Origin of the sequence: Microbacterium psychrotolerans, assembly GCF_031085295.1 — a bacterium.
In the GTDB taxonomy this organism is placed as follows: domain Bacteria; phylum Actinomycetota; class Actinomycetes; order Actinomycetales; family Microbacteriaceae; genus Microbacterium; species Microbacterium psychrotolerans.
Window position 1 is genome coordinate 113,568 of record NZ_JAVFWO010000005.1, and the last position, 55,918, is coordinate 169,485.

General features: G+C 70.8%; 54 protein-coding genes and 1 tRNA gene (2 of these 55 only partly in view). 39 read left to right on the forward strand and 16 right to left on the reverse strand.

The window, feature by feature from the left end:
• The 6 genes in view from Q9R08_RS16380 to Q9R08_RS16405 are tightly spaced (at most 23 nt apart) and all read left to right on the forward strand, a layout consistent with a single transcriptional unit that may run on beyond the window.
• Window positions 1-822, forward strand: partial view of a glycosyltransferase family 4 protein gene (locus tag Q9R08_RS16380; RefSeq protein ID WP_308869214.1) — the 3' portion only. It extends 132 nt beyond the left edge of the window; only the last 822 of its 954 coding nucleotides appear in the window; its start codon lies off the left edge, out of view; its stop codon occupies window positions 820-822.
• A complete protein-coding gene (locus Q9R08_RS16385; protein WP_308869215.1) occupies window positions 819-1,649 on the forward strand; it encodes a class I SAM-dependent methyltransferase in 831 nt (276 codons plus the stop codon). The genes Q9R08_RS16380 and Q9R08_RS16385 overlap by 4 nt, the downstream gene beginning before the upstream one ends.
• A gap of 5 nt (window positions 1,650-1,654) precedes the next feature.
• Window positions 1,655-2,590: a lysylphosphatidylglycerol synthase transmembrane domain-containing protein gene (locus Q9R08_RS16390; protein ID WP_308869216.1), complete on the forward strand. Its 936-nt coding sequence runs from the start codon at window positions 1,655-1,657 to the stop codon at window positions 2,588-2,590.
• Window positions 2,587-3,330: a RibD family protein gene (locus Q9R08_RS16395; protein WP_308869217.1), complete on the forward strand. Its 744-nt coding sequence runs from the start codon at window positions 2,587-2,589 to the stop codon at window positions 3,328-3,330. The genes Q9R08_RS16390 and Q9R08_RS16395 overlap by 4 nt, the downstream gene beginning before the upstream one ends.
• Window positions 3,327-4,967, forward strand: coding sequence for an alkaline phosphatase family protein (locus Q9R08_RS16400; RefSeq protein ID WP_308869218.1), 1,641 nt, complete (start codon window positions 3,327-3,329; stop codon window positions 4,965-4,967). The genes Q9R08_RS16395 and Q9R08_RS16400 overlap by 4 nt, the downstream gene beginning before the upstream one ends.
• Before the next feature lie 23 nt (window positions 4,968-4,990).
• Window positions 4,991-5,485, forward strand: a complete 495-nt coding sequence (locus tag Q9R08_RS16405; protein WP_308869219.1) for a GNAT family N-acetyltransferase — start codon at window positions 4,991-4,993, stop codon at window positions 5,483-5,485.
• A gap of 28 nt (window positions 5,486-5,513) precedes the next feature.
• On the opposite strand, the gene Q9R08_RS16410 is transcribed toward Q9R08_RS16405, so the two are convergent.
• On the reverse strand, window positions 5,514-6,896 hold the full coding sequence (locus Q9R08_RS16410) for an alpha/beta fold hydrolase (RefSeq protein ID WP_308869220.1): 1,383 nt from the start codon (window positions 6,894-6,896) through the stop codon (window positions 5,514-5,516).
• Window positions 6,897-7,204: 308 nt separating this feature from the next.
• Here Q9R08_RS16410 and Q9R08_RS16415 point away from each other — a divergent pair, with 308 nt between their 5' ends.
• The 6 genes from Q9R08_RS16415 (at window position 7,205) to Q9R08_RS16440 (ending at window position 13,077) form a co-directional block, all read left to right on the forward strand.
• Window positions 7,205-9,265: a heavy metal translocating P-type ATPase gene (locus Q9R08_RS16415; RefSeq protein ID WP_308869458.1), complete on the forward strand. Its 2,061-nt coding sequence runs from the start codon at window positions 7,205-7,207 to the stop codon at window positions 9,263-9,265.
• Between the two features lie 142 nt (window positions 9,266-9,407).
• Window positions 9,408-10,244 carry a DUF2510 domain-containing protein gene (locus Q9R08_RS16420; protein ID WP_308869221.1) on the forward strand — a complete coding sequence of 279 codons (837 nt, stop codon included), beginning with the start codon at window positions 9,408-9,410 and terminating at the stop codon, window positions 10,242-10,244.
• The gene (locus Q9R08_RS16425) at window positions 10,241-11,068 is read left to right on the forward strand and encodes a sulfite exporter TauE/SafE family protein (RefSeq protein ID WP_308869222.1); all 828 of its coding nucleotides are present in this window, start codon (window positions 10,241-10,243) and stop codon (window positions 11,066-11,068) included. Before Q9R08_RS16420 ends, Q9R08_RS16425 begins: the two co-directional genes overlap by 4 nt.
• Window positions 11,069-11,077: 9 nt before the next feature.
• Window positions 11,078-11,527, forward strand: a complete 450-nt coding sequence (locus Q9R08_RS16430) for an FAS1-like dehydratase domain-containing protein (RefSeq protein WP_308869223.1) — start codon at window positions 11,078-11,080, stop codon at window positions 11,525-11,527.
• 5 nt (window positions 11,528-11,532) lie between these two features.
• Window positions 11,533-11,937, forward strand: a complete 405-nt coding sequence (locus Q9R08_RS16435) for a MaoC/PaaZ C-terminal domain-containing protein (protein WP_308869459.1) — start codon at window positions 11,533-11,535, stop codon at window positions 11,935-11,937.
• A gap of 3 nt (window positions 11,938-11,940) precedes the next feature.
• Window positions 11,941-13,077 (forward strand): UDP-N-acetylmuramate dehydrogenase, encoded by a 1,137-nt coding sequence (locus tag Q9R08_RS16440; RefSeq protein ID WP_308869224.1) that lies wholly within the window; start codon window positions 11,941-11,943, stop codon window positions 13,075-13,077.
• Here Q9R08_RS16440 and Q9R08_RS16445 read toward each other — a convergent pair.
• Window positions 13,074-13,205: a hypothetical protein gene (locus Q9R08_RS16445; protein ID WP_308869225.1), complete on the reverse strand. Its 132-nt coding sequence runs from the start codon at window positions 13,203-13,205 to the stop codon at window positions 13,074-13,076. The two genes, Q9R08_RS16440 and Q9R08_RS16445, sit on opposite strands and share 4 nt — an antisense overlap.
• Window positions 13,206-13,385: 180 nt before the next feature.
• Window positions 13,386-14,606, reverse strand: a complete 1,221-nt coding sequence (locus Q9R08_RS16450) for a pyridoxal phosphate-dependent aminotransferase (RefSeq protein WP_308869226.1) — start codon at window positions 14,604-14,606, stop codon at window positions 13,386-13,388.
• A gap of 145 nt (window positions 14,607-14,751) precedes the next feature.
• Here Q9R08_RS16450 and Q9R08_RS16455 point away from each other — a divergent pair, with 145 nt between their 5' ends.
• From Q9R08_RS16455 to Q9R08_RS16475, 5 genes are all read left to right on the forward strand, one after another.
• Window positions 14,752-15,096: a hypothetical protein gene (locus Q9R08_RS16455; RefSeq protein ID WP_308869227.1), complete on the forward strand. Its 345-nt coding sequence runs from the start codon at window positions 14,752-14,754 to the stop codon at window positions 15,094-15,096.
• 158 nt (window positions 15,097-15,254) lie between these two features.
• Window positions 15,255-16,169: an ABC transporter ATP-binding protein gene (locus Q9R08_RS16460; RefSeq protein ID WP_308869228.1), complete on the forward strand. Its 915-nt coding sequence runs from the start codon at window positions 15,255-15,257 to the stop codon at window positions 16,167-16,169.
• A complete protein-coding gene (locus tag Q9R08_RS16465) occupies window positions 16,166-17,029 on the forward strand; it encodes an ABC transporter permease (RefSeq protein ID WP_308869229.1) in 864 nt (287 codons plus the stop codon). The genes Q9R08_RS16460 and Q9R08_RS16465 overlap by 4 nt, the downstream gene beginning before the upstream one ends.
• 114 nt (window positions 17,030-17,143) lie before the next feature.
• Window positions 17,144-18,346: a sensor histidine kinase gene (locus tag Q9R08_RS16470; protein ID WP_308869230.1), complete on the forward strand. Its 1,203-nt coding sequence runs from the start codon at window positions 17,144-17,146 to the stop codon at window positions 18,344-18,346.
• Entirely contained in the window at window positions 18,343-18,975 is a 633-nt protein-coding gene (locus Q9R08_RS16475) for a response regulator (protein ID WP_308869231.1), read from the forward strand. The genes Q9R08_RS16470 and Q9R08_RS16475 overlap by 4 nt, the downstream gene beginning before the upstream one ends.
• Window positions 18,976-19,048: 73 nt before the next feature.
• Here the strand turns inward: Q9R08_RS16475 and Q9R08_RS16480 are convergent, their stop codons facing one another.
• Both Q9R08_RS16480 and aceB read right to left on the reverse strand, forming a co-directional pair.
• Window positions 19,049-20,644 carry an isocitrate lyase gene (locus Q9R08_RS16480; RefSeq protein WP_308869232.1) on the reverse strand — a complete coding sequence of 532 codons (1,596 nt, stop codon included), beginning with the start codon at window positions 20,642-20,644 and terminating at the stop codon, window positions 19,049-19,051.
• A 110-nt stretch (window positions 20,645-20,754) separates the two neighbouring features.
• On the reverse strand, window positions 20,755-22,419 hold the full coding sequence (gene aceB / locus Q9R08_RS16485) for a malate synthase A (RefSeq protein WP_418001363.1): 1,665 nt from the start codon (window positions 22,417-22,419) through the stop codon (window positions 20,755-20,757).
• 207 nt (window positions 22,420-22,626) lie between these two features.
• Here aceB and Q9R08_RS16490 point away from each other — a divergent pair, with 207 nt between their 5' ends.
• The 3 genes from Q9R08_RS16490 to Q9R08_RS16500 all read left to right on the forward strand — a co-directional run bounded on the left by Q9R08_RS16490 (window position 22,627) and on the right by Q9R08_RS16500 (window position 26,469).
• The gene (locus tag Q9R08_RS16490) at window positions 22,627-24,105 is read left to right on the forward strand and encodes a helix-turn-helix domain-containing protein (protein WP_308869233.1); all 1,479 of its coding nucleotides are present in this window, start codon (window positions 22,627-22,629) and stop codon (window positions 24,103-24,105) included.
• A 172-nt stretch (window positions 24,106-24,277) separates the two neighbouring features.
• Window positions 24,278-25,825, forward strand: coding sequence for a glucoamylase family protein (locus Q9R08_RS16495; RefSeq protein WP_308869234.1), 1,548 nt, complete (start codon window positions 24,278-24,280; stop codon window positions 25,823-25,825).
• On the forward strand, window positions 25,822-26,469 hold the full coding sequence (locus Q9R08_RS16500; protein ID WP_308869235.1) for a TetR/AcrR family transcriptional regulator: 648 nt from the start codon (window positions 25,822-25,824) through the stop codon (window positions 26,467-26,469). Before Q9R08_RS16495 ends, Q9R08_RS16500 begins: the two co-directional genes overlap by 4 nt.
• 55 nt (window positions 26,470-26,524) lie before the next feature.
• Here the strand turns inward: Q9R08_RS16500 and Q9R08_RS16505 are convergent, their stop codons facing one another.
• The 6 genes from Q9R08_RS16505 to Q9R08_RS16530 form a co-directional block, all read right to left on the reverse strand.
• Window positions 26,525-27,679 (reverse strand): glycoside hydrolase family 1 protein, encoded by a 1,155-nt coding sequence (locus Q9R08_RS16505; RefSeq protein ID WP_308869236.1) that lies wholly within the window; start codon window positions 27,677-27,679, stop codon window positions 26,525-26,527.
• 54 nt (window positions 27,680-27,733) lie between these two features.
• Window positions 27,734-28,684, reverse strand: coding sequence for a carbohydrate ABC transporter permease (locus Q9R08_RS16510; protein WP_308869237.1), 951 nt, complete (start codon window positions 28,682-28,684; stop codon window positions 27,734-27,736).
• Between the two features lies 1 nt (window position 28,685).
• Window positions 28,686-29,621 (reverse strand): carbohydrate ABC transporter permease, encoded by a 936-nt coding sequence (locus tag Q9R08_RS16515; RefSeq protein WP_418001364.1) that lies wholly within the window; start codon window positions 29,619-29,621, stop codon window positions 28,686-28,688.
• An 8-nt stretch (window positions 29,622-29,629) separates the two neighbouring features.
• A complete protein-coding gene (locus tag Q9R08_RS16520; protein WP_308869239.1) occupies window positions 29,630-30,928 on the reverse strand; it encodes a sugar ABC transporter substrate-binding protein in 1,299 nt (432 codons plus the stop codon).
• 318 nt (window positions 30,929-31,246) lie between these two features.
• Entirely contained in the window at window positions 31,247-32,638 is a 1,392-nt protein-coding gene (locus Q9R08_RS16525) for an NAD(P)/FAD-dependent oxidoreductase (RefSeq protein ID WP_308869240.1), read from the reverse strand.
• A 131-nt stretch (window positions 32,639-32,769) separates the two neighbouring features.
• Window positions 32,770-34,299: a PucR family transcriptional regulator gene (locus Q9R08_RS16530; protein ID WP_308869241.1), complete on the reverse strand. Its 1,530-nt coding sequence runs from the start codon at window positions 34,297-34,299 to the stop codon at window positions 32,770-32,772.
• 93 nt (window positions 34,300-34,392) lie between these two features.
• Between Q9R08_RS16530 and gabT the strand changes: the two genes are divergently transcribed.
• From gabT to Q9R08_RS16555, 5 genes are all read left to right on the forward strand, one after another.
• Entirely contained in the window at window positions 34,393-35,754 is a 1,362-nt protein-coding gene (gene gabT, locus Q9R08_RS16535; RefSeq protein ID WP_308869242.1) for a 4-aminobutyrate--2-oxoglutarate transaminase, read from the forward strand.
• Between the two features lie 124 nt (window positions 35,755-35,878).
• Entirely contained in the window at window positions 35,879-37,240 is a 1,362-nt protein-coding gene (locus tag Q9R08_RS16540; RefSeq protein ID WP_308869243.1) for a flavin monoamine oxidase family protein, read from the forward strand.
• A complete protein-coding gene (locus Q9R08_RS16545) occupies window positions 37,237-38,112 on the forward strand; it encodes a universal stress protein (protein ID WP_308869244.1) in 876 nt (291 codons plus the stop codon). The genes Q9R08_RS16540 and Q9R08_RS16545 overlap by 4 nt, the downstream gene beginning before the upstream one ends.
• A gap of 5 nt (window positions 38,113-38,117) precedes the next feature.
• The gene (locus Q9R08_RS16550) at window positions 38,118-39,689 is read left to right on the forward strand and encodes an APC family permease (protein ID WP_308869245.1); all 1,572 of its coding nucleotides are present in this window, start codon (window positions 38,118-38,120) and stop codon (window positions 39,687-39,689) included.
• Window positions 39,690-39,729: 40 nt separating this feature from the next.
• Window positions 39,730-41,091, forward strand: coding sequence for an NAD-dependent succinate-semialdehyde dehydrogenase (locus Q9R08_RS16555; protein ID WP_308869246.1), 1,362 nt, complete (start codon window positions 39,730-39,732; stop codon window positions 41,089-41,091).
• A gap of 3 nt (window positions 41,092-41,094) precedes the next feature.
• On the opposite strand, the gene Q9R08_RS16560 is transcribed toward Q9R08_RS16555, so the two are convergent.
• Window positions 41,095-41,718, reverse strand: a complete 624-nt coding sequence (locus Q9R08_RS16560; RefSeq protein WP_308869247.1) for a tetratricopeptide repeat protein — start codon at window positions 41,716-41,718, stop codon at window positions 41,095-41,097.
• Between the two features lie 63 nt (window positions 41,719-41,781).
• Between Q9R08_RS16560 and Q9R08_RS16565 the strand changes: the two genes are divergently transcribed.
• The 10 genes from Q9R08_RS16565 (at window position 41,782) to Q9R08_RS16610 (ending at window position 49,012) form a co-directional block, all read left to right on the forward strand.
• Window positions 41,782-42,219: a pyridoxamine 5'-phosphate oxidase family protein gene (locus Q9R08_RS16565; RefSeq protein WP_308869248.1), complete on the forward strand. Its 438-nt coding sequence runs from the start codon at window positions 41,782-41,784 to the stop codon at window positions 42,217-42,219.
• A 174-nt stretch (window positions 42,220-42,393) separates the two neighbouring features.
• Window positions 42,394-42,466, forward strand: a tRNA-Trp gene (locus Q9R08_RS16570).
• An 81-nt stretch (window positions 42,467-42,547) separates the two neighbouring features.
• The gene (secE, locus tag Q9R08_RS16575; RefSeq protein WP_308869461.1) at window positions 42,548-42,820 is read left to right on the forward strand and encodes a preprotein translocase subunit SecE; all 273 of its coding nucleotides are present in this window, start codon (window positions 42,548-42,550) and stop codon (window positions 42,818-42,820) included.
• A gap of 83 nt (window positions 42,821-42,903) precedes the next feature.
• A complete protein-coding gene (nusG, locus tag Q9R08_RS16580; protein ID WP_308869249.1) occupies window positions 42,904-44,115 on the forward strand; it encodes a transcription termination/antitermination protein NusG in 1,212 nt (403 codons plus the stop codon).
• Window positions 44,116-44,242: 127 nt separating this feature from the next.
• Window positions 44,243-44,674 (forward strand): 50S ribosomal protein L11, encoded by a 432-nt coding sequence (rplK, locus tag Q9R08_RS16585; protein ID WP_045247325.1) that lies wholly within the window; start codon window positions 44,243-44,245, stop codon window positions 44,672-44,674.
• Between the two features lie 14 nt (window positions 44,675-44,688).
• Window positions 44,689-45,381 (forward strand): 50S ribosomal protein L1, encoded by a 693-nt coding sequence (gene rplA, locus Q9R08_RS16590; RefSeq protein WP_308869250.1) that lies wholly within the window; start codon window positions 44,689-44,691, stop codon window positions 45,379-45,381.
• A 105-nt stretch (window positions 45,382-45,486) separates the two neighbouring features.
• On the forward strand, window positions 45,487-46,533 hold the full coding sequence (locus tag Q9R08_RS16595; protein ID WP_308869251.1) for an NAD(P)H-dependent flavin oxidoreductase: 1,047 nt from the start codon (window positions 45,487-45,489) through the stop codon (window positions 46,531-46,533).
• A 133-nt stretch (window positions 46,534-46,666) separates the two neighbouring features.
• Window positions 46,667-47,467 carry an amino acid ABC transporter substrate-binding protein gene (locus Q9R08_RS16600; protein ID WP_308869252.1) on the forward strand — a complete coding sequence of 267 codons (801 nt, stop codon included), beginning with the start codon at window positions 46,667-46,669 and terminating at the stop codon, window positions 47,465-47,467.
• A 71-nt stretch (window positions 47,468-47,538) separates the two neighbouring features.
• A complete protein-coding gene (locus Q9R08_RS16605) occupies window positions 47,539-48,210 on the forward strand; it encodes an amino acid ABC transporter permease (RefSeq protein WP_308869253.1) in 672 nt (223 codons plus the stop codon).
• Window positions 48,197-49,012: an amino acid ABC transporter ATP-binding protein gene (locus Q9R08_RS16610; RefSeq protein ID WP_308869254.1), complete on the forward strand. Its 816-nt coding sequence runs from the start codon at window positions 48,197-48,199 to the stop codon at window positions 49,010-49,012. The genes Q9R08_RS16605 and Q9R08_RS16610 overlap by 14 nt, the downstream gene beginning before the upstream one ends.
• Before the next feature lie 31 nt (window positions 49,013-49,043).
• On the opposite strand, the gene Q9R08_RS16615 is transcribed toward Q9R08_RS16610, so the two are convergent.
• Window positions 49,044-49,319 (reverse strand): acylphosphatase, encoded by a 276-nt coding sequence (locus Q9R08_RS16615; RefSeq protein WP_308869255.1) that lies wholly within the window; start codon window positions 49,317-49,319, stop codon window positions 49,044-49,046.
• A gap of 45 nt (window positions 49,320-49,364) precedes the next feature.
• Here Q9R08_RS16615 and Q9R08_RS16620 point away from each other — a divergent pair, with 45 nt between their 5' ends.
• Window positions 49,365-49,742 (forward strand): iron chaperone, encoded by a 378-nt coding sequence (locus tag Q9R08_RS16620; protein WP_308869256.1) that lies wholly within the window; start codon window positions 49,365-49,367, stop codon window positions 49,740-49,742.
• A gap of 12 nt (window positions 49,743-49,754) precedes the next feature.
• On the opposite strand, the gene lysE is transcribed toward Q9R08_RS16620, so the two are convergent.
• A complete protein-coding gene (lysE, locus tag Q9R08_RS16625) occupies window positions 49,755-50,525 on the reverse strand; it encodes an L-lysine exporter (RefSeq protein ID WP_308869257.1) in 771 nt (256 codons plus the stop codon).
• Window positions 50,526-50,596: 71 nt separating this feature from the next.
• Here lysE and Q9R08_RS16630 point away from each other — a divergent pair, with 71 nt between their 5' ends.
• Window positions 50,597-51,487, forward strand: a complete 891-nt coding sequence (locus Q9R08_RS16630; protein WP_308869258.1) for a LysR family transcriptional regulator ArgP — start codon at window positions 50,597-50,599, stop codon at window positions 51,485-51,487.
• An 87-nt stretch (window positions 51,488-51,574) separates the two neighbouring features.
• Here the strand turns inward: Q9R08_RS16630 and Q9R08_RS16635 are convergent, their stop codons facing one another.
• The gene (locus tag Q9R08_RS16635; RefSeq protein ID WP_308869259.1) at window positions 51,575-52,600 is read right to left on the reverse strand and encodes an NADP-dependent oxidoreductase; all 1,026 of its coding nucleotides are present in this window, start codon (window positions 52,598-52,600) and stop codon (window positions 51,575-51,577) included.
• 164 nt (window positions 52,601-52,764) lie between these two features.
• Window positions 52,765-53,958 carry an ROK family transcriptional regulator gene (locus Q9R08_RS16640; protein ID WP_308869260.1) on the reverse strand — a complete coding sequence of 398 codons (1,194 nt, stop codon included), beginning with the start codon at window positions 53,956-53,958 and terminating at the stop codon, window positions 52,765-52,767.
• Between the two features lie 114 nt (window positions 53,959-54,072).
• Here Q9R08_RS16640 and Q9R08_RS16645 point away from each other — a divergent pair, with 114 nt between their 5' ends.
• Together Q9R08_RS16645 and Q9R08_RS16650 are read left to right on the forward strand one after the other, a co-directional pair.
• Entirely contained in the window at window positions 54,073-55,179 is a 1,107-nt protein-coding gene (locus Q9R08_RS16645) for a Gfo/Idh/MocA family protein (protein WP_308869261.1), read from the forward strand.
• Window positions 55,176-55,918, forward strand: the 5' portion of a protein-coding gene (locus tag Q9R08_RS16650; protein ID WP_308869262.1) for a sugar ABC transporter ATP-binding protein. 841 nt of this gene lie beyond the right edge of the window; only the first 743 of its 1,584 coding nucleotides appear in the window; it begins with the start codon at window positions 55,176-55,178; its stop codon lies off the right edge, out of view. The genes Q9R08_RS16645 and Q9R08_RS16650 overlap by 4 nt, the downstream gene beginning before the upstream one ends.

A 55,918-nucleotide genomic window follows, 5' to 3' on the forward strand; every position in this document is an offset into this window, starting at 1 on the left:
CTGGTGCTCGTGGACGGACTCGTGGCGGGCTGGGTGCCGGCGGCTCTCGAAGACGAGGCGTCGCGCCTGCGCCTGGTATTGCTGGCGCACATGGTGGTGGCGGCGTTCCCCGACGCCACGGATGCTGAAGCGGATGCCGAGCGCCGCGCGCTGGCCACCGCCGGTGCGGTGATCGTGACGAGTCGCTGGACCGCCGGCGAGCTCGCGCGGCGCGGACTGACCGATCCGTCGCGGATCACTGTCGCCATCCCCGGCGTTCAGCACGTGGATGCCGGCGTGCCGGCATCCGACAAGGACCTGCTCTGCGTGGGGGTGCTGGCGCCGCACAAGGGGCAGGACACACTGCTCGATGCTCTCGGACGGCTGCGAACGCGCGACTGGACCTGCGCGATCGTCGGGTCGCCCGAGCCGTTCCCGCGGTTCGCGGCGGTCATCGCCGAGCGTGCGGCGGCCTTCGACGGGCGGGTGCAGCTGACCGGTGTCCTCGACGAGGACGGCCTCGCCGAGGCGTACGGCCGGAGCGCGCTGCTCGTGGCGCCGTCGCGGGTCGAGAGCTGGGGCATGGCGATCGCCGATGCGCGCGCCCGGGGGATCCCGGTGGTCGGCTCCGCGGCCGGCGGCATCCCCGACGCGCTCGCCGGCGGCGGCGGCCTCCTCGTCTGCCCCGACGACCCGGCAGCGCTGGCCGACGTCTTGGAGGCGTGGATGTCGGATCCAGGGCTGCGGGCACGACTCCGGCGCGAAGCCGTCTCGGCCCGCGCCTCACTGCCGACGTGGGCCGACACCGTCGCACACGTCGTCCGGGCGCTGGAGGCCGCATGACATCGATCTCCACGGCGACGGCCGGCTGGCTCGCGCTGCGGGCGCCGGCCGACGATGCCGCCCGCTCTCCGGAGCTCGCGCACGAGCTCGCCCGCATGCTCACCGCGGCCTCCGCGCCCGTCGTGCTGCACGACCTCGGGGCCGGGACCGGATCGATGACCCGCTGGCTCGCGCCGCGACTTCCCGGTCCGCAGCGGTGGGTGCTTCGCGACGGCGACGCCGACATCGTCGAGCACCTGGACCTCGGTGCCGTCACCGACGCCGGGGGTCGACCCATCGAGGCGGACGTCGTCGTCGAGGACCTGGCCGAGCTCCCGATCGATGCCTTTCACGACGCGTCGGCGGTGACGGCATCCGCGCTCCTGGATGTGATCACGCGGGCGGAGGCCGCCCACATCGTCGCGGCCTGTGTCGCGGCCGGCACGCCCGCGCTCTTCAGCCTCACCGTCACCGGGGCGGTGCGGCTGCGGCCGGCCGAGGCGCACGGCGAGGTCGAGCGCGCCCTGGGCGCCGCCTTCGACGACCATCAGCGACGCGACGTCGACGGGCGGCGGATGCTGGGGCCCGACGCGGTCGCCGTGACCGCTGGTCTCTTCGCCGACGCGGGCTGGCACGTCCGCCGGGCGGCCACGCCCTGGCGCCTGCGGCGGCGGGACAGTGCCCTCGTCGCGGAGTGGCTGGACGGGTGGGTCGATGCCGCTGTCGAATGGCGGCCGGAGCTCGCCGAGGATGCGGAGGCGTATCGCGGTCGTCGTCAGGCGCAGGCAGCGGCCGGCCGACTGCGGGTCACCGTGTCGCACGAGGACCTGCTGGCGTGGCCAGGCTGAGGAGCATGCCCCCGCGGCTGCGGAGGGCCGCGCGGATCGTGGCGGCGCTCGCCGTCGTGGTCGCGACCGTCGCCGTGGTCGGCGCCGCGCCGTTCGTGGAAGGCCTTTCCTCGATCTCGCCGTGGACGATCCTCGCCGCCGTCGCACTCGCGGCGCTCGCGACAGCGGCGGCCGCCTGGCGGTGGCGGATGGTCTCGACGGGGTTCGGCCTGCCGCTGGCGTGGGGCGACGCGTTCACCGCGTACTACACCTCGCAGTTCCTGAATACGGTGCTCCCCGGCGGAGTCGTGGGCGACGTGCAGCGCGCATACGTCCACGGGAGCGACCACGACCGGCTGGATCTCGCCGCGCGCGCGGTGGCGGCCGAGCGCATCGCCGGTCAGCTCGTGCAGATCGTGCTGACTCTCGCGATCCTGCTCCCGCTCGGCCTGACCTCGCCCCTGGCTCCTCTGGCGTGGCTCAGCGCCGGCGTCGTCGTGCTCGCGCTGGTCGCCGTCGGCGCGGTGGCGTTCAGTCGACGAGGGCGGTCGATGATCGGCCGCGAGTACCGACTGCTGCGGCCCGTGGTGTGCCGGCCGCTGACGCTCCTCGCGATCACCGGCGCGTCGGTCGTCGTCGTCGCCGCGCACACAGCCACGTTCGTCGTCGCGGGTCTGGCGGCGGGCGTCCACGCCGGAGTCGCGGAACTCGCCCTCGTGGCGCTGATCGTGCTCGGCGGGGCCGCGATCCCGCTCAGCATCGGGGGATGGGGACCCCGCGAGGCGGTCGCTGCCGCCGCGTTCGCCCTCGCGGGGCTGGGTGCCGCCGCGGGCGTCGCCGTCTCGACGGCGTTCGGCGTGCTGACGGTCGTCGCCGTCGCCCCCGGCGCCATAGCCCTGCTCGCGGGTCGCTTCCGTTCCCAGCGGCAGAGGGGCATCATCGGGAGGAGGAGATCCGCATGAGCGAACGACCGTACGTGACCCTCAGTTGCGCGATGTCGATCGACGGCTACCTCGACAGCGCCGAGCCCCACCGGCTGGCGATGTCGAACGCGGCCGACCTGGACCGTGTCGATGACGTGCGTGCCCTCCATGACGCGATCATGGTGGGCGCGTCGACCGTACGCCGAGACAACCCCCGGCTGCTGGTGCGGGATGCCGCCCGCCGCGCGCGACGCCTGGCGTCCGGCCGCAGGGAGTCCCCGGCGAAGGTCACCGTCACAGCGAGCGGCGATCTCGCCCCGGACGCCGCGTTCTTCACGACGGGGGAGGGGACCCGCATCGTCTACTGCCCGCGGGACCGGGAAGCGGAGCTGCGGCGACGCCTCGGAGATCGTGCGACCGTCGTCGGAATCGGTGACGACTGCGTCATGATGGCCGCACTGCTCGACGATCTCGCCGGTCACCGGGGAGTGCGGAGCCTCATGGTGGAGGGCGGCGGCACCGTGCTGACCCAGTTCCTCGGCGCGGATCTCGTCGACGAGCTCCATCTCGTCATCGCCCCCTTCTTCGTCGGCGAGGCGCGCGCGCCGCGCGTCGTCGGTCCCGCGGCCTTTCCGTGGACGGCCTCGCGCCGCGCCCGGCTTGCCGACACGAGCCAGATCGGCGACGTCGTCCTCCTTCGCTACGCCCTCTCCGATCGGTTCGGCATGCTCGACGACCAGAGCGCCGACGCCGGACGGGTCGCCGCAGAGATTCCGTGAGCATCTCGCCGGGCGGCCTGGCGCCCCGGGCATGGCGGGGTCGCGTCGGGATCGCCGCATCGGTCGCCCTGCTCGTCGTCCTGCCGCTGGTTCCCGGCGTCCTCGCGACCGGGTCGGTGCTGGCCCTCATGCGGATCCCGGTGGAGTCCATCGTCATCCTGCTCGTTCTGGCGGTGACGCCGTGGCGTGTGGCGCGCGTGGTGCTCGCGACGGCGTTCGGGTTGTTCGTCTGCGTGGCGGTGGTGCTCGCGGCCATCGACCTCGGCTACGAGGCGGCGCTCGGCATCCACTTCGTGCCGCTGGACTGGCCGCAGCTCGGCGACGCCTACGGTGTCGTCGCGGCGGCGATCGGCGGCGGGCCGGCAGCCGCACTCGTCGCTACGGCCACGGCCCTGATCGCGGCCGCGACAGCGGCGCTGGCGTGGGCCGCGCTGCGCGTGGACGCCGTGCTCCGGCGTCACGCCGCGCGTGGGCGCACAGCGATCGCGGCGGTTACTGCGGTCTGGGTGGCCATCGCCGCGCTGGCACCGCCGCTGGGCCTCGCCGACCCGCCTGCGGCTGCGGCGTCCGGCGGCGCCATCGGCTCGGCCGTCTCGCGCACCGTCACCGCGCTCGAGACGAGGGCGGCCGTCGCGCGGGCGATCGCCGGAGATCCCTTTGCCGACGTGGACGAGCACGAGCTGCTGGCGACGCTGCGCGGCAAGAACGTCGTCTTCGCCTTCATCGAGAGCTACGGCCGGGTCGCGCTGGAGGACGACGAGATCTCGGACGGCGTCGGCGAGGTGCTCCGCCGCGGTGAGGAGGCCCTGACGGCCGAGGGGTACTCCGCCGAGAGCGCGTGGCTCACCTCGCCGACCTACGGCGGAGCGAGCTGGCTCGCGCATGCGACCCTGCAGACGGGTGTGTGGATCGACTCGCAGACGGTCTACAGCGAAGTGGTGCGCAGCGAGCGGCTGACGCTGAGCGCGGCGTTCGCAGCGGCCGGCTGGCGCACGGTCAGCGACGTGCCGTCCAACACGCAGGACTGGCCGGTCGGGCGGGACTTCTATCGCTTCGGAACGTTGCTCGACGCGACGAATGTGGGCTACCGCGGCCCGTCCTTCGGTTATGCGCGGATCCCCGATCAGTACACGTGGAAGCACTTCGCCGATCACCAGCTCCGGGATCAGCAGCGACCGGTGATGGCCGAGATCGACCTCGTGTCGTCTCACACGCCGTGGGCACCCCTTCCCGAGCTCGTGCCGTGGTCGCAGATCGGCGACGGATCGGTCTACGACGGGCAGCCCGAGCGCAGCCGGTCCGCGAGCGACGTCTGGGAAGATCCGCAGACCGTCCAGCGCTTCTACGGACGGTCGATCGAGTACGCGCTCGGCGCGATGTTCTCGTTCCTCGAGAACGTCGACGATCCGGATCTCGTCGTGGTCGCGCTCGGCGACCATCAGCCCAACGCGATCGTGAGCGGAGCGGATGCCGATCGCGACGTGCCGATCACCATCATCACGAAGGATCCGGGCGTCTTGGCGTCGGTCGCGGGATGGGGCTGGGAGTCGGGCCTGCGGCCGGGCGCGGGAGCGCCGGTGTGGCGGATGGACGAGTTCCGCGACCGATTCTTCACCGCGTTCGGGACTCCGCCTTGAGCCGGGGCTGGGAGGATGACGGGATGACGTTCATCGTTCGCGTTCCTGATCTCGCCGAGGCGGCGGAGATCGCCGATCTCCACGTGGTGACGTGGCGCGAGACCTACACGCACCTCCTGCCCGAGGGGTTCTTCGACGAAGAGTACGTGCAGGGACGCCATCTCTTGTGGCGTCGGCTGCTGGAGAATCCGCGCGAGGAGTGGCGGATCCGCGTCGCCGAACGGGACGGGCGGATCGTCGGCCTCGCGACATCCGGTCCCAGCACGGCGCCAGAGGGACAGGACGCGCCGCGGGAACGCCAGCTCTACATGCTCTACGTACTCGCCTCGGAGTACGGCGCGGGAGTCGGGCAGGCGCTGCTCGACGAGGTCGTCGGGGACGAGCCGGCAGTGCTGTGGGTGGCGAAGGAGAACCCCCGGGCGATCGCGTTCTACCGTCGCAACGGGTTCGCGTTCGACGGCGTCGAGGAGGCCTATCCCGACGTTCCTGCTCTCGTCGACGCGCGCATGGTTCGCTGACGGCTGACGCCGCCGACGGGCGGGTTCGTCAGCCGGCGAAGTCGGAGTCGTCGGTCCACGCCGCGATGTCCACGCCGTGGTTGTCGGGAGATGTGAGCGTCCACCACTCGGGAGCATGGGAGTCGTCGGCCAGGCGGCCTCCGGCGGCGAGGGCCGCGGCGACGCGGGCGTCCACCTGGTCGCGGGGCACCGAGATGTCGATATGCGTGCGGCCACGACCGGACTTCGCCGGCTCGAGCGGGTGGAACCAGACGTGCGGGTTCCGGCGCAGCGGGTCGACGGCGTCCTCGGCGCCGAGCGGGGCGTACCCGAGCGCGGCGCTCCAGAACGGCCGCACGTGGGCATCGGGGCCCTGCGCGACGGCGATGCCGACGACGGTGAGCGCGGACGGGTCGGGCTCGAGGCCGAGTTCGCGGGCGGCGCGCGAGACCGCGGCCGCGAGTTCGGCATCCGCTCGGCTCAACGCGCCGTCGCGGCGACTGAACGTCTTGACGAACACCCCTTCGGGACGCAGATCGACGTCGGGGTGGTGGTCGAGCGCCTCGGCGATCGGGACGATCTCGGCGACCAGGCGGGCGCCCTGAGAGAACGAGTCGGCCCGGAAGAACGCGTGCGCGCCCCAGTACAGGACCCGCCAGTCCTCCACCCCTTCAGAGTCGTGGAAGGCACGCGGGCTGATCGTCTCGAGCTCGGGCTCGATGGTGCCGTCGCCGAGCGGCGGCTGCGCGAGGATGATGCGTGCGAGCTGCTGCGGTCGCGTCAGCTGTGGCCAGTGGCCCGTCGGCAGATCGATGAACGTGACATCCTCGAGGGTCGCGAACTCCTGTACCGGCGGCGCTCCGGCGTCGATCCAGGAGCGCAGGTCGGCGACGGTGTACTCGGTGGCGACCGCCGTCACGGGGATGCCGCGGCGGCGATCGTCGTGGAGATGCTGGATGCCGGTGACCACGAGCGCGGGCGAGGGAACCGCGTAGGCGCGGAACGCCGTCATGCCCCCTTCGCCCAGGTCGCGGAGGTCGGCCTCGTCGAAGTCGCTCCAGTCGGGAAGCGGAAGGTCGGCCCCCACCGGCTCGTACCCCGAGAGGAGCGGCGCGCCGTCGGGCGTCGGGAACCCGCCGATGAGGATCAGGCGGGCCACGCGGCCCGGGCGTGCGTCGGCGGCCGCGTAGACGATGCCGGCACCGGCCGAATGCCCGACCAGCACCACCTTCTCGCCGGGTGCGGCGTCTATCGCCGCCACGACGGCCGCGACATGGTCGTCCAAGGTGATCGCCGAGCGGTCGGCGTCCGCCGATTCCATGCCCGGCAGAGTGAGGGCGACCGGACGGTGACCGGCGCGCTCGAGGGCGGGCGCGACTTCGTACCACGCCCAACCGCCCATCCACAGGCCCGCGACCAGGATGATGTCCACTTCGGCTCCTTCGTGATGACAGGTGCAGCCAGTGTGGCCCGATCCTCCGACATCCGCGATGGGGGAATACGTCGTCATGGGGCGCGATTGACTCTCATACCCCCAGGGGGTATGAAGGAACTCGTACCGATGAGGAGAATGCCGTGACCGATCCGAATCGCGACCGCGACCTGGGCGCCGTCGCGCACGCCGACCAACCGCACGCGGCGCACCATGGTGCAGGCCACCCCGGACAGGACCACGCCGCGATGGGTCACGCCGCGCACGACCACGGCGCGACGAGCACGGCCGCCCACGACCACGCGGCGATGGATCATGCCGCGCACGACCCCGCCGCGTTGGGGCACGGCGCGCACGGCGGCCACGCGGGCCACGGCGCGGACCACGTCGCGCGCTTCCGCCGGCTCTTCTGGATCAACCTCGCGCTCGCCGTCCCGGTGGTGGCGTTCTCGGGCATGTTCGCGATGGTGCTCGGCTACACGCTGCCCGACGCTCCGCTCGTGCGCTGGATCTCGCCCGTGCTCGGCACCGTCATGTACTTCTGGGGCGGCTGGCCGTTCCTCACCGGCGCCGTGTCGGAGCTGCGTGCCCGCCGTCCCGGCATGATGCTCCTCATCGGCCTCGCCATCACCGTCGCCTTCTTCGCCTCGTGGGGCGCGAGCCTGGGCCTGCTCCACCACGAGCTCGAGTTCTGGTGGGAGCTCGCGCTCCTCATCGTGATCATGCTGCTCGGCCACTGGATCGAGATGCGCTCGCTCGCACAGACGACGTCGGCGCTCGACTCCCTCGCCGCGCTCCTTCCCGACGAGGCCGAGCGCGTCGAGGGCGACCGCATCGTGACGGTGGCCCCTGCCGAGCTGCGCGTCGGCGATGTCGTCGTCGTCCGCCCGGGCGGCAGCGTGCCGGCCGACGGACGCATCGTCGACGGCCGGGCCGACATGGACGAGTCCATGGTGACCGGCGAATCCCGGGCCGTGTCGCGCACCACGGGCGACCACGTCACCGCCGGCACCGTCGCGACCGACTCCGGACTCCGGGTCGAGGTCACGGCGACCGGCGACGACACCACGCTCGCCGGCATCCAGCGCCTCGTCGCCGAAGCGCAGAACTCGACGTCGCGGGCGCAGCGCCTCGCCGACCGTGCGGCGGGCTGGCTGTTCTGGTTCGCCCTCGGCGCCGCCGCCGTCACGGCCGTGGTGTGGAGCGTGCTGGGGATGCCGGATGAAGCGGTCGTGCGCACGATCACGGTCCTCGTGATCGCCTGCCCCCACGCACTGGGTCTTGCGATCCCGCTCGTGGTCTCGATCGCGACCGAGCGCGCAGCCCGCGGCGGCGTGCTCGTCAAGGACCGGCTCGCGCTCGAGAGCATGCGCACGATCGGCGCGGTGCTCTTCGACAAGACCGGCACCCTCACCAAGGGCGAGCCGACCGTCGTGGATGTCGCGGCCGTCACCGTCAGCGCAGGCCGCATCGACGCCGACGCCGTGCTGGCGCTGGCCGCGTCCGCCGAGGCCGACAGCGAGCACCCGCTCGCGAAGGCGATCGTCCGCGCCGCACAGGCGCGTGGGCTGACACTCGCCGCAGCCACGGGGTTCCAGTCGTCGCCGGCAGTGGGCGTGACTGCGACGGTGGACGGCCAGGTCGTCCGCGTGGGAGGGCCGCGCCTGCTCGAAGAGGTCGGCGTGAGCCCGATCGGTGCCGCTGCGGAGTGGCGCGAGCAGGGCTCGATCGTCCTCCATGTGGTGCGCGACGGGGAGGTGGTCGGCGGGCTCGCGCTCGCCGACGAGATCCGGCCGGAGTCGCGTGAGGCCGTCGACGCGCTGCAGAGGCTCGGCGTCGAGGTCGTGATGATCACCGGAGATGCCGAGCCCGTCGCCCGCTCGGTCGCCGAAGCCCTCGGCATCCGCCGCGTGTTCGCCGGCGTCCGCCCCGAAGACAAAGAGCGCAAGGTCGCCGAGCTGCAGCACGAGGGGCTGAAGGTCGCGATGGTCGGCGACGGCGTCAACGACGCCCCCGCGCTGGCCCGGGCCGACGTCGGCATCGCGATCGGCGCCGGCGCCGACGTCGCGATCGCGTCGGCAGGGGTCATCCTCGCGTCGAGCGACCCGCGCTCCGTGCTGTCGGTCATCGAGCTGTCACGCGCGAGCTACCGCAAGATGACGCAGAACCTGTGGTGGGCGGCCGGGTACAACCTCATCTCGGTCCCGCTCGCGGCGGGTGTCCTGGCGCCCATCGGTTTCGTGCTGCCGATGTCGGTGGGCGCGATCCTGATGTCGCTGTCGACCGTCGTCGTGGCCCTGAACGCCCAGCTCCTGCGCCGGCTCGACCTCAGCCCCGAGCGCAGCGCGCGCGCCGTGCTCGAGCGTTGATCTGCGCGATTCCCGCCACGTCTCCCCGCAGCGCCGGTGCGCTGCGGGGAGGTCGTGACCGGCGGTATGCGCAGGGGGCGGCCGCGTCGGCCGCGGCATCCGTCGTCCTGACGCCCTCGCACGGCGGCGATAGGGTTTGACAATGACGACGACTCCCCCCGGCTGGTACGACGACGGTCACGGCGCGCTGCGCTGGTGGGACGGGCAGCAGTGGACGGAGCACGTCGCCCAGCCCGACGCGGAGTCGTCGCCCGCCCCGACCGAGGCCGAGATCGTCGCCGGCCAGCTCGGGTTCGAGCACGAGACGGCACCGGCACCGAGCGCTCCCGTCGCACAGCCCGGCCTGACCGGGCAGCCGGCAGTCGCGGCGCAGCCCGGTCATGCCGCCGCACCCCAGTACGCGCCCGGCGATCCGGGCTACCCGCAGGGTGTGTACGAAGGCGCCCCCGCGGGCGGCGCCTTCACCGCCGCCACCGAGCCGCGCAAGAGCTCGAAGCTGTGGATCGTGTGGGTGGTGATCGGTGTCGTGCTGCTCGGCATCGTGATCGCCGCCGCCGTGCTGATCCCGCTGCTGATGCTGTCGGCGGCGACGGCGGGGAGCACCGGCGCCACCGACGACGAGCGCGCAGCGGTCTCCGCGGTCGAACTCTACGACGACGCCTGGCAGGACGGCGACTGCGACGCCTTCACGGCCGCGACGACCGAGAACTTCCGCGCCGCCAACGGATTCACCGACTGCCCGACCTTCGAAGCGGATGCCGAGGGCTTCGACCAGAACTTCGACGACTACGAGGTGAGGGTCACCGCCGTCGAGACCCAGGCCGACGAGATCGCGGTGACGACCGAAGAGACGTACACCGCGCTCATCGATGGGAACGGCGACGCGACGGATCCGACTCCCGGTTCGACGGTCTACCACTACACGCTCGTCGAAGCCGACGGCACGTGGCTGATCGACGACCTGTACTACGACGAATGAGCTCCTCCGAGACGCCCCGTCCCGCTCACGACACCCGGTTCTACCTCGCCTGCGTAGGCATCGGCCTGCTCGCGGGGCTGCTGTCGGGTCTGTTCGGCGTGGGCGGTGGCACGGTGATCGTGCCCTTCCTCGTGCTGCTGCTCCGCTTCGACCAGCGCCTCGCCGCCGGCACGTCCCTCGCCGCCATCGTGCCGACGGCGGCCGTGGGCGTGATCTCCTATGCGGTGCACGGCTCGGTCGCCTGGATCCCCGCGCTGCTGCTCGCGGCCGGCGCGGTCGTCGGCGCCCAGATCGGCACGTGGCTGCTGCCGCGGCTCTCGCTGACAGTGCTCCGGTGGGCGTTCGTCGGCTTCCTGGCGGCGGTCATCGTGAGCCTCTTCATCGTGATCCCCTCCCGGGATGCCGAGCTCGTCCTCACCTGGTTCAGCGGAGCGGCCCTCGTGGTGCTGGGTGTGGTGACCGGCATCCTGTCGGGACTCATCGGCGTGGGCGGCGGCATCATCGTCGTCCCGGCCCTGATGGTGCTGTTCGGCACGAGCGATCTCGTCGCCAAGGGCACCTCGCTGCTCATGATGATCCCGACCGCCGTCTCGGGCACCATCGGCAACGTCCGCCGGCGCAACGTCGACCTCGCCGCCGCCGCGGTGGTGGGCATCGCGGCGTGCACCACGACCGCGCTCGGAGCGTGGGCCGCGACCCTCATCGACCCGTTCGTCGCCAACATGCTGTTCGCCGCGTACCTCGTGGTCATCGCCGTGCAGATGGCGCTGCGGGCCTGGCGCGGACGCCCCCGCCCGGCCGGCCCGGCGGACGCCGCTCGGTAGGATGGCCTGGTGCCAGTGAACCCCGAGCTCGTCGGCCGCGACTTCCCGCCGACGTCCCCCTACCTCGTGGGTCGAGAGAAGGTGCGCGAGTTCGCGCGTGCCGTCTTCGCCGATGACCCGCAGCACAGCGATCCCGCCGCCGCGCAGGCGCTCGGCTACGCCGACGTCGTCGCGCCGCCGACCTTCGCGATCGTCGTCGCCGAGTCCACGCTGAAGCAGCTGCTCGGCGAGCCGGATTCGGGAATCGTGCTGCAGAACGTGCTGCACGCCGAGCAGAAGTTCCGCTACTCGCGGCCGATCATCGCCGGCGACGAGTTGACCGCCCGGCTGTCGGTCACCGGCATCCGCGCGATGGGGGCGGCCGCGATGGTGACGAGCGAGTCCGAGATCACGGATGCCGCGGGTGACCACGTCGTGACTGCGACGTCCATCCTGCTCGTGGGGGAGGGCGACAAGTGAGCGCGCTGACAGCCCTCGCCGTCGGAGACGTCGTCGCCGAGCGGACCGTGCACCTCACCCGGGAGTCGCTCGTGCGGTACGCGGGCGCATCCGGCGACTTCAACCCGATCCACTACCGCGACGACGTCGCCGCCGCGGTGGGCCTTCCCGGCGTCCTCGCCCACGGCATGCTCACCATGGGCCTCGCGGTCGGCACGATCGAGCCGTGGATCGGCGATACCGGCCGCATCCTCGAGTACGGCGTGCGGTTCACCAAGCCTGTGGTGGTCGACGCCGAGACCGGCGCCGACGTGACCGTCGTCGCGAAGGTCGGGGCCGTCGACGACGAATCGGCCCGCATCGACCTCACCGTCTCGTTCAACGATGCGACCGTGCTGGTCAAGGCGCAGGTGCGCGTGCGGATCGTCTGACGCATGCCCGAGGTCACCCCCATTCCGCTGTCGCGGCTGACGACCCTGCGCACCGGCGGTGAGCCCGCGCGCATGATCGACGCGCCGACGACCGACGAGCTGGTCGCCGCACTGCGCGAGGTCTGGGCGTCGGGCGACGACTGGCTCGTGCTCGGCGGCGGCTCGAACCTGTTCGTCGGTGACGAACCGTTCGACGGCACCGTCGTCCGCGTGCTCACCAGGGGCATCGAACGGATGCCGTCGCCGCTGCCCGGTCGCGCGCGCCTGCGGGTCCAGGCGGGCCACGACTGGGATGCCCTCGTCGCATACGCCGTCGAGGCGGGCCTCGGCGGGCTCGAGGCGATGTCGGGGATCCCGGGAACGGTCGGTGCGGCGCCGGTGCAGAACATCGGCGCCTACGGCCAGGAGATCGTGCAGACGCTCACCGAGGTCGAGCTCCTCGACGAGTCCACCGGCGAGGTCTCGACGGTGCCCGCCGCCGAGCTGGGCCTCGGCTTCCGCACGTCGGTGCTCAAGCATCACTACGGGTCGGCGCCCGCCCGTCGCGCGGTGATCCTCACGGTGACGCTCGATCTTCCCGAGATCGGGCCGGGCGCCCGTCGCATCGCCGGCGACCAGCTGCGCACCGCCCTGCGGCTCGGTCCCGATGACGAGGTGATGCTCGCGTGGGTGCGCGACCGCATCCTCGAGACACGCCGCAGCAAGGGCATGGTGCTGGACGCCGACGACCCCGACACCTACAGCGCAGGCTCGTTCTTCCAGAACGCGGTGGTGTCGGCATCCTTCGCGCGCACGCTTCCCGACGCGTGCCCGCGGTGGCCGGTGCACCCCGACCTCGACCCGGTGCTCGTCATCCCGCTCGCGAACTTCGACGGCTATGTGCCGCCGACGCCGACCGTCGAATCGGACGTCAAGGTGAGTGCCGGGTGGCTCATCGAGCACGCCGGCGTGCGCAAGGGATTCAAGCTGCCGCGCTCGCGTGCCGGCCTGTCGACCAAGCACGCGCTCGCCCTCACGAACCGGGGCAGCGCCACCGCCGCTGAGCTCGCCGAGCTCGCCCGCTTCATCCAGGGCCGCGTGCAGTCCGAGTTCGGCCTGGTGCTCCAGCCCGAGCCCGTGCTCCTGAACGTCGAGCTCTAGTCCCTCGCGTCGGCGTCGTCCTCGCCGGACGCCTCCTCGAGGCCCTCGAGGAGGTGCGAGCGGTGCGCAGGCGCCAGATTCGCCATCGCCGCCGCCAGCTCTGTCAGCATCGTCAGTCGTCGTCCCATGGTGGTGCCTTTCGTTCGTCCTCATGAGGGACGACGAACGAACGGGCGTCGGGTCGACGGTTCGTGGCGGATTCTTCTGACACGGCTGGCGACGAACCGCCGAGCCTGAACGCAGAACCAGGCCCGACGCAGAACGCGGATGCCTCGCACCGAGGCATCCGCGTTCCGTGACGTCGCCGGCTACGACGCGAAGAGGCGCTGCAGGCGCTGGACGCCCTCGAGGAGGGCGTCGTCGCCGAGTGCGTACGAGAGGCGCAGGTAGCCCGACGGACCGAAGGCCTCTCCGGGCACGACGGCCACCTCGGCCTCTTCGAGGATGAGGTCGGCGAGCTCGAGCGAGGTCGTGGGCGTCTTGCCCGCCCACTCGCGGCCGAGCAGCCCCCGCACGTCGGGGTAGGCGTAGAACGCGCCCAGCGGAGTGGGCACCTCGACGCCGTCGATCTTCGAGAGCTCGGTCACGATCGTGCGGCGACGGCGGTCGAAGGCCTGACGCATCTGCTCGACCTCGTCCTGCGGGCCGGTGAGGGCCGCGAGCGCCGCGCGCTGCGCGATGTTGTTGACGTTCGAGCACAGGTGCGACTGGAGGTTGCCGGCGATCTTGATCGCCGGCTGCGGCCCGACCATCCAGCCGAGACGCCAGCCGGTCATCGCGTAGGTCTTGGCGACGCCGTTGACGAGGATCGTCTGGGCGGCGGCATCCGGAACAGCCTCCACGATCGAGACGGCCCGCGTGCCTTCGTAGACCAGGTTCTGGTAGATCTCATCGGAGATGATCCAGATGCCGTGCTCGACGGCCCACTGGCCGATCGCGGCAGTCTCCTCCGCCGTGTACACCGAGCCGGTCGGGTTCGACGGCGACACGAACACGAGCGCGGTCGTGCGGTCGGTGCGTGCGGCCTCGAGCTGCGCGACGGTCACCTTGTAGTCCTGGTCGGCACCGGCGAACACCTCGACGGGGACGCCGTCGGCCAGGGCGATCGCCTCCGGGTACGTCGTCCAGTACGGGGCCGGCAGCAGCACCTCGTCGCCGGGGTTCACGACGGTCTGGAAGGCCTGGTACACGGCCTGCTTGCCGCCGTTGGTGACGATGATCTGCGAGGGGTCGACCTCGAGGCCCGAGTCGCGCAGCGTCTTCGCCGCGATGGCCTCGCGGAGCGCGGGAAGGCCCGCGGCCGGCGTGTAGCGGAAGTTCGCGGGGTTGTGCAGCGCCTCGGCGGCGGCATCCACGATGAACTGCGGGGTGGCGAAATCGGGCTCGCCCGCCGCGTACGAGATGACCGGCCGGCCGGCGGCCTGCAGGGCCTTGGCCTTGGCATCGACCTTGAGGGTCGCCGACTCGGCGATGGCGCTGAGCTTGCGGGAGAGCGTGGGCGTACGGGTGAGCGGTGCGCGTTCTGTCACGCTTCGAGCGTAGTCCGCGCGCGCGTCGCGGTCAGCGGCCAATCGCCCTCGACCGGCCCGTGACTGTGCGCGATGCCGGGCGGGCGCGACGGAACGTCCGACGGCGGGCTTCCGGGCACCACGAGCGCACGGTACCCTGTGCCTCGTGGACGCCTGGATCTGGGGAGCCGTCGTGCTCGCCATCGTGCTTGTCTTCGCGGGCGGGATCGCGTGGTGGCTCGCGCGCGGGTGCGTGCTCACGATGATCGGCGCCACCGGCGCGGTCGTCGGCGGCGTGCTGTCGCTCATCGCGCTGGTCGTCCTGCTCGACCCCGACGCCGGTCTGCGCGCCGCCGCCGTCATCACGGTGGGCTCCGGAGTCTGGCTCCTCGCCTGGGCGCTGGCGGGCGGCATCCGAGGGCAACGGCTGCTGCGCGCGGAGGAGCGAGCGGATGCCGCAGCGGGGGTCGCGCCCCTGGTCGTTCCTGCGACGGCGACCTCGGATCGCTGAGCCGCCGGGCGACGCAGCTGAGCCTCCAGGCCCCGCAGCTGAACCGCCGGGTGGCGCGGCTGACCCGTCGCCGCCGACGGCGGCATCCACCGAATGGGGGATGCCGATCCCGCAGATGACCGCTGGTCCGCGCCGGCCCGCGCGGCGAGGCTGGGAGCATGCGGATTCATGCGGGTGAGGATGCGGTCGCGGTGCGGGTGCGCGACCTGCGGAAGACGTACGGCGATCGCACCGTCGTCGACGGGGTGTCGTTCGACATCGCGCGGGGTGAGACGTTCGCCCTGCTCGGTCCGAACGGGGCGGGAAAGTCGACGACCGTCGAGATCCTGGAGGGCTATCGGCGGCGCACCAGCGGCGAGGTGGAGGTGCTGGGCGTCGACCCCGGTCTCGGCGGGCTCGATCTGAAGGCCCGGCTCGGCATCGTCCTCCAGTCCACCGCGCAGTCGGGGCTCGCGACGGTGCGCGAGCAGCTCCGGCAGTTCGCGGGGTTCTATCCGAACCCGCGCGACGTCGATGAGGTGATCGCCGCGGTCGGCCTTCAGCCGCAGGCGAAGACGCGCATCTCGAAGCTGTCCGGCGGGCAGCAGCGCCGCGTCGACGTCGCCCTGGGGATCATCGGCCGGCCCGACCTGCTGTTCCTCGACGAGCCGACGACCGGGTTCGATCCCCACGCGCGCCGGGAGTTCTGGGAGCTCATCCGGAGGCTGCAGACCGAGGGCACCACGATCCTGCTCACCACCCACTACCTGGACGAGGCCGCGCAGCTCGCTGACCGGGTCGCGGTCATCGCTGCCGGCCGCCTGCGGGCGATCGGCCCCGTCGCGGGGTTCGGGGGAGAAGAGGCGCGCATGCCGGTCGTGAAATGGGTGGAGGGCGGGATGCCGCGGCAAGAGCGCACTGCCGATCCGTTCACGTTCGCGACGGTGCTCGCCGCGCGCCTCGGCGGCGCTCCGCCCGAGCTCGAGATCGTCCGGCCGAGCCTCGAGGACGTCTATCTGAGCCTCGTCGCCGAGGCGGAGGCACCCGTCGACGGCACGGCGGACGCGGTCGTGACGAGGGGAGCAGCACGATGAGCACGGCGACCCGCAGCGTGGCGTCGGGTCAGGGCAGCCGGACGCGGCGGCGCGGCCTTCTCGCCGTCGGGGTCTGGCGCGCCCGCTTCGAGCTGGTGCAGTACTTCCGCTCGGGCGACACCCTCTTCTTCACCTTCCTCTTCCCGATCTTCATGCTGGGGCTGTTCAGCGTGGCGTTCGGCTCGGACGGCGACGTGCAGCTCGCACCGAACGTGCCGGCCATCCCGATGGCGCAGCTGTACCTGCCGGGCATGATCGCCGCCGGTCTGCTGCTGTCAGGCTTCCAGAACCTGGCGATGGACATCGCGATCGAGCGCTCCGACGGCATGCTCAAGCGCCTCGGCGGCACGCCGCTGTCGCCGGTGAGCTACTTCATCGGCAAGATCGGCCAGGTGCTCGTGACGGGGGTTCTGCAGTCGGCGCTGCTGCTGCTGTTCGCCTCGCTCGTGCTCGGCGTGGAGCTTCCGACCGCGCCCGAGAGCTGGGCGACCTTCGCCTGGGTGTTCGTGCTCGGCATCACCACCTCGGCGCTCCTCGGCATCGCGCTCTCGGCCGTGCCGCGCACGGGCAAGAGCGCGACCGCCGTGGTGGTGCCGATCGCACTCGCGCTGCAGTTCATCTCGGGCGTCTACCTGACGTTCTCGCAGCTGCCGGACTGGCTGCAGAACGTGGCCGGGCTGTTCCCGCTCAAGTGGATGGCGCAGGGCATGCGGGCCGTCTTCCTGCCCGACGAATACGCAGCCCTCGAGCAGAACGGCGAGTGGGATCTGGCCGGCGTCGCGATCGCCCTCGGCGTCTGGCTCGTCGTCGGGCTCGTGCTCTCGCGCGTCACCTTCCGATGGATCCGCCGCGATGCGTGACCGGGTCGGCGGCGTGGCCGGTCGGCGCACGGCCGCGTAGCCTGACGGTGCCCGGCTCGCAGCGGTGAGTCGAGCCCGGGCGACACTCGGACGAGGAAGGGAGGCGGGCGGAGCATGCTGAGCGAGCGCCGGTGGGATGCGATCGTGTGCATCGTCGCGGCGGTCATCGCCCTGGCGCTGGTCTTCCTGTTCGCGCCGTCGACCGCCGCCCGCACGGTGGTCGGCCTGGGGTCGATCGGGCTCTTCGTGGCGGGGTACGCCGCGATCGGCCGCGCCGCCGTCGAACCGCCCCGAGCCGCCTGGCGGTACCCCGCGTTCCTCTCGGTCGCCGCGATCGCGGTGGGCATCGGCGTCGGAGCCGCTCCGTTCATGGCCATGCTCCAGACGCTCGCGTACCCGCTCGTGTGGGTCATCGGCGACTCCCGGCGGCGGGGCATCGGCGGGTCCGTGGTGATCGCCGTCAGCGTGTTCGTCGGGGTGATCATCGGCTACGGCGCAGACGCCGACTCGGTCCTCGCGGGGGCTACGACCGCCGTGTTCTCGCTGGCCTTCGCGATCGCCATCGGGCTGTGGATCGCCCGCATCGCCGAGTACGGCGAGGAACGCGAGCGCCTGCTGGCCGAGCTGACGGCCGCCCAGGGGCAGGTGGAGGCGCTGAGCCGCGAGCGCGGCGCCTCGGCGGAGCGCGAGCGCCTCGCCCGCGACATCCACGACACGCTCGCACAGACGCTCGCGGGCCTGGTGATCTTCGCGGAGCGCGCCGGACGGCAGTCGCGTGAGGGACAGACGGATGCCGCGGCCGCGACGATCGCGACCGTCGAGCAGGTCGCTCGAGACGCGCTGGCCGAGGCGCGGGCGCTCGTCGCCCGGACGGCCGCCGTGCCCCGCGAGCCGGCGTTCGCCGCCGCGGTGGAGCGCCTCGTGGAGCGCTTCCGGGCGCAGGGCCGCGCGGCGATCGAACTCGACACGGCCGGCGTGGCGGCGGAGCTCGACCGAGAGACGCAGGTCGTGCTGCTGCGCTGCCTGCAGGAGGCGCTGTCCAACGCCGCGAAGCACGCCGACGCCGACCTCGTGCGGGTGCGCGTCCGCGTGGAGGCGGACGGCGGTGCCGCGCTCGAGGTGGCCGACGACGGCCGCGGTTTCGAGCCGGCGACGGCCGGGGCGGGATTCGGCCTCGACGGCATGCGGGAGCGGGTGGCGCTGGCCGGCGGTGCGATCGAGGTCGCCTCGACCACCGGCAGCGGGACGGCGCTGCGCGTGCGCCTTCCACCCGCGCGGCCGGATGCCGTGAACGATGTCAGAGGAGGCCCCGTGTGATTCGACTGCTCATCGCCGACGACCACCCCGTGGTGCGCGCCGGGCTCTCCGGGCTGCTCTCCGACGAGCCCGGTTTCGAGGTGGTGGCGGAGGCGTCCGACGGCGACGAAGCGGTGCGCCTCGCCGTCGCGACACGGCCCGATGTGGTCCTGATGGATCTCCGGATGCCGCGCGTCGACGGTGTCGCCGCCACGGCGCGGATCGCCGCGGGCGAGGCGGGCGACCCGCCGCCGCGTGTGCTGATCCTCACCACCTATGAGTCGGACGACCAGATCCTCGCGGCGATCGAGGCGGGGGCCTCCGGGTATCTGCTGAAGGCGGCCCCGCAGGCGGAGATCGTCGCCGGCATCCGCTCGGTCGCGGCCGGGCAGTCGGCGCTCTCGCCGCAGGTCGCGGTGCGCCTGGTCGAACGGATGCGCCGGCCGGTGCCGGAGACCGTCCTGACACCGCGCGAACTCGACGTGCTGCGGCTCGTCGCCAGAGGGCACAGCAACAAGCAGATCGCCGTCGCGCTCGGCATCGGCGAGTCCACGGTGAAGACGCACCTGCTCAAGATCTTCGAGAAGCTCGGCGTCGCCGACCGCACGCGTGCGGCGACGCTGGCGATGGAGCGGGGCCTGCTCGCCTAGCGGTTGGACGACGGATGCCTCGGACCGGCTGGTCCGAGGCATCCGCCATCCAGGGGGCCCCGCGTCGTGGGACTCAGTTGAACTGGTTCATCGTGTTGTGCTGACCGCCGGCCTTGAGGGCCGCGTCGCCGGCGAAGTACTCCTTGTGGTTGTCGCCGATGTCGCTTCCGGCCATGTTCTGGTGCTTGACAGTGGCGATGCCCTCGCGGATCTCGCGACGCTGCACGCCCTTCACGTAGGCGAGCATGCCCTCGTCGCCGAAGTAGCCCTTGGCGAGGTCGTCGGTCGACAGCGCCGCGGTGTGGTACGTCGGCAGCGTGATGAGGTGGTGGAAGATCCCGGCGCGAGCGGAACCCTCGCGCTGGAACGTGCGGATCTTCTCGTCGGCGAGCCGCGCGAGCTCGGTGTCGTCGTACTGGACGTTCATCAGGTCGCCGCGGTCGTAGGCCGAGACATCCTCGCCCTGCTCCGCGAGCAGGTCGTACGCCTGCTGGCGGAAGCTCAGCGTCCAGTTGAACGACGGGCTGTTGTTGTACACGAGCTTCGCGTTCGGGACCTCGGCGCGGATCGCGTCGACCATGCCCGCGATCTGCTCCACGTGCGGCTTCTCGGTCTCGATCCACAGCAGATCGGCGCCGTTGCGCAGCGACGTGATGCAGTCCAGCACGACGCGCTCCTCTCCGGTTCCGGAGCGGAACTGGTACAGGTTGCTGGCGAGACGCTTGGGGCGCAGCAGCCTGCCGTCGCGCTTGATGACGACGTCGCCGTTGCCCAGGTCGCCCTCCGAGATCTCCTCGACGTCGAGGAAGGAGTTGTACCGGTCGCCGAGGTCACCCGGCTCGTGCGTCACCGCGAGCTTCTGCGTGAGGCCGGCGCCGAGCGAGTCGGTGCGGGCGACGATGATGCCGTTGTCGATGCCGAGCTCGAGGAACGCGTAGCGGACCGCGGTGAGCTTGGCGATGAAGTCCTCGTGGGGGACGGTGACCTTGCCGTCCTGGTGGCCGCACTGCTTCTCATCCGACACCTGATTCTCGATCTGGATGGCGCACGCGCCCGCCTCGATCATCTTCTTGGCGAGGAGGTAGGTGGCCTCGGGATTTCCGAAGCCCGCGTCGATGTCGGCGATGATCGGCACGACGTGGGTCTCGTAGTTGTCGATCTGCGACTGGATGAACTCGACCGCGGTCTCATCCCCGGCGGAACGTGCCCGGTCGAGCTGTGTGAAGAGCAGGTCGAGTTCGCGTGCGTCGGCCTGGCGGAGGAAGGTGTAGAGCTCCTCGATGAGGGCCGGCACCGACGTCTTCTCGTGCATCGACTGGTCGGGAAGGGGCCCGAACTCGGACCGGAGCGCGGCGACCATCCAGCCCGACAGGTAGAGGTAGCGCTTGTTCGTGCTCTTCAGATGCTTCTTGATCGAGATGAGCTTCTGCTGCCCGATGAAGCCGTGCCACACGCCGAGCGACTGGGTGTACACCGACGAGTCGGCGTCGTACTCCGCCATGTCGCGGCGCATGATGTCGGCGGTGTACTGAGCGATCTCGAGTCCCGTCCGGAAGCGGTTCTGCGCCCGCATGCGCGCGGCGGACTCGGGGTCGATGGCGTCCCAGCCGGAGCCGTGCTGCTCCTTGAGGACCCGGATGGCTGCGATGTCGTCGTTGTAGGCGGTCATGGTGATTCCTTTGCAGTAGGTGTGTTCGTGTCCCGATCAGCGGTCTTCGTGTCCCGATCTCCACCGACCCAGCGGTCGTAAACGGCGGAGATCGGGACACGGATGACGCGTCAGTCGGTCTCGATCAGGAAGCGCGAGTAGGCCGGCAGCGTCAGGAAGGCCGGGAAGTCCTGGCCGAGGGCGACGTCGCGGAAGATCTCCGCCGCGTCGTCGAAGCGGTCGCCCACGCGACGCTCGACCTCGCCCAGCACCTGCGTGATCAGACCCTCCACGTACTCGCGCGTGATCGTGGTGCCGTCGTCGGTGGTGCGGTCCTGGTGGATCCACTGCCACACCTGGCTGCGGCTGATCTCGGCGGTCGCGGCATCCTCCATGAGGTTGTCGATCGCCACCGCGCCCAGCCCCCGCAGCCACGCCTCGAGGTAGCGGATGGCCACCGACACGTTCGCGTGCACGCCGGCCGCGGTGACCGGACGCCCGATGTGCACGTCGATCAGATCGGCCGCGCTCACCTGCACCTCGGGACGCTGACGGTCGAGCTGGTTCGGGCGATCGCCGAGCACGGCGTCGAACTCGGCCCGCGCGACCGGGATCAGGTCGGGGTGGGCCACCCACGTGCCGTCGAAGCCGTCGCCGGCCTCGCGCTTCTTGTCGGCGGCGACCTTCTCGAAAGCCGTCGCGGTCACCTCGGGGTCGCGGCGGTTGGGGATGAAGGCGCTCATGCCGCCGATCGCGAAGGCGCCGCGCTTGTGGCAGGTCTTCACGAGCAGCTCGGTGTACGAGCGCATGAACGGCACGGTCATCGTGACCTCGCTGCGGTCGGGCAGCACGAAGCGCGCACCGCGGCCGCGGTAGTTCTTGATGATCGAGAAGATGTAGTCCCAGCGGCCGGCGTTCAGCCCTGCGCAGTGGTCGCGCAGCTCGAAGAGGATCTCCTCCATCTCGAACGCCGCCGGGAGCGTCTCGATGAGCACGGTCGCCCGGATCGTCCCGTGGGGGATCCCGATGTACTTCTCGCTGAAGGTGAAGACGTCGTCCCACAGCTTCGCCTCTTCGCTCGACTCGAGCTTGGCGATGTAGAAGTAGGGTCCACGGCCGTTCGTGATCAGTCGCTCGGCGTTGTGGAAGAAGTACAGCCCGAAGTCCACGAGCGACCCGGACGCCGCCATCGTGCGGCCGGAGCGGTCGGTGAAGCGGATGTGCTGCTCGGGGAGGTGCCAGCCGCGCGGCCGCATGACGATGGTGGGGGTCTCGGTGGCCGTGACCTCGTAGCGCCTGCCTTCGGCGCTGGTGAACGAGAGCTCGCCGCGGATCGCGTCGCGCAGGCTCAACTGGCCCTCGATCACGTTCTTCCAGGTGGGGCTGGTGGCGTCCTCCTGGTCGGCGAGCCACACCTTGGCGCCGGAGTTGAGGGCGTTGATCGTCATCTTCGGGTCGGTCGGGCCCGTGATCTCGACGCGGCGGTCCTCGAGGCCCGGTCCGGCGCCCGCGACGGTCCACTCGGCTTCCTCTCGGATGTGCCGGGTGTCATCGCGGAACTGCGGGTCGTGCCCGTTCCCGATCTCGAAGCGGCGCCGCATGCGGTCGGCGAGCCGGTCGTGCCGGCGGGCGCCGAAGCGCTGGTGCAGCTCGGTGAGGAACGCGATCGCCTCGGGGGTGAGGACCTCGTCGTACCGGGGTCCCATGCGGCCGCTGATCTCGATCGACGGCTCGTGGATCTGGGTGGGGATGGGGCCGGTGCGCGTACGCATCGGGGTGGCGGTTGCAGGTGTCATGTCCCTGTCTTCCTGTGAACGAGTGTGCTGAGTGATGGAGGGATGCCGCACCCGGCGTGTGGGCCGGATGGGGGCATCCCGTGATCCGCGTTCTGGATCAACCGTCGGTCTGTCGTGACACCACTCTGCGGTGAAGTTCGGGGGTCGAACCCACGATTCGGCATGTGAACTTTTCGAGGATTTCTGTTTTCGTGACAGAATCGGCCCATGACGACGACGTTCACGCCGGATCTGCGCGGTGATCTCCCCGACGATGAAGAAGTGGATCCACTCACCATCGGCCGCCGCATCCGGCAGCTGCGCACCGACCGGGGCATGACGCTCGAAGAGCTCGCCGCAGCGGTGGAGCGCGCACCCAGCCAGCTGTCGATGATCGAGAACGGCCGGCGTGAGCCGAAGCTCACGCTGCTCCAGTCGATCGCTCGGGCGCTCGGCTCGTCGATCGAGGCGATCCTCGAGTCCGAGCCGCTCGACGAGCGCACGACGCTCGAGATCTCGCTCGAGCGGGCGATGCGCGGCCAGACGTTCCAGGCGCTGGGCATCCCGCCGTTCCGCATCGGCAAGACGGTGCCGACCGAGGCGCTCAAGGCGATGCTGGCCCTGCAGGGCGAGATCGAACGGCTGCGCGACGAGCGCGCGGCGACACCGGAGGAGGCCCGCCGGGCGAACGTGGCGCTGCGCAAGCTCATGCGCACGCAGAACAACTACTTCGCCGAGCTGGAGCAGCAGGCGCGCCGCCTGCTCCAGGCCGTCGACCACCCGGGCGGTCCGCTGACGCAGCGGACGGCATCCGATATCGCCGCCCATCTCGGCTTCACGCTTCACTACGTGCCCGACCTGCCGCAGACCACCCGCTCGGTCGCCGACATCAAGAACGGGCGCCTCTACCTGTCGAGTCGCCTTACGACCAAGGGAGACCCGCGCACGGCGGTGCTGCAGGCGCTGTCGAGCCGCATTCTCGGGCACCGCGAACCCACCTCGTATGCCGACTTCCTGCGACAGCGCGTGGAGACCAACTACCTCACCGGCGCCCTGCTCATCCCCGAGGCGCACGCGGTGCCGTTCCTGCAGGAGGCCAAGAAGGACAGGTCGATCTCGATCGAAGACCTGCGCGACGCCTATTCGGTGTCGTACGAGACCGCGGCGCACCGCTTCACGAACCTCGCGACCGTGCACCTGGGGTTGCCCGTGCACTTCCTCAAGGTGCACGAGTCGGGAGTCATCACGAAGGTCTACGAGAACGACGACGTCAACTTCCCGACCGACCGCCTGGGCGCGATCGAGGGGCAGATGTGCTGCCGCAAGTGGACCTCGCGCGTCGTCTTCGACGTCGACGACCACTTCAACCCGTACTACCAGTACACCGACACCGGGAACGGCACCTACTGGTGCACCGCTCGTGTCGAGCTGTCGAGCGAAGGGGCGCACTCGGTGAGCGTCGGCGTGCGTTTCGACGACACGAAGTGGTTCCTCGGTCGCGACACCCCCAACCGGGGCGTCTCGACCCACTCGATCGAGGCCTGCTGCCGCCGCGCGCCGGCCGAGCTCGAGGCCGCCTGGCGCGAGCAGTCGTGGCCGAATGTGCGGACGCCGCGCACCCTGCTCGCGACGCTGCCGACCGGGTCGTTCCCCGGCGTCGACACCACCGACGTGTACGAGTTCCTCGAGGCGCACGCCCCGCGCTGAGCTGCCCGCTCTCCGCCGGGTGTGCCGCCGGCCGCGCGACCGGCGCGGCGCGTGAGAGAGCAGTGAGAGACAGGACGCCGGGGTTCCGCCAATACCTGTTAGGTGTTAGGTTTTGCGAACCGGCGGTTCTGCCCGACGGAGCCGCTTCGACGACCTCGACGAGGAGAGCGCGATGAGACGATGGCTCAGCACGGCAGCGGTGGCGGCACTGGTCGCCGGCGGACTCAGCATGGCCGGCCCCGCGATGGCGGGATCGGGATCGGGCAGACCGGGCGATGACACCCTCCAGCGGTACGCGGAGGACACCTGGGCGTCGCTCGATGCCATGACCGACCCGGCCACGGGTCTGCCGTCCGACAACATCACCGGCGACCTGGCGACCGCCGGCGCCTACACGTCGCCCACGAACATCGGCGGATACCTCTGGTCGACCGTGACCGCGCGCGACCTCGGAATCATCTCCGTGCACGAGGCGCGCGACCGCATGGCCACCACCCTGGGCACGCTCGCAGCGCTCGAGCGCAACGCTGCGAGCGGCATGTACTACAACTGGTACGACCCGGCGACCGGCGCGAAGCTCACGACGTGGCCCGATTCGGGCGACGTCGTGCACCCGTTCCTCAGCACCGTCGACAACGGGTGGCTCGCGGCATCCCTGCGCATCGTCCGAGAGGCCGAGCCGAGCCTGGCCGCGCAGGCCGACGCGCTCTACGACTCGATGGACTTCTCGGCCTACTTCAACCCCGAGGGTGCGCCGGGCCTGCCGGCCGGCACCAACCGCGGCGGGTTCTGGGAGGTCGCGCCCCCGGGGTGCAGCGTCGAGGCGCCCATGTACAACGGCTCGGGCGAGACCGCCTTCTACACGTGCCACCACTACGACACCACCGTCAGCGAGAGCCGCATCGCGACCTACCTCGGCATCGCGAACGGCGAGATCCCGCCGACAGCGCTCTACGGCACCCACCGCACCATGCCGCCCGGCTGCGACTGGGCATGGCAGGAGCAGCTGCCGACCGGTACGTACCGCACCTACGACGGGTTCGAGGTCTGGGAGGGCGTCTACACCTATGCCGGTATGAGCTTCGTCCCGAGCTGGGGCGGCAGCATGTTCGAGGCGCTCATGCCCGATCTGCTCGTGCCCGAGACGAAGTGGGGACCGCGCTCCTGGCGTGTGAACCACCCGATCACCGTCGCCGTGCAGAAGCACCACGGGCTCGAGGACGCCGGGTACGGCGCGTGGGGCTTCTCGCCCGCGAGCAACCCGCTCGGCGGCTACGCCGAATACGGCGTCGACCTCGCCGGCATGCGCTCGGACGGCTACACGTCCGACGTCGAGAAGACGGATGTCGACGTCGACCGTCCCGGCTGCACCGAGGGCACGAACCCCGACCCCGAGTTCGGCGACGGCGTGGTGACGCCGCACGCCGCGTTCCTCGCGCTGCCGTACGATCGCGAGGGCGTGCTCGAGAACCTCGCGCACCTCGAGTCCGATCTGGGAGCCTACGGGCCCGGCGGCTTCTACGACGCCGTCGCCGTCGGCAGCGGCACGGTCGCCGAGCGCTACCTCTCGCTCGACCAGTCGATGATCATGGCGGCGATCGGCAACGAGCTCACCGGAGATACGCTGAAGACCTACTTCGTCGACAAGGAGATGGAGAAGCGCCTGCGACCCGCGATGGCTGCGCAGGTCTTCAGCTCCGAGGAGAGAGCGCGTCAGTGATCGAAGCCGCCGAGACCGCGGCCGGAGCGTCCGCCGAGGGCACCCCGGCCCGCGGGGCGCGCACGCCCCGGGGCAGCTACGCCAAGGGGCAGGCGCGACGGCAGGCGATCGTCGACGAGGCGCTCATCGTGTTCGGGCGCAGCGGCTTCCACAGCGGGTCGCTGCGCGAGATCGCGAAGCGCGTCGGGCTCACCCCGACCGGCCTCATGCATCACTTCGCCGACAAGGAGGAGCTCTTCACCGAGGTCCTCCGTCAGCGCGACGAGAAGATCCGCGCCGCCGCGGGCGATCCCGCCGAGCACACGCTCATCCAGCAGGCGACGAAGGTCGTGGCCTACAACCAGGAGTCCCGGGGCCTCACCTCGCTGTACGCGACGGTGTCGGCCGAGGCGACCGACTCAGAGCACCCCGCCCACGAGGAGTTCGCCCGCCGTTACCTCGAGGGTGCCGAGGCCGCGACGCCGCTCCTCGTGGCCGGTCAAGCCGACGGGGAGGTCCGCGCCGACATCGACCCCGCGCTCGCCGCCCGGCTGATCAGCGCCGTGATGGACGGCATCCAGCTGCAGTGGCTCCTCGACGAGAGCGTGGACATGAACGCCCTGTTCGCGGAATTCGTGCGGGGCTACCTGCGTCCGGAGGCCTGACGCCGCCGACGCGCGTCCTCGCCGGGCCTGGGCGAGGACGCGCGCGTCGCGGGGCTCAGCGCAGGGCGTTGGCGCGGGCGACCTCACCGAGCCACGCGAGGCTCGGCTTCGGACGCCGCTCGAAGGTCTCACGATCCCAGGCGATGAGACCGAAGGTCGGCCGGTAGCTGCCCCACTCGTAGTTGTCGAGCAGGCTCCAGTGGAGGTACCCGCGCACGTCCGCGCCCTCGGCGATGCACGACGCGACGGCTTCGAGCGCGCCGCGCGTGTAGTCGATGCGACGGCTGTCGTCGGCGGTCGCCATGCCGTTCTCGGTCACGTACACGGGCACCGCGGCCCGCGCCCAGGCATTGCGGATCCCGTCCCCGACCGCAGGCGGGAAGTACTCCCAGCCGGTCAGCGTGCGCTCGGCATCGTCGGGGATCGGGAGCGGACCGTCCGCCCCGATCTTCGTCCGGGTGTACGCCTGCACTCCGATCCAGTCGTCCCCTCGGGCCGCATCGAGGAACACGTCCTCGCGGGATCGGCCGTACTCGGCGGCGACCGCCTCCGCACCCGGCTCAGGCTGGTACGCCTGTGTCGCGACCGACCAGCCGGCACGAGCTCCCGCGGCGCGCACGATATCGACGGCGCGTTTGTGGGCGTCGACGAGGCGATCCGTGACCGCGGGCACGCCCGGCGGCAGCCCGATCGAGGGGAAGCCCACCTCCGGATCGGCGAGCACCGAGACCATGTTCGGCTCGTTGATGGTGCACACGAGATCGACCCCGTCCAGCACCGGCAGCGCCGCCTCCACGTACCGGGCGAACCGGTCGGCCGCGGCATCCGCGTGCCACCCGCCCTCGCGGGCGAACCACACCGGGTTGGTGAAGTGATGCAGCGTGATCATCGGCTCGAGGCCCAGCTCCCGCGCCGTCGCCACCATGCGACGGTAGTGGTCGATCGCCGCCCGCGAGATCCAGCCGTCCTCGGGCTCGATGCGCGCCCATTCGATGCTGAACCGGTAGGTGCCGAGGCCGGCTCCCGCCAGCAGCGCCATGTCCTCGGGGTAGCGGTGGTAGCTGTCGGCCGCGTCGCCGGACGGCGTCTCGACGGGCGCGCCGGGCAGGTGGCCCCACTCGCGCTGCCACCAGTCCGAGTTCACGTTGCCGCCCTCGATCTGGTGAGCCGCGGTGGAGGCGCCCCACAGGAAGCCTTCGGGGAAGTCCATCGTGCTGATGGTCCTTTCGTTCGGATGGGCGGATGCCGCGGCATCCGCTCCGGATCACTTGATGCCGGTGAGGGCGATGCCCTGCACGAAGTAGCGCTGCAGGAAGACGAACAGGAGCAGCATGGGCAGGACGACCACGACGGCACCCGCCATCATGAGTCCGTACCGCGCGGCGTTCTGGCTCACCGAGTACAGCGCGAGGGCGACGGGCAGCGTGTACATGTCCTCCTTGGTCGCCACCACGAGCGGCCACAAGAAGTTGTTCCAGCTGGCGAGGAACGTGAGGATCGTCAGCGTCGCGACCGCCGGGCCGCACATCGGCATGATCACGCGCAGGAAGATGCGCCACTCGCTCGCGCCGTCGATGCGCGCGGCCTCGATCAGCTCGTCGGGCAGCCCCAGCATGAACTGACGCATGAGGAAGACGCCCAGCGGCGAGATGAGGAACGGCAGGATCAGGCCGGGGTACGTGTTGACGAGGCCCAGGTTGGCGACGAGCACGAACAGCGGCACGAACGTCACCACGCCCGGCACCATGAGCGTTCCGACGACGAGGGCGAACAGCAGCTTCTTGCCGCGGAACTGCAGTTTGGCCAGGGCGTACCCGATCATCGAGCAGAACACGATGTTCCCGAGCGTCACGAACACCGCGACGACGATGCTGTTGATGAAGAACGTCGTGAAATCGAGGCGACCGAAGAGCGTGTCGTAGTTCTCGAGTGTCGGGTTCTGCGGCAGGAAGCCGGTGGGGTTCTGGCGGATCTCGGCGTCGGTCTTGAACGAGCCGAGGATCATCCACACGAACGGCATGACCATCGCGACCAGGCCCAGCGTGAGCACGACGTAGAGCCACCACCGGGTCGGCTCGCCGCGCCGGCGTCCGACGGGATGCGATTCGGGGCCGACGACGTCGGTGTCGGTCACCGCCGAGGAGGCGAGAACCGGACCCAGCTGCCGCTCGCCCTCGCGTGGGGCGTCGGTCGCAGAGGGAGGAGTGGTGTCCATGTCAGTCCCTCCTTCCGAGGAGTCGGAACTGGATCAGCGACAGCAGCACGATCGCCAGGAACAGCACGTAACTGGCGGCCGACGCGTACGCGTAGTTGCCGAAGCCGAACTGGTCGTAGGTGTACATCGCCGTCGAGAGCGTCGCGTCCAGCGGCCCGCCCTGCGTCATGACGTAGGGCTCCTCGAAGAACTGCAGGAAGCCGATGCCGGTGATCACCGCGGCGAAGAGCATGGCCGGCCGGATCGACGGGATCGTGATGTTCCAGAAGCGCTGCCAGGCGTTGGCGCCGTCGACCATCGCGGCTTCGTGATGCTCACGGGGGACCCCCTGCAGTGCGGCCAGGAAGATGACCATGAGCGTGCCGATGTTGCGCCAGACCGCCATGGCGATGAGCGACGGAAGCGCCCAGGTCGTCGACTGGAGCCAGTCGGGGCCCTGGATGCCGAACAGTCCCAGGAACCCGTTGAGTAGCCCGTCGGGCTGGAGGATGAACCGCCAGACGATCGCGATCGCCACGATGCTCGTCACGACAGGGGCGTAGTAGCCGACGCGGTAGACGGTGCGGAAGCGGCGGATGCCCTTGTCGAGTGCGAGGGCGACCGCGAGAGCCAGCGCGATGGTCAGCGGCACGGCGACGATCACGAAGGTGAACGTGTTGCCGAGCGAGTGCAGGAAACGCGGATCCTGGAACAGCCGGATGTAGTTGTCGAACCCGACGATGTTCACCTGGAACGGCGTCTCGAGGTCGCGCGTGGTCATGTCGGTGAAGCTCATGGCGAGCGACCCGACGATCGGGCCGGCCATGAACACCACGAAGAGGATCACGAACGGCGCGGCGAACAGCCACGCGGTGCGTGTCATCCGGCGTTCCCGCCGCGTCGCCCGCACGCGGGGTGCGGGGCGACGCGGCGGCGCCGCAGAGGCGAGAGCGGTCATGGGATGCCCTACTGGCCGGTGCCGATCGACGACGCCTGTTCCTGGATCGCCGCGATCGCGTCCGCGGGCGTGGTGTCGCCGCGCGTGGCCTTCTCGAGCTCCTGGTCGATCACGGCCGACACCTGCGCCCACGTCGGGATCGCCGGCGGCGCCTTCGAGTCCTGCAGCTGGTCGCCGAACACGCTCAGGTACGGGTCCTCGGCGAACGTGGGGTCGTCCCACGCCGACTGCACGCTGGGAAGGTCGGTCGAGATGTCGTACCACTCGATCTGCGTCTCGGGCTGGCTCAGCCACCGGACGAACTTCCACGAGGCGTCGCGGTTCTCGGTGTCCTCGAACACGGCGAGGTTCCCGCCGCCGGTGAAGCTCGTGCGGCTGTCGGCGCCCGGCACCATCGCCACTCCGAACTTGTCGGCGAACTCCTCGCCGCCCTGCTCGAGCAGCAGGCTGACGTGGAACGGGCCGCTGTAGAACGCGCCGACGTCGCCGTTGATGAAGGCCGCCTCGATCTCTCCGCCCTCGAGGCGACGCGGCTCGGCGATGCCTTCCTCGAAGAAGCTGGTATAGAAGGCGAAGGCCTCCTCCCACTCCGGTGTGTCGAAGGTGAACTCGGTTCCGTCCTCGTTGAGGATGTCGCCGCCCTGCTGCCACGCGAGCGGGGTCACGTACTGCCACGAGTCGAATCCGCCCGGGGGCAGTGAGACGCCCCACTGGGCGCCGGCTTCCTGCAGGCCCCGCGTGAACGCGGTGTACTCCTCCCACGTCGCCGGCGGCTCCAGGCCCGCCTGCTCGGCCAGGTCGGTGCGGTAGTACAGCACACGGGTGTCGACGTACCACGGAACGCCGTACGCGACCTCGTCGACGACCGCGGTGTTCCACGAGCCCTCGAAGAACGACGACTCGTCGACCAGACCCTCGGGGGTGGGCTCGAAGGCCCCGGTCGCGGCGAACTCGCCGACCCAGGTCGTGCCGAGCATCGTGACGTCGGGAGTCTCGCCGCCCGCGATCGCCGTGGCGATGCGGTCGTGCGCGCTCTCCCACGGCACGGCGGTGACCTCGATCGTGACGTCGGGGTTCTCCTCCTCGAACTGGGCGGCGAGCTCGTCGAGCACTTCGCCCTCGTTGCCCATCGCCCACACCTCGACGGTGCCCGACGCGGGGGAGTCGTCGATCGACTCGCCGCCTCCTCCGTCGTCGCCGTCCGTCGGCGCGTCGCTGCGCCCGCAGCCGGCGAGGACGAGCGCCCCCACCAGCGCGACCGCGCCGGCGAGTGCCAGGCGGGATGTCCTGCGTGTGATTCGTGTCATCGGTCTGACGCCTCCATCGGTCGTCGCCGCCTCCGTGGCGGCCCTGCCTCGGCTGTGTGTCGGCGCCCGCTGGCGCCGTGGTCTCGAATGTACGCCAAAAACCTGACACATGAAAGGTATTGGCGAATGAGAAACGCCTCATCGAGGGAAGGATGCCGCCGCGGGGCGCCGCAGGGAACGATCTGGCGCCCACGCGCGCGGAGTGCTAGCCGTCATTCCGCGGCGGGTCGCCGAGCCGGCGAAGGCCGGGTGTCACGGCGTGCGGCGGGAGCTCGGGGCGTGCTCGTCCGGCGCGAGGCCGCCGGGGTGCGAAGGTCGTCAGTGGCGGCCGGCCACGACGTCCGCGACGTGCGCCGGCCAGGCGGTGCGGCCGGAGGAGCCGGATGCCTCGAACCGGTCGGCCATCCGGTACGCGGTGTAGATCGCGTTGACGGCCGTCCAGCGGAGGGGCTCGATCTCCCAGCGCCTCGCGCGGTGCCCGACCCAGGGCAGCCGGGTGAGCTCGGTGTCGCGACCGAGCACCAGGTCGGCGAGCGTGCGGCCGGCCAGGTTGGTGGCCGTCACGCCGGTGCCGACGTAGCCGCCCGCCCAGCCGAGGCCGGTGGCGCGGTCGTGGACGACGGTCGCGGCCCAGTCGCGCGGCACCCCGAGCACCCCCGCCCAGGCGTGGGCGATCGGGAGGGAGGCGGCATCCGGGAAGAAGTCGTGCAGCAGGCGTGTCAGCGAGCGGATCGTGCGCTCCTGCGTCGCCCCGTCGGTGTCGACGCGCGACCCGTACCGGTAGGGCACACCGCGTCCGCCGAAGGCGATGCGGTCGTCGGCGGTGCGCTGCGCGTACATGTACACGTGCGCGAAGTCGCCGAGCGTGTCGCGCCCGTCCCAGCCGACGGCGCCCCAGAACTGCGCCGGAAGGGGGTCGGTCACGATCATCGACGAGTTCATGGGCAGCCAGGTGCGGTGATCGCCGCGGAGATCGGCCGTGAAGCCCTCGGTCGCGCGCAGCACATGGGTGGCCCGGACCGTGCCGCGGTCGGTGACCGCCCGCCGCGCGGAGATCTCGCGCACGTGGGTCTGCTCGTAGATCGTCACGCCCAGCCGCTCGACAGCTCCGGCGAGACCGCGCACCAGCTTCGCCGGGTGGATGCGCGCGCAGTGCGGGTGCCAGACGGCGCCGAGCGCGCCGGCGATCCGGATACGGGATGCCGCCGCACCGGCATCCCACACCTCCACGTCGGTGTGGGGCCACGACTGCTCGTCCGCCGCGCTCGCCCGAAGGCGCGCCAGCTGCGCCGGTGTGCGCGCGACGCCGAACTCGCCGCCCTTGACGATGTCGGCGTCGATGCCCTCGCGAGCCGCGACGGCGATGACCTCGTCGACCGTCGCGTTGAGCGCCCGCTGCTGTGCGATCGCCGCCTCGCGGCCATGCGTCTCGGCGTAGCGCTCGCGGCCGCCGGTGACGGTGTTCGTGAGCCACCCGCCGTTTCGGCCGGATGCGCCGAAGCCGGCGAACCGCTGCTCGAGCACGACCACCCGCAGGTCCGGCTGCTCGCGCTTGAGGTAGTACGCGGTCCACAGGCCGGTGTAGCCGGCACCCACGATGGCGACGTCGGCGTCCAGGTCGCCCGGCAGGGGAGCGCGGGCGGCGGGTGTGCCACCGAGGCTGCGCCACCACCACGACACGTCGCCGTTGGGCACAACGTGCTCGGTCATGCGCCCATCCTGCCCTGAGCGCGTCGGAGGCGTGTGCGGTGGGCACCGGACGCTTCGTCTCACTTCGCTCGCTCAGCGACCGGGTCGTCCTCTTTTGCGGGGCTGCTCCCCGCGCCGGTGAGACGGAGCGCTCAGCCGGCGCCGTCGAGGGCGCGAAGCGCCGCCCACAGCTCGGCGCGGGTCGCGAACGATGCCAGGTCGCGGCCGAGGACGCGCTCGATGAGCCCGAGCCGGGTCCGCACGGTGTGCCGGTGCACGCCGAGCGACTGTGCGGTCGCCTCGTGCGAGCAGTCGGCGTCGAGCCAGACCTGCAGCGTGTCGATGAGGTGCGTGCCCTGCGCGGAGTCGTGGTCGTACAGCGGCGCCAGCTCGGCGCGGGCGAGCGCCCGCGCGTCGTCGGTGAGCGCCGACAACACGCCCGCGCGGGATACCTCGGCGAACGCGGTCACCGCTGCCGCGCCGCGATCGCGCGCGACGCGCGCCTGCCCCACTGCCGCGGCGAACGCGTCGTAGCCCGCGGGGTCGGACAGGCCGACGCGCACATCGAAGCGGTCCACGAGCTCGTGGATGCTCGACGGATCGTCCGCCGGCACGACGAGCACGAGACCATCGTCACCGCGCCCGAAGAACAGCGCACCGCGCCTCTCATCGGCCCACAGCTCGAGCAGCTCGGCGATGCCGTCGACGCGGGCGGCAGCGGCATCCGTCACCGCCACCACCACCGGTGCCGACGGAAGCGGGCCCCAGAGCTCGCGGGAGGTGCGGCGGGCGAGTCCGGGGTCGCCGCTCAGGAGGGACTGCACCAGGCCGGCGCGCAGCGCCGAGCGCGCGCGGCCCAGCCCCTGCTGCTGCTCGAGCGCCAGGCCGGCCATCGCGATCACCGCGGTGACGACCACGCGTCCCTCCTGGTCGAGGTCGCCGGCGGCGATCGCGATCACTCCGCGCAGGTGGCCACCGCGGCCGAGAGTCTGCAGCGTGAAGGGCGTGTCGCCGATGTGCAGCGAGGACCCGGCGCGGGCACCGCGGTGGAGGACGCCCGTCACCTCGCGCTGCAGGGCGGCGGCCGTCTCGGCGTCCACGGCGCCGGCGGGGTGCTCGCGCGACAGCTCGCCGGCCGCATCGAACATGCCCACCCAGGTGTCGAGCTGCTTGGCGAGCTCGGCCACCGTGGCGCCGAGCCCGTCGGGGCGGAGCGCCGCGAGCGCGATCGCCCGCTGCGCGGCCAGCGCCCAGCTGCGACGGGCGTACGCCTCGGCGGCGATCGCCTCGGCGTTGGCGCGGGCCACCGCGATGAACGGCGTGCGATAGGGCACCTCGAACAGCGGCATCCGCTCGTCGCGGCACGCTTCTACGAGGGCGGGAGGGATGCCGGCGCGCACGACCTCGGTGCCGAACCCCAGTCCCACGACGCCCCGGGCCGCGAGGCGATGGACGTACGCGCGGTAGATGTCGGACGCCTCGTCGCCGTTCGGGAACTGGGTGCCGGTGGTGAGCAGCACGAGCCCCTCGGAGAGGAAGGGGGTGGGATCGGCGAGGTCGGAGCTGTGCACCCAGCGGATCGCCTTGTCGAGGGCGCTCGGCTCCAGATCTTCGCCGGCGAGCGAGAGCCGCAGATCGCGCCGCGCAAGGAGAGCGCGGAGGGTGGGGGCGTCGGCATCCATGATGCTCCGAGTGTACGACTGGTACAGCGAGGCGGACAGAATGTACAGCGGGGAGGGTGCGAGCGCTCCGCGGAGCGACATACGCTCCCCACCATGAGCAGCGCAGCCGACATCGTCACAGAAACGCCCCTCGGCGGCCCGACCCTTCCGCAGGAGCGCCGCCTGGTCACCAGCATCCCCGGTCCTCGCTCGCAGGAGCTGATCGACCGCAAGGCCGATGCCGTCGCCGCGGGCGTCGGCCATACCGCGCCGGTGCACGCCGTCGCCGCCGGCGGGGGAGTCATCGTCGACGCCGACGGCAACTCGCTGATCGACCTCGGCTCGGGTATCGCAGTCACCACGATCGGCAACGCGCACCCCAAGGTCGTCGCGGCGGTGCAGGCGCAGGTCGCGCAGTTCACGCACACCTGCTTCATGATCGCGCCGTACGACTCGTACGTGTCGGTCGCCGAAGCGCTCAACCGCATCACCCCCGGCGATCACGCCAAGAAGAGCGCCCTGTTCAACTCGGGTGCCGAGGCGGTGGAGAACGCCGTCAAGATCGCCCGAAAGTACACCGGCAAGCAGGCCGTCGTCGCGTTCGACCACGGCTACCACGGCCGCACCAACCTGACCATGGCACTGACCGCGAAGTCGATGCCGTACAAGAGCGGGTTCGGGCCGTTCGCGTCCGAGATCTACCGCGCGCCGCTGTCGTACCCCTACCGCGACGGGCTGACCGGCCCGGAGGCCGCCAGGAAGGCCATCTCGATCATCGAGAAGCAGGTCGGCGCCGACAACCTCGCCGCCGTGATCATCGAGCCGATCCAGGGAGAGGGCGGCTTCATCGTCCCCGCCGACGGCTACCTGCCGGCGCTCGTCGAGTGGTGCCGCGCCAACGACGTGGTGTTCATCGCCGATGAGATCCAGACGGGCTTCGCACGCACGGGCGAGATGTTCGCGAGCGAGGTGTTCGGCATCGTGCCCGACCTCATCACGACCGCCAAGGGCATCGCGGGGGGACTGCCCCTGGCAGCCGTGACCGGGCGCGCCGAGATCATGGACGCCTCGCACGCGGGCGGCCTCGGCGGCACGTACGGCGGCAACCCGATCGCGTGCGCCGCCGCGCTCGCCGCGATCGACGTGTTCGAGAACGACGGGATGCTCCAGCGCGCCCGCGAGATCGAGACGATCCTCAAGGGCCGCCTGCAGCAGCTGCAGGCGGCGGATCCGCGCGTCGGCGACGTGCGCGGCCACGGCGCGATGATCGCGGCCGAGTTCGTGGACCCCGCGACGGGAGAGCCGGATGCCGCGCTCACCGCCGCGGTCGCGAAGGCGTCCATCGCACAGGGCGTCATCGTGCTCACCTGCGGCACCTACGGGAACGTGATCCGTTTCCTGCCGCCGCTGTCGATCACCGACGACCTGCTCCACGAGGGCCTGGACGTCGTCGCGGCAGCGCTCGCGGCATCCTGATCCTCCGATCCGCCTGAACCTCTGATCCTCGGATCGATCCCGCGGCGGCCAGATCGGCCGCCGCGGGATACCGAAAACAACACGCGAGGCGCGCGAGCGTGCGCGCCCTGACGAAGGAGTCCGAATGACCGAGCTGACCCGCGACGTCGTCATCGTCGGCGCCGGCGCCGCCGGCACGACCGCCGCCAACGAGCTGAAGAAGGCGGGGCTCTCGGTCGTCGTGCTCGAGGCACGCGACCGCGTCGGCGGGCGCCTGTGGACGGATGTCGTCGACGGCGCCATGCTCGAGATCGGCGGCCAGTGGGTGTCGCCGGATCAGGACGCCCTCAAGGAGACCCTCGCCGAGCTCGGCCTGGAGACCTACAGCCGCTACCGCGAAGGCGAGTCGGTCTACATCGGCAAGGATGGCGAACTCACCCGGTTCACCGGCGAGATCTTCCCCGTGGCGCCCGAGACCGAGAAGGAGATCGTCCGCCTGATCGAGGTGCTCGACGGGCTCGTCGCGCAGATCGACCCCGACAAGCCCTGGGAGCACCCCGACGCCGAGGAGCTGGACCGCATCTCGTTCCAGGCGTGGCTCGAGGACCAGACCCAGGACCAGGAGGCGCGCGACAACATCGCGCTCTTCATCGCCGGCGCCATGCTCACCAAGCCCGCCTACGCGTTCTCCGCGCTGCAGGCGCTCCTCATGGCCGCCAGCGCCGGCAGCTTCTCGCATCTCGTCGACGCCGACTTCATCCTCGACGAGCGCGTCGTGGGCGGCCTGCAGCAGGTCCCGCTGCTCCTCGCCGAACGGCTGGGCGATGACGTCGTCCTCGGGCAGCCGGTCACCGAAGTGCACTGGGGCGACGACGGCGTCCGCGTCGTCACCGACAACGGCCTCCAGGTGCGCGCGCGCTTCGTCATCCTGGCGCACGCGCCGATCCTGTATCCGTGGATCGAGTTCCAGCCGGCGCTGCCGCGCCTGAAGCAGCAGATGCACCAGCACATCTCGATGGGCTTCGTCATCAAGGTGCACGCGGTCTACGACCGGCCGTTCTGGCGTGAGCAGGGTCTGTCGGGTACGGCGTTCAGCCCGTACGAGATCTCGCACGAGGCCTACGACAACACCAACCACGGCGATGAGCGCGGCACCCTCGTGGGCTTCGTCTCGGACCGCAACGCCGACGACCTCTTCCGTGTGTCGGCAGAGGAGCGCAAGGAGCGCATCCTCGAGTCGCTGTCGCACTACTACGGCCCCGAGGCGAAGACCCCGCTCGTGTACTTCGAGAGCGACTGGGGCGCCGAGGAGTGGACCCGCGGCGCCTACGCCGCCAGCTTCGACCTCGGCGGTCTCGCCCGGTACGGCGCCGACCTGCGCACGCCGGTCGGCCCGATCCACTTCGCGTGCAGCGACATGGCCGGCGCCGGCTACCAGCATGTCGACGGCGCGATCCGCATGGGACGGCTCGTCGCCGCCAACATCGTCGAAGCAGCCCACCGATGAGTGCGCGGATCGTCGTCGGCTACACGGCGACGGATGCCGGAGCCGACGCGGTCGCGGTCGGCACACGACTGGCCGCCGCCATGAAGGCGCCGCTCGACCTCGTGCTGGTGCTCCCCGGCGAGGACCGCAGCGTCATCACGCCGCCCGACGCCGGTTACGACCGCTACCTCGTGACGCAGGCCGAGGCGTGGCTCGCGGAGGCCTCCGCCTCGATCCCGGCAGCCGTGGGCCATGCCGCGCACGTGCGCTTCGGCGACTCGTTCGCCGCGGGCCTCATCGCCGCAGCACACGAGCTCGCGGCATCCCACATCGTCGTCGGCGCCGCGAACGGCGGGCTGCGCGGACGCCACCGCCTCGGCACCGTGGCGAACGAGCTGCTGCACTCGTCCGATGTTCCCGTGGTGCTCGCGCCCGAGGGATCGCGCCATCTGGAGGTGACCGGCGTGAGCCGCATCACCGCGGCGATCGGCACGCGTCCGGGGGCCAGTGCGCTGCTCGAGGAGAGCGTCGCCCTCGCCGTCGCCACCGGCACCGGACTGCGGCTGCTCTCGCTGGTGTCGGTGGACCTTCCGGCCACCGTCGACACCGGCGTCATCCGCATCGCGGGTGCCGCGCACGCCGACGACGTGCTCGGCAAGGCGCTGGATGTCCTGCCCGAGGGCGTCGAGGCCGACGTCGTCGTGGCGCGTGGGGACAGCATCGAAGACGCGGTCGCCCAACTCGCCTGGCAGCCCGGAGAGCTCGCGGTGGTCGGCTCCAGCCGGCTCGCGCAGCCACGGCGCCTGTTCCTCGGCTCGACCGCGGCGAAGATGCTGCACGAGCTTCCCGTACCGATGGTCGTCGTGCCCCGCACGCGCGGCCAGGAAGGCTGACGCGCATGAGCGCTCCACAGCACTCCGGCAGCGCCACGACGCCGCTGGCACCGTCCTCCGGCGCACACGCCGGCGAACTGACCAAGAAGGGGCTCAGCGCCGGCGCGGTCGGCGTGCTGGGAGCCGTCGTCATCGGCGTCTCGACCATCGCCCCGGCCTACACGCTCACCGCGTCGCTCGGGCCCACGGTCGCGGTCGTCGGCACGCAGGTGCCCGCCATCATCCTCGTGGGGTTCATCCCGATGCTGCTGACGGCCTTCGGCTACCGCGAGCTCAACCGCGCGATGCCCGACTCGGGTACCTCGTTCACCTGGGGCGTGCGGGCGTTCGGACCCTGGATCGGCTGGATGACGGGGTGGGGCCTCATCGCCGCCACGGTGATCGTGCTGTCCAACCTCGCGGGCATCGCGGTGGAGTTCCTCTTCCTGCTGATCTCGCAGCTGACCGGCAATCCCGACATCGCCGAGCTCGCGTTCAACCCCTTCATCAACGTCGCAGTGTGCCTGCTGTTCATGCTGGGCGCGACGCTGATCTCCTACCGCGACATGCAGACCACCCAGAAGTTCCAGTACATCCTGGTGAGCTTCCAGGTCGTGGTGCTGGTGCTGTTCGCCGTCGTCGCGATCATCAAGGCGGTGTCGGGCGATGCGCCCGATCCGACCGCGTTCTCGTGGTCGTGGTTCAATCCGTTCGAGGTGCCGACGTTCAGCGCGTTCGCCGCCGGACTGTCGCTGTCGATCTTCATCTTCTGGGGCTGGGACGTCGTCCTCACGATGAACGAGGAGACCAAGAATCCGGCGAAGACCCCCGGTCGCGCCGCGATGCTCACGGTCGTCATCGTGGTGTCGCTGTACCTCCTGCTGTCGATCGGCCTGATCATGTTCGCCGGCGTCGGCACAGGTGCGCTGGGACTGGCGAACGAGGACATCTCGGCGAACGTGTTCTTCGCCCTCTCCGACCCGATCCTCGGCCCGCTCGCGTTCCTCGTGTCGCTCGCGGTCCTGTCGAGCTCCGCCGCCTCGCTGCAGTCGACCGCCGTCGGCCCCGCGCGGACGCTCCTCGCGATGGGTCACTACGGGGCGCTGCCTCAGAAGTTCGCGCGCGTCAGCCCGCGCTTCTTCACCCCGGGCTACGCCACCGTGGTCTCCGCGATCGTCGCGTCGGTGTTCTACGCCGTCATGCGCGTGGTGAGCGAGAACGTGCTCACCGACACCATCCTGTCGCTCGGCATGATGATCTGCTTCTACTACGGCCTCACCGCGTTCGCGTGCGTCTGGTACTTCCGCAAGCAGTGGTTCGACTCCGTGCGCAGCTTCTTCTTCACCTTCCTGTTCCCGCTCGTGGGCGGTGCCATCCTCGCCGTCCTGTTCGTCACGACGCTCGTCGACTCGATGGACCCGGCGTACGGCAGCGGATCGAGCATCTTCGGCCTCGGCCTGGTGTTCGTGCTCGGGGTCACCGTCATCCTGGTGGGTGTCGTGATCATGATCTGGCAGGCGATCAAGCGTCCGGCGTTCTTCCGCGGTGAGACACTCGGTATCGACGCACCCGAAAGCCTTCGACGCGCCCGTCGCTGACGGGCAGACTGTCCCCAATCCATCCGATCGGAGAGGAAGCATGACCGACTACGCCGTCGTGAACCCGGCCACGGGGGAGACCCTGGCCACGTATCCGACCATCACCGACGAGGCCCTCGAGGCCGCGATCGCAGGGGCGGATGCCGCCTACCGAACCTGGCGGGATCAGCCGGTCGCCGAACGTGCGGCCCGCATCCGCAAGGTCGCCGAGCTGCACCGCGAGCGCCGCGACGATCTCGCCGCGATCATCGTGCGCGAGATGGGCAAGCCCCTGGAAGCGGCGCTCGGAGAGGTGGACTTCGCCGCCGACATCACCGAGTACTACGCCGACCACGCGGAGAAGATCACCGGCGACCAGCCCATCGACATCGACGGCGAGGGCACCGCGGTCATCCGCCGCACGCCCCTCGGCGTGCTGCTGGGCATCATGCCGTGGAACTTCCCGTACTACCAGGTCGCGCGCTTCGCCGCGCCCAACATCGTGGTGGGCAACACGATCCTCCTGAAGCACGCGCCGCAGTGCCCCGAGTCGGCCGCCGCCATCGCAACGATCTATGCGGACGCCGGGCTCGAGGGCGTGTACACGAACATCTACGCGACCAACGAGCAGGCGGCCACCGTCATCGCCGACCGTCGCGTGCAGGGAGTGTCGGTCACCGGCTCGGAGCGCGCCGGTGCTGCCGTCGCCGAGATCGCGGGGCGCAACCTCAAGAAGGTCGCGCTCGAGCTCGGCGGGTCGGACCCGTTCATCCTGCTGTCGACCGACGACCTCGACGCCACGGTCGAGGCCGCCGTCGCCGCGCGCCTCGACAACACCGGTCAGTCGTGCAACGCGGCCAAGCGCTTCATCGTGGTGGACGGCCTGTACGACGCGTTCCTCGAGAAGTTCACGGCCGCGATGAGCGCCGCAAAGGTGGGCGACCCGTTCCAGGACGACACCGTCCTCGGCCCGCTGTCGTCGCTCACCGCGGCGGAGCGGCTGGCCGAGCAGGTCGACAAGGCCGTCGCCCAGGGGGCGACCCTCGTGACCGGCGGCACCCGCGACGGCGCGTTCTACCCGGGCACGGTCCTCGCAGACGTCACCAGCGACATGGACGCCTACCGCGAGGAGTTCTTCGGCCCCGTCGGCGTCGTCTACAAGGTCGCCGACGAGGACGCCGCCGTCGCGCTCGCGAACGACACGAGCTACGGCCTCGGCTCGTACGTCTTCACCACGGACGAGGAGCAGGCCAAGCGCGTCGCCGACAAGATCGACGCCGGCATGGTCTACGTCAACGTCGTGCTCGCCGACGAGCCGGGCCTGCCGTTCGGCGGCGTGAAGCGCTCCGGCACCTCGCGCGAGATGGGCCTCCTCGCCGCCGACGAGTTCGTCAACAAGAAGCTGATCCGCGTCGGCGCCTGACGCTCAGCCCTCGCCGAGCGCCTCGCGCGCCTCGGCGAGGGCCTCGTCGGCCCACTGCACCTGTTGCGGCGTGCCCCAGTGGGCCGCGGCATCCCGGGCCGTCTCGAAAGATGTGACGGCCTCGGCGACCCGCCCGGCGTCGAACAGGCGCCAGCCCGCGTTGTTGTGCAGCGACACCCGCCAGTGGAGCGTGCGCGGGTCGTCGCAGCCGTCGAGCGCGGCGAGGGCCGCGTCCGTCCAGGCCTCGGCCTGTTCGGCGTCGACGATCGCCAGCATGTGCAGTGCGTCGACCTGCAGGAACGTGAGGCCCGCACCGGATGCCGCGTCCACCGCGGCGAGGAAGTACGGCGCCGCCCCTTCCACATCGCCTGCCGAGTTGCGCAGCCGGCCGCGCTCGAGGGCGGCACGCGCCGCGACGGCGGCGTCCTCGATGGTCACGGCGTCGAGGACCGCGTCAGCCTCGTCGAAGCGCTCCTGCAGGCCCAGCGCGCGGGCCACCTGGGTCTGCAGCTCGGCCCGGGCGGCGGCATCCGTCTCCTGCTCGACCGAGTCCCGCAGGCGAGCTTCGGAAGCGGCGGGGTCGGAGAAGTCCCACAGCTCATCCAGGCGGCGCTGCGCAAGGGTCATGCCGGGAATGCTAGTGCGTCGTCCAGGGTGTCGCCGACGGGTCGGGAGCGGGAGGATGGAGAGATGGCAGAGACATCGGACCCCGTCGTCGCCCTCTCCGATGAGCAGTGCTGGGAGCGCCTGCGCGGGCAGGAGCTCGGCCGCCTCGTGACGCATGTGGGCGACGTGCTCGACATCTTTCCCGTGAACTACGTCGTCGACGGCGAGAGCGTGCTGTTCCGCACGGCGCAGGGCAGCAAGCTCTTCGAGCTGACCGTGAACGACGAAGTGCTCTTCGAGGTCGACGACCACACCGACACCGACGCGTGGAGCGTGATCCTCCGCGGCCGGGCCCATCCGCTGGACAGCTCCGCCGAGGTCGAGCGCGCGGACGGCCTGGGCCTGCGGCCCTGGATCCCGACCCTCAAGTACACCTACGTGCGCGTCGAACCGACCTCGCTGTCGGGCCGGGCGTTCGAACGATCCGGTGAGCCGGATCGCTACGGCGTGCAGCAGTACTGAACCGTGGGATCGCCCCGGCGAAGGCCCTCTCGGTTCGCGGCGTCCGCGGGCATGCCGTACACTGGAACGTGCAGTTGAAGTCTGCATTCTTTCGCCGTGCCCGTTGTCGGGTGCGGATCCTCGAACCGCGGTGAGAGGGGAAGAGTGCGGGTTTCGCGGGACCTCCGGGTCTCTAGGGCGGTAGCTCAATTGGCAGAGCAGCGGTCTCCAAAACCGCAGGTTGCAGGTTCGATTCCTGTCCGCCCTGCGCGTCAGCGCACACACCCTGCGTTGATAACAAAGTGTGGTCGACCCGTGTCGGCTCACGGAAGGTAATCAGGTGGCATCGATGGTTCAGGACGAGCCGAAGGGCGAAGTCGTCCCCGCTGAGGGAACGGCCGCACCCCGCGAGAAGAAGCTCAACGTCTTCGCTCGCATCGCCCTGTTCATTCGTCAGGTCTTCGCCGAGCTCCGCAAGGTCGTCACCCCGACGCGCCAGGAGCTGCTGAAGTACACGGCGGTGGTGCTCGGCTTCGTCGTCGTCATGATGGCGCTCGTCTACGGCCTGGACGTGCTGTTCGTGTGGATCACGTCGTACGTCTTCGGAGTGCCCGGCGCCTGATCCCCGAGCGCTCCGGCTTGCCTCGGAGCCACGACACGGGCGGACCGCAGGTCCGGCAGCGGACGGAACGGAAGAGAACTCACGTGACTGAAAGATATGTCGACGACGCCGATTGGGCGACCGCCGCTGAGCAGTCCTCGGAGGACGACGAAGCCCAGGAGGGCAACGTCCTCGCCGAGGAGGAGCGCTCGGTCGAAGCGGCCGAGCATCTGGCGATCCACATCGTCGACGACGGTGATGGCGACGACGACGACGCGGACCTGGACGACATCGACATCGACGACCCGGAGGCGGACGCGATCGTGAACGACGCTCTCAATCTTGACGAGACGGCAGAGACCGAAGCAGCAGCCGAGGTGATCAACGACTCCCTCGCGGAGGAGGTCGCCGAGCGTGCGGCCGAGGCCGCCGAAGAGGTGACCCCGTACGACGGTCCCGACGTGAACGGCGACGAGGACGAGCCCGAGCTCGACGAGGACTTCGTCGCAGAGGTGGATGCCGCAGCCGGCATCGTGGACGAGGTCGAGGCGTCGGTCTCCCCGGCGGACGCCGCCGAGGCTCCCGCGTTCGCCGACGAGGACTCGGACGACGAGGACTCGGACGACGAGTTCGCGGACGACGAGATCGCCGACGGCGACTCGGACGACACCGAGGACGGCGAAGACGAGGACGAGGACCCGTACGAGGCGTTCCGCGCAGAGCTTCGCACCCTGCCGGGCAAGTGGTACGTCATCCACTCCTACGCCGGCTTCGAGCGCAAGGTGAAGGCCAACATCGAGCAGCGCAAGTCGACGCTCGAGGTCGAGGACGACATCTACCAGATCGAGGTCCCCATGGAGGACGTCGTCGAGATCAAGAACGGTCAGCGCAAGATGGTCACGCGCGTCCGGATCCCCGGCTACGTGCTCGTGCGCATGGACCTGAACGAAGACACGTGGTCGGTCGTGCGTCACACGCCCGGCGTCACCGGCTTCGTCGGGAACGCCCACAACCCGACCCCGCTGCGCTTCGAAGAGGCCTTCAACATGCTGAAGAGCCTCGTCGAGGTGAAGGAGGTCGCCGGCGCCAAGGGCGGTGCGGCCAAGAAGGGCGCTGCCGCGGCGGCCCGCGTCATCCCCGCCGAGGTCGACTTCGAGGTGGGAGAGACCATCACGATCAAGGAGGGCTCGTTCGCGGGTCTTCCCGGCACGATCAGCGAGATCAAGCCCGAGAGCGGCAAGCTCACGGTCCTCGTCTCGCTCTTCGAGCGCGAGACGCCGGTCGAGCTCAGCTTCGACCAGGTCACCAAGCTCTGACCGGCTGGTAGACTTCTCAGGTTTGCGTGCGCTCTGAGCGCGCGCCATGGACACCGCGATCCGGAACGGCCGGATTCGCGGGAGAACAGGGTGCTCCGGCATCCGCTGTTCGACGAAAGGAAAAAGAATGGCACCGAAGAAGAAGGTGACCGGCCTGATCAAGCTTCAGATCAACGCCGGTGCCGCCAACCCGGCGCCGCCGATCGGGCCCGCGCTCGGTCAGCACGGCGTCAACATCATGGAGTTCTGCAAGGCGTACAACGCCGCGACCGAGTCGCAGCGCGGCAACGTCATCCCCGTGGAGATCACCGTCTACGAGGACCGCAGCTTCACGTTCATCCTGAAGACCCCGCCGGCCGCTGAGCTCATCAAGAAGGCCGCGGGCGTCCAGAAGGGCTCCAAGACCCCTCACACGGTCAAGGTCGCCAAGCTCACCAAGGAGCAGGTGCGCCAGATCGCCGAGACGAAGCAGCCTGACCTGAACGCGAACGACATCGAGGCCGCCTCGAAGATCATCGCCGGCACCGCCCGTTCCATGGGCATCACGGTCGAGGACTGAGGGGAAGAGGAAACATGGCTACCAAGTCCAAGGCCTTCCGGGCCGCTGCCGCCAAGATCGAGGCGGACAAGTTCTACAGCCCCACCGAGGCCGTCGCGCTCGCGAAGCAGACCGGCTCGGCCAAGTTCGACTCGACCGTCGAGGTCGCGCTGAAGCTCTCCGTCGACCCGCGCAAGGCCGACCAGATGGTGCGCGGCACCGTCATCCTCCCGCACGGCACCGGCAAGACCGCCCGCGTCATCGTGTTCGCGACGGGTCCGGCCGCTGAGGCCGCGATCGCCGCGGGTGCGGACGAGGTCGGCGGCGCCGAGCTCATCGAGAAGGTCGCCGCAGGCTGGACCGCGTTCGACGCGGCCGTCTCGACGCCCGAGCTCATGGGCCAGGTCGGTCGCCTGGGTAAGGTGCTGGGTCCCCGTGGCCTCATGCCGAACCCCAAGACCGGCACCGTGACCCCCAACCCGGCCAAGGCCGTCGAGGAGATCAAGGGCGGCAAGATCGAGTTCCGCGTCGACAAGCACGCCAACGTGCACTTCGTCGTCGGCAAGGCGTCCTTCTCGGAGGAGCAGCTCGACGAGAACCTGAAGGTCGCGCTCGAGGAGATCGTCCGCCTCAAGCCGTCCAGCTCGAAGGGCCGTTACATCCAGAAGGGTGCCGTGTCGACCACGTTCGGCCCCGGCATCCCGCTGGACGTCAACGCCATCGTCTGACACTCCGTCGGATTCGCACGCAAGGGGCTCCGCCTTCGGGTGGGGCCCCTTCGTCGTCCCGCGACCGTCCGCCGCGGCACCGCGGGCGGGGGTAGCGTCGGGGGCATGGTTGCGACGCTCCAGGATCTGTTCGGAATCGATGCGCCGATCGTGCTCGGCCCGTTCGGCGGGCTGTCGTCGGTCGAGCTGACCTCCGCTGTCAGCGAGGCCGGCGGGCTCGGCTCGTACGGACTGTACGGCTACTCGGCCGATCGCATCAGCGACACCATCGCCGCGCTGCACTCCCGGACCTCGCGTCCGTTCGCCGTGAACCTGTGGCTGCCGACCGGCGATGAGGTCACGCCGGGCGAGGTCGAACTCGCGCCGGCGATCGAGGCGACGGCGCCCCTCTTCGACGAGCTGGGCCTCGCGCACCCCTCGCCGCCGATCGAGTTCCTCCCCGACCTCGACTCCCAGGCGACCGCGGTACTGGATGCGGCGCCTGCGGCGCTGAGCGTCGTCTTCGGCGTCCCCTCCGAGCGGCTCGTCGCGGCGGCGCACAGCCGCGGCATCCGCGTCATCGGAACAGCGACGACCGTGGCCGAGGCCGTCGACCTCGACGCAGCCGGTGTCGACGCCGTCGTCGCGACCGGCGCCGAGGCGGGCGGGCACCGCGTGTCATTCCTGCGCCCGGCCGAACAGTCGCTCGTCGGGACGTTCGCGCTCGTGCCGCAGGTCGTCGATGCCGTGGGCGTGCCGGTGATCGCGGCGGGCGGCATCGCCGACCGGCGCGGGGTCGCGGCGGCGTTCGCGCTCGGTGCCGCAGGCGTCCAGGTCGGCTCCGCCTTCCTCCGCACCCGGCAGTCGGCCGCCACCGACGCGCACCGCCGCGCGATCGAGGACGCCGCCGACACCGCCACCGTGCTGACCCGGGCCATGAGCGGGCGGCTCGCGCGCGGCATCCCGAACCGCGCCATGCGCACGATCGAGACCTCGGGGGTCATCGCCCCGTTCCCCGCGCAGAACTGGCTCACCGGTCAGTTCCGGGCCGAGGCCGGTCGTCGCGGTGACGGGGAGCTCGTCTCGCTGTGGGCCGGCCAGGCCGCGGGCCTCGCCACCCGTGACGATGCGGCCGACGTGTTCGCCGAGCTGGCGGCCGGCGTTCCCGCCTGAGCGCCACCGACGACCGGACGCCGATCCGGACGGCAACGGAGCGTCACACGACGGCCCCCGACGCCGCGGGCCGTGTTGTACTGGAACGTCCCCGCGGATCACCCGTCCGCCGCCACGACCCCAGGAACCCGTCATGTCGCGTCGCATCACCGCACTTGTCCTCACCGCCGCCGCCCTCGCTCTCACGGCGTGCAGCAGCGGCGGGTCCGCCGATCCCGCCTCGACCGCTGCGGGCGACGACTTCGGGCTCGTGACCGAGGGCACCCTGACCGTCGCGACCGAGGGCACCTACCGCCCCTTCACGTTCCACGACGAGTCGGGCGACCTCGTCGGCTTCGACGTCGAGATCGCCGAGGCCGTCGCCGAGAAGCTCGGTCTCGAGATCGAGTTCCAGGAGACGCAGTGGGACGCGATCTTCGCAGGCCTGGACGCCGGGCGCTTCGACGTCATCGCCAACCAGGTCTCGATCAACCCCGAGCGCGAGGAGAAGTACCTCTTCAGCGAGCCGTACACCGTGTCGCCCGGCGTCATCGTCGTGCCCGAGGACGACGACTCCATCACCAGCTTCGCCGACCTCGAGGGCAAGACCACGGCGCAGTCGCTCCAGAGCAACTGGTACGAGCTCGCCCAGGAGAGCGGCGCCACCGTCGAGGCCGTCGAAGGCTGGGCGCAGGCCGTCGCACTGCTGCAGCAGGGGCGCGTCGACGCGACGATCAACGACAACCTCACCTTCCTCGACTACGAGAAGAGCGAAGGCCCGACCGGCCTCAAGATCGCCGCCGAGACGGACGACCCGGCCCACAACGCGTTCGCGTTCACCAAGGACAGGACCGCGCTGGTCGAGGCCGTCGACGAGGCGCTGGCGGAGCTGCGTGAAGAAGGCGTCCTCGCCGAGATCAGCGAGAAGTACTTCGGGGCTGACGTCACGCAGTAGACGGCACGGCGTGATCCGCCTGCCGCAGGAACCAGGGCGCGCGACCCGCCAGCCGAGGGGAAGGATCGTCGATGGATGACACGAACACCTGGACCCTGGTCGTCGACTCGTTCCTGCCGCTGCTGGGTGCCGGGCTGACGGGTACGATCCCGCTCGCGCTGGCCTCGTTCGCCATCGGCCTGGTGCTCGCGCTGGCCGTCGCCCTCATGCGACTGTCGTCGAACCCCGTCGTGTCGAACATCGCCCGGTTCTACATCTCGGTCATCCGCGGCACTCCGCTGCTCGTGCAGCTCTTCGTCATCTTCTACGGACTGCCGTCGGTCGGCGTCGTGATCGATCCGTGGCCCGCCGCCATCATCGCGTTCTCGCTCAATGTCGGGGGATACGCCGCCGAGGTGATCCGCGCCGCGATCCTGTCGGTGCCGAAGGGGCAGTGGGAGGCCGGGCACACGGTGGGGTTCTCGCACGGCCGCACGCTGGCGCGCATCGTCCTTCCGCAGGCGGCGCGGGTCTCGGTGCCCCCGCTGTCGAACACGTTCATCTCGCTGGTGAAGGACACCTCGCTCGCCTCGCTGATCCTCGTCACCGAGCTCTTCCGCGAGGCCCAGCAGATCGCCGCGTTCACTTTCGAATTCATGGTGATCTATCTCGAGGCCGCCTTCATCTACTGGGTCTTCTGCCTGATCCTGTCCGCCGGGCAGAGCGCCGTGGAGAGGAGGCTCGACCGCTATGTCGCCCACTGAGGTCCCGGGCGATCCGCTCGCCCCGCCGTCGCCGGCCGACGACCGCCCGCTGCTGAAGGTCACCGGGCTCACCAAGAGCTTCGGTGCGAGTCGGGTGCTCGACGGTGTCGACCTGTCCGTGCGACGGGGCGAGGTCCTCGTGCTCATCGGGCCCAGCGGGTCGGGGAAGACGACCGTGCTGCGTTCCCTCAACGGCCTGGAGACACCGGACGCCGGCGTCGTGGACTTCGATGGGGGTCCGTCGCTGGACTTCTCGTCGCGCGTCTCGAAAGCCGACCGCGCGGCGCTGCGCGACCGCTCGGCGATGGTGTTCCAGCACCACAACCTGTTTCCGCACCGCACGGTGCTGCAGAACGTGATCGAGGGCCCCGTGCACGCGCACCGCGTGCCCAAGGCCGAGGCGATCGCGAGGGCCGAGGCCCTCCTCGACCGCGTCGGGCTGACCGAGAAGCGCGATGCGTTCCCATTCCAGCTCTCGGGGGGTCAGCAGCAGCGCGTCGGGATCGTCCGGGCGCTCGCCTTGCGACCGCAGCTGCTGCTCTTCGACGAGCCGACGAGCGCGCTGGACCCGGAGCTGGTCGGCGAGGTGCTGGTCGTGCTCAAGGAGCTGGCGGACGAAGGGTGGACGATGGTGATCGTGACGCACGAGCTCGGGTTCGCGCGCCAGGTCGCCGACGAGGTGCTGTTCTTCGACCATGGCGTGGTCGTCGAGCGCGGTGCGCCGAAGCAGCTCTTCACCGCCCCGCGGGAGGAGCGCACGCGTCGCTTCGTCGACCGCATCCTCCACCCGCTCGACGACTGATCCCGCGCGACGCCTCGCCCCGGCGTGCGCGTCACTGCGTCGGCAGCACCTCGAAACCGCGTTCGCCGGTGGCCTCGGCATCCGTCACGGTCGCGTCCTCGACGCGGGCGCCCGGTGGGCCCTCGGCCATCCACGCGAGGACCTCGTCGACCTGCCCGGGCGTGCCCTCGAGCTCGGCCTCGACCGCGCCGTCGCGTCGATTGCGCACCCAGCCGGCCACGCCCGCCTCGCGCGCGACCATGCGCAGCGTGTACCGATAGCCCACGCCCTGGACGTCGCCGCGGACCGTCACGTGCACGCGTCTCATGCCGCCATCTTGCCGCGAGGTGGGCGGGTGGGCCAGGATGCCGCCATGGGAACCGTCGACGACTACCTCGAGAGCCTCGACTCCGACGATCGCGCGGTGGTCTCGCACGTGTTCGATGTGGTCCGCGATATGCACCCGGAGGTCACGCAAGGAAAGAGCTACGGCATGCCGGCACTGCTGTACCACGACAAGGCCCTCATCGCCGTGATGCGGACGAAGAAGCACATCGGGGTGTATCCCTTCAGCGGCCGGGTGCCGGAGGTCGTGGCCGGCACGCTGACCGGACCCGATCGCGAGGCTCTGCAGTTCGACAAGGGGACGATCCGGTTCCAGCCCGAGCAGCCGCTGTCGGACGACACGATCCGCGCCATCGTGTCGGCGCGGGTGGCCGAGATCGGGGACCCCTCGCTGCGCAAGGCGTGATCCGGTCGGGTCTCAGCCCGCGATCGGCAGCACGAGTGAGACGCCGAGGCCGACCATGACGACGGCGATCACCGCATCGAGGATGCGCCAGGCCCGCGGTGTCGACAGCCAGCGTCCGAGCAGGCGCGCGCCGAACGCGAGACCGAAGAACCAGACGATGCTGGCGGTCATGGCGCCGGCGGCGAAGAGCCAGCGGTCGTCGCCGTGCGTGTTCGCGACAGTCCCGAGGAGGAACACGGTGTCGAGATAGACGTGCGGGTTGAGCCACGTCAGCGCCAGGCACGTGAGGAGGACGGGGATCAGTCGCGTGCGGGTCGCCGCGGGCGCGGCCGATCGGATGTCGCTGCGCACCTGCGAAGCCGAGGCATCGGGCTCGCGGAGGAATTCGTGAGAGCCGGCATGCGCGGGATGCGGCGACACGGTGCCGTGCGTGGTGATTCCCTGCGAGGCCGTTGCTCCGACAGGCGTGTCGGTGTCGCCGGCGCTGAGCGCCGCTCCCGTCGGCCGCCAGGCGCGTCGCGCCGCGAGCACACCGTACGTGACGAGGAAGAGCGCACCCGCCCAGCGGACCACGTCGACGAGCCAGGGCACCGTCTGCAGCACGAGGCCGACCCCCGAGACTCCCAGGGCGATGAGGATCGCATCCGAGATCGCGCAGATCGCCGCCACCGCGAGCACATGCTCGCGCCGCAGCCCCTGCCGGAGCACGAAGAGGTTCTGCGCGCCGATGGCGATGATGAGCGAGAAGCCGAGGCCGAGGCCGGCGAGAACGGGGGTGAGCACTCTTCGACGGTACGAGCGACGAGAACCGTAGTCCAGCTCATGGGTCTTCAGTACCATTAGCAGGACTGAAGATGCGCATCCCGTTCGAGCTGGCCGAGACCCTCGCCGTCGTCGTCGACGAGGGCACCCTTGATGCGGCCGCCCGCCGACTGCACGTCACGCCGTCGGCGGTGAGCCAGCGGATCAAGGCGCTCGAGGAGCAGCTCGGCCGTCTGGTGCTGGTGCGCTCGAAGCCGGTGCGCGCGACGGAGGCCGGGGCATCGGTCATCCGGCTGGCGCGGCAGATGGCTCTGCTCGAGCACGACGCGCTCGCCGACCTCGGCGCCGACGACGACGAAGCGGCGCTCACGAGCGTGCCGCTCGCGGTCAACGCCGACTCGCTGGCCACATGGTTCCTCGAGCCGCTCGCGCGACTGGCGGAGCGGCATCCGGTCGTGTTCGATCTGCACCGCGACGACCAGGACTTCACGGCGGGCCTGCTCGAATCGGGAACCGTGATGGGAGCGGTGACCTCGCGGGCCGCACCGGTTGCCGGATGCCGGTCGTCGCCGCTCGGCGCGATGCGCTACGAGGCCGTCGCCACCCCCGCCTACGCCGAACGGTGGCTCGACGGAGACCGCCGCACCGCGCTTGCGAGCGCTCCGCTCGTGGACTTCGACCGGCGCGACGATCTGCAGAACGAGTGGCTGACGCAGCAGGGCGTGGACCCCACGGCGCCTCCGCGGCACTACGTGCCCGCGTCGAACGACTTCGCGACGGCCGTGCGGCTCGGCCTCGGCTGGGCGATGCTGCCGCGTTTCCAGTCGCAGGACGCGCTCGAGCGAGGCGACCTCGTGCCGCTGGGCGGCCCGCCGGTGGACGTCGCGCTGCACTGGCAGCAGTGGAACCTGCGGTCTCCACTGCTCGACGCGATCGCGGACGCCATCGTCGCCGAGGGCCGCCGCGTGCTCGCACCCCGCTGAACGTGTTCACTTGCGCTGGACGCACGCCGAACTGCGCCGACGCGTACGTTCAGCGCAAGCGAACCGATTGAACCGAGAGGGGAGCGCTCAGCCGTCGCTGACGCGGAGCACGACCTTGCCGCGAGTGTGACCCGTCTCGATCGCACGATGCGCGTCGGCGGCATCCGTCAGCTCGTAGACGTTCTCTATGTAGACCTGCACCGAGCCCGAGTCGAGCAGGCGGGCGATCGTCGCCAGCGCGCCGCCGTCGGGGATCACCTTGTACGACGTGGTGCGCACGCCGGCTTCTGCCGCCGCATCGACGTACCCCGGCCACGAGCCGGTCGGCACGAGGACGTACAGCCCGCCCGGGCGCAGCACCTCGAGCGAACGGGTGCCGGTGTCGCCGCCGACGTTGCCGACCAGGTCGATGACGACGTCCACCTCGCCGACGACGTCCTCGAATCGCGTCGTGGTGTAGTCGATCACCACCGACGCGCCGAGTTCGCGCAGCCACGAGGCGTTGCGCCCCGACGCCGTCGCGGTGACGTGGGCGCCGAAGTACGCGGCGAACTGCACGGCGAAGTGGCCCACCCCACCGCTGCCCGCATGGATGAGCACGCGCTGACCCTCGTGCGCGTGGGCCGTCTCGACGACGAGCCCCCAGGCGGTGAGCGCCGCGAGCGGCACGCCTGCCGCCTCGACATGCGACAGGGACGCCGGCTTGCGGGCGATTGACAGCGCCGGCGCCACGACGTACTCGGCGTAGGAGCCGCCCGTGCGCGGGAACGACGCCATGCCGAAGACCTCCGTGCCGGGCGGGAAGGGGTGGGACTCGTACGGGCTCTTCACCACGATGCCGCTGAAGTCGTAGCCCGGGGTGGCCGGGTAGGCGTCGATCGCGCCCGAGACGCCCGCGCCGCCGCGCGTCTTGGCGTCGATCGGGTTGACCCCCGCAGCCACGACCCGCACCAGCAGTTCGCTGAGTACGGGGGAGGGGACCGGAACGGATGCCGCGCGCAGCGCGTCCGGCGCGCCCGGTGCATCCACGACCATCGCCTGCATGGCGGTCGGCGGCTCCGCCACCGGCGCCAGCGGTGCCTCGGGTGTCGATCGCAGCGGTCGGATCCTCATGACGCACTCCTTCCGCGGGCGTGCCGTCATCGGCACCAGAACTGAACCCGGTGCAGACAGTCAACCCTGCGTTCGTCTCACCCGTGTTACGCCGGTGCTACCGATGGGCGAAGACGCGGGTCGAGTGGTTCACGGGCGCGGGCGTCCGTCGTCCGGCGCCGCCGTCAGGCTCGGGCGGCGCGCAGCTCGACGGCTGCGGGCGAGAGCACCTGCTGCGTCACCATGATGGCCGCGCCCAGCACACCGGCCGTCTCGTCGGCCTGGGACTGCACGATGCCCAGATGCTGGGTGGCCAGCGGAATGGATCGCCGGTACACGACCTCGCGCACACCGGCCAGCAGGTGCTCGCCCGCCCGTGCCACGCTGCCGCCGATGACGATCACGGACGGGTTCAGCATGTTCACGACGGTCGCGAGCACCTCGCCGACTTCGCGCCCTGCCTGACGGGTGGCGATGATGGCGGCGGGATCCCCGGATCGCACGAGTGTGACCACGTCGGCGCTGCCGTCGGCGTCGAGGCCCTGTGCGCGCAGGTCGGCGGCGATGGCGGTACCGCTCGCGATCGCCTCGAGGTCGCGCTGGTCGCCCGGCGGGCGCGGGGAATCGTGGCTGTACGGCACCTGCACGTGACCCATGTCGCCGGCGGAGCCCTGCGCACCCCGCTGCAGCGTGCCCCCCGAGATGATCCCGGCGCCGATGCCCGTGGACACCTTGACGAAGATGAGGTCCGCGACGCCGGGCCAGCTGAGCGCCTGCTCGCCGAGCGCGAGGATGTTCACGTCGTTGTCGACGAGGACGGGCACGTCGAAGGTGCGCTGGACGTAGTGCGGCACGTCGAAGCGATCCCACCCGGGCATGATCGGCGGATTCGTGGGCCGGCCCGTCGAGTGCTCGACGGGGCCGGGCACGCCGATCCCGACGCCCACGACATCCGTGGCGGCGATGCCCCGCTGCTCGAGCAGGCTGGCGCCCTCGGCGATCACGGAGTCGAGCACGCGCTCGGGACCGTCGGCGATGTCGAGCGGATGCGTGTTCGATGTGAGGATGTCGGCGGCGAGGTCGGCGATGGCCACGGTCGCGTGCGTGGCGCCGAGGTCGACGGCGATCACGACCCCCGCCATCGGGTTGAACGCGACGCGGGCCGGCGGGCGTCCGCCGGTCGAAGCGGCTTCGCCGGCAGGCCGCAGCAGGCCGGCCGCCAGCAGCGTGTCCACGCGGCTCGAGACGGTGGAACGGGCGAGTCCCGTGAGCGTGGCCAGCTCGGCTTTGGTGCGTGCGCGGCCGTCGCGGAGGATCTGGAAGATCTCACCGGCGCCGGTGCCACCGGCGGCTCCGCTGCCGCGCGCTGCATCGACCATGGCGACAGTAAAGCACAGGCCTTCTCGCCCGCTGGGTCACGACTTAACATCACGACCCGATCACTTTTGACGAGAAGCTACCAAAAGTCGCAGCCAGCGTGTCAGAATCACCGCATGACTACGGAAGTCATCGACATCGTCGTCGGGACCGTCCGCACCGGTCTCATCGGCGGCGGATTCATGGGGCGCGTTCACGCCGCCGCTGCGCGCCGCGCGGGCGCCCGGCTCACGGCGGTCGCCTCCTCGAGCCGCGACCGCGCCGAGGCGGTGGCACAGGAACTCGGTGTGGCACGGGCCGAAGCCGACGCCGCCGCCGTCTTCTCGGCATCCGATATCGACGTCGTGCACATCTGCACCCCCAACGCCACCCACGCGCCGCTCGCCGCAGCCGCGCTCGCGGCGGGGAAGCACGTCGTGTGCGAGAAGCCGCTGGCCACCTCGGTGACCGATGCGCGGGCACTCGTCCGCGCAGCCGACGAAGCCGGCGTGGTGGCCGCTGTGCCGTTCGTGTACCGGTACCACCCGATGGTGCGCGAGGCTCGCGCCCGCGTGGCGTCCGGGCGGATCGGGACGCTGCTCACCCTCGACGGGTCGTACCTGCAGGACTGGATGCTGCGCGAGAACGACGACGACTGGCGGGCGGATGCCGCAGCCGGCGGGCCGTCGCGCGCCTTCGCCGACATCGGCTCGCACCTGTGCGATCTCGTCGAGTTCGTCACAGGCGAGCGCATCGCGCGCCTGGCGGCGCGCACGCGCCGGGTGTTCGACGAGCGGGGCGGGCGCAGGGTCCTGAACGAGGACGTCGCCGCACTCCTCATCGAGACCGAGTCCGGCGCCCTCGGCACCCTCCTCGTCTCTCAGATGGCTCCCGGTCGCAAGAACGCCCTCGTCATCGAGTTGCACGGCAGTCGCCGCAGCATCCGCTTCGCCCAGGAGCGCCCCGAGGAGCTGTGGGTGGGAGCCCGCAAGGCCTCGCGACTCGTGCTGCGCGATCCCGCCACGGCGTCCCCCGACTCGGCGCGTCTGCAGCCGCTGCCCGCGGGGCATCCCATGGGCTATCAAGACGCCTTCGACGGCTTCGTCGGCGACGTCTACGCCGCGATCGCCGGCGAGCAGCCGGACGGGCTCCCCACCTTCGCCGACGGCCTGCGCGCCGCGGTCGTCACCGACGCCGTGCTCGAGTCGGCAGAGCGCCGCTCCTGGATCGAGGTGCCCTCATGAGCGACACGATGCTGTCAGACACCCCGGTGCCGAGCGGCGGCTCCGATGTCGTCCTGCGCGCGCAGGGCATCTCGAAGTCGTTCTTCGGCGTCCGCGTCCTCACCGACATCGACATCGACGTCCGCCGCGGCGAGGTGCATGGGCTCGTCGGTGAGAACGGCGCCGGCAAGTCGACCCTCATGAAGATCCTCGCGGGCGTCCACCACGCCGACGCAGGATCGGTCGAGTTCGAGGGGCGCCCGGTGGCGTTCACCCATCCACGCCAGGCGATGGATGCGGGCCTCGTGACCGTGTTCCAGGAGTTCAATCTGCTGCCCGAGCGCACGGTGGCGCAGAACGTCTTCCTCGGCCGCGAGCCGCGGCGCGGCGGCTTCATCGACGACAAGGGCATGCAGCGTCGCACGCGGACGCTCCTCGAAGGCCTCGGGGTCACCTTCGTCGACCCGGGTGCGCGCGTCGGATCGCTCACCGTCGCCGAGCAGCAGATCGTCGAGATCGTCAAGGCGCTCTCGTTCGATGCGCGCGTCATCTCGATGGACGAGCCGACCGCCGCGCTGAGCGACCACGAGGTCGAGCTCCTCTACGCGATCATCCGCAAGCTCACCGCTCGCGGCGTCGCGGTCGTCTACGTCTCGCACCGGCTGAAGGAGATCTTCGATCTGTGCGACCGCATCACGATCCTGAAGGACGGCGCACTGGTGTCGACGGACGCAACCGCCGACCTGACGGACGCCGAACT

Coding starts and splice junctions, on each gene's coding strand:
- Q9R08_RS16640 (WP_308869260.1), bottom strand. CDS start 53,958: ATGGTCGATGCAGCGCGCGGCAGCGGAGCCGCCGGTGGCACCGGCGCC.
- rplK (WP_045247325.1), top strand. CDS start 44,243: ATGGCACCGAAGAAGAAGGTGACCGGCCTGATCAAGCTTCAGATCAAC.
- Q9R08_RS16470 (WP_308869230.1), top strand. CDS start 17,144: ATGCTGAGCGAGCGCCGGTGGGATGCGATCGTGTGCATCGTCGCGGCG.
- Q9R08_RS16390 (WP_308869216.1), top strand. CDS start 1,655: ATGCCCCCGCGGCTGCGGAGGGCCGCGCGGATCGTGGCGGCGCTCGCC.
- Q9R08_RS16635 (WP_308869259.1), bottom strand. CDS start 52,600: ATGAGGATCCGACCGCTGCGATCGACACCCGAGGCACCGCTGGCGCCG.
- Q9R08_RS16595 (WP_308869251.1), top strand. CDS start 45,487: ATGGTTGCGACGCTCCAGGATCTGTTCGGAATCGATGCGCCGATCGTG.
- secE (WP_308869461.1), top strand. CDS start 42,548: ATGGTTCAGGACGAGCCGAAGGGCGAAGTCGTCCCCGCTGAGGGAACG.
- Q9R08_RS16480 (WP_308869232.1), bottom strand. CDS start 20,644: ATGACCGCCTACAACGACGACATCGCAGCCATCCGGGTCCTCAAGGAG.
- gabT (WP_308869242.1), top strand. CDS start 34,393: ATGAGCAGCGCAGCCGACATCGTCACAGAAACGCCCCTCGGCGGCCCG.
- rplA (WP_308869250.1), top strand. CDS start 44,689: ATGGCTACCAAGTCCAAGGCCTTCCGGGCCGCTGCCGCCAAGATCGAG.
- Q9R08_RS16395 (WP_308869217.1), top strand. CDS start 2,587: ATGAGCGAACGACCGTACGTGACCCTCAGTTGCGCGATGTCGATCGAC.
- Q9R08_RS16525 (WP_308869240.1), bottom strand. CDS start 32,638: ATGACCGAGCACGTTGTGCCCAACGGCGACGTGTCGTGGTGGTGGCGC.
- Q9R08_RS16560 (WP_308869247.1), bottom strand. CDS start 41,718: ATGACCCTTGCGCAGCGCCGCCTGGATGAGCTGTGGGACTTCTCCGAC.
- Q9R08_RS16600 (WP_308869252.1), top strand. CDS start 46,667: ATGTCGCGTCGCATCACCGCACTTGTCCTCACCGCCGCCGCCCTCGCT.
- Q9R08_RS16385 (WP_308869215.1), top strand. CDS start 819: ATGACATCGATCTCCACGGCGACGGCCGGCTGGCTCGCGCTGCGGGCG.
- Q9R08_RS16460 (WP_308869228.1), top strand. CDS start 15,255: ATGCGGATTCATGCGGGTGAGGATGCGGTCGCGGTGCGGGTGCGCGAC.
- Q9R08_RS16465 (WP_308869229.1), top strand. CDS start 16,166: ATGAGCACGGCGACCCGCAGCGTGGCGTCGGGTCAGGGCAGCCGGACG.
- Q9R08_RS16415 (WP_308869458.1), top strand. CDS start 7,205: ATGGATCATGCCGCGCACGACCCCGCCGCGTTGGGGCACGGCGCGCAC.
- Q9R08_RS16615 (WP_308869255.1), bottom strand. CDS start 49,319: ATGAGACGCGTGCACGTGACGGTCCGCGGCGACGTCCAGGGCGTGGGC.
- Q9R08_RS16495 (WP_308869234.1), top strand. CDS start 24,278: ATGAGACGATGGCTCAGCACGGCAGCGGTGGCGGCACTGGTCGCCGGC.
- Q9R08_RS16540 (WP_308869243.1), top strand. CDS start 35,879: ATGACCGAGCTGACCCGCGACGTCGTCATCGTCGGCGCCGGCGCCGCC.
- Q9R08_RS16490 (WP_308869233.1), top strand. CDS start 22,627: ATGACGACGACGTTCACGCCGGATCTGCGCGGTGATCTCCCCGACGAT.
- aceB (WP_418001363.1), bottom strand. CDS start 22,419: ATGACACCTGCAACCGCCACCCCGATGCGTACGCGCACCGGCCCCATC.
- Q9R08_RS16510 (WP_308869237.1), bottom strand. CDS start 28,684: ATGGACACCACTCCTCCCTCTGCGACCGACGCCCCACGCGAGGGCGAG.
- Q9R08_RS16520 (WP_308869239.1), bottom strand. CDS start 30,928: ATGACACGAATCACACGCAGGACATCCCGCCTGGCACTCGCCGGCGCG.
- Q9R08_RS16445 (WP_308869225.1), bottom strand. CDS start 13,205: ATGGGACGACGACTGACGATGCTGACAGAGCTGGCGGCGGCGATGGCG.
- Q9R08_RS16550 (WP_308869245.1), top strand. CDS start 38,118: ATGAGCGCTCCACAGCACTCCGGCAGCGCCACGACGCCGCTGGCACCG.
- Q9R08_RS16425 (WP_308869222.1), top strand. CDS start 10,241: ATGAGCTCCTCCGAGACGCCCCGTCCCGCTCACGACACCCGGTTCTAC.
- Q9R08_RS16515 (WP_418001364.1), bottom strand. CDS start 29,621: ATGACCGCTCTCGCCTCTGCGGCGCCGCCGCGTCGCCCCGCACCCCGC.
- Q9R08_RS16530 (WP_308869241.1), bottom strand. CDS start 34,299: ATGGATGCCGACGCCCCCACCCTCCGCGCTCTCCTTGCGCGGCGCGAT.
- Q9R08_RS16610 (WP_308869254.1), top strand. CDS start 48,197: ATGTCGCCCACTGAGGTCCCGGGCGATCCGCTCGCCCCGCCGTCGCCG.
- Q9R08_RS16555 (WP_308869246.1), top strand. CDS start 39,730: ATGACCGACTACGCCGTCGTGAACCCGGCCACGGGGGAGACCCTGGCC.
- Q9R08_RS16505 (WP_308869236.1), bottom strand. CDS start 27,679: ATGGACTTCCCCGAAGGCTTCCTGTGGGGCGCCTCCACCGCGGCTCAC.
- Q9R08_RS16545 (WP_308869244.1), top strand. CDS start 37,237: ATGAGTGCGCGGATCGTCGTCGGCTACACGGCGACGGATGCCGGAGCC.
- Q9R08_RS16630 (WP_308869258.1), top strand. CDS start 50,597: ATGCGCATCCCGTTCGAGCTGGCCGAGACCCTCGCCGTCGTCGTCGAC.
- Q9R08_RS16440 (WP_308869224.1), top strand. CDS start 11,941: ATGCCCGAGGTCACCCCCATTCCGCTGTCGCGGCTGACGACCCTGCGC.
- Q9R08_RS16565 (WP_308869248.1), top strand. CDS start 41,782: ATGGCAGAGACATCGGACCCCGTCGTCGCCCTCTCCGATGAGCAGTGC.
- Q9R08_RS16605 (WP_308869253.1), top strand. CDS start 47,539: ATGGATGACACGAACACCTGGACCCTGGTCGTCGACTCGTTCCTGCCG.
- Q9R08_RS16645 (WP_308869261.1), top strand. CDS start 54,073: ATGACTACGGAAGTCATCGACATCGTCGTCGGGACCGTCCGCACCGGT.
- Q9R08_RS16405 (WP_308869219.1), top strand. CDS start 4,991: ATGACGTTCATCGTTCGCGTTCCTGATCTCGCCGAGGCGGCGGAGATC.
- Q9R08_RS16420 (WP_308869221.1), top strand. CDS start 9,408: ATGACGACGACTCCCCCCGGCTGGTACGACGACGGTCACGGCGCGCTG.
- Q9R08_RS16620 (WP_308869256.1), top strand. CDS start 49,365: ATGGGAACCGTCGACGACTACCTCGAGAGCCTCGACTCCGACGATCGC.